This is a genomic window from Butyricicoccus sp. AM78-15b2TA, assembly GCF_027665985.1.
In the GTDB taxonomy this organism is placed as follows: domain Bacteria; phylum Bacillota; class Clostridia; order Oscillospirales; family Butyricicoccaceae; genus Agathobaculum; species Agathobaculum butyriciproducens.
Map to the genome: position 1 here is coordinate 1 of NZ_JAQEHY010000012.1, position 57,149 is coordinate 57,149.

The 57,149-nt window shown below is 53.7% G+C and carries 55 protein-coding genes (1 of these 55 running past the window's edge); 24 read left to right on the forward strand and 31 right to left on the reverse strand.

Translation table 11 applies throughout. The features are described 5' to 3' along the window. Positions 1–11 precede the first annotated feature (11 nt). Positions 12–1,031 carry an inositol 2-dehydrogenase gene (gene iolG, locus PGS25_RS11080; RefSeq protein ID WP_270418774.1) on the forward strand — a complete coding sequence of 340 codons (1,020 nt, stop codon included), beginning with the start codon at positions 12–14 and terminating at the stop codon, positions 1,029–1,031. 467 nt (positions 1,032–1,498) lie between these two features. On the opposite strand, the gene PGS25_RS11085 is transcribed toward iolG, so the two are convergent. From PGS25_RS11085 to PGS25_RS11100, 4 genes are all read right to left on the reverse strand, one after another. Beyond that, the gene (locus tag PGS25_RS11085; RefSeq protein WP_270418701.1) at positions 1,499–2,833 is read right to left on the reverse strand and encodes an MATE family efflux transporter; all 1,335 of its coding nucleotides are present in this window, start codon (positions 2,831–2,833) and stop codon (positions 1,499–1,501) included. Beyond that, complete coding sequence (locus PGS25_RS11090) at positions 2,820–3,257, reverse strand: MarR family transcriptional regulator (protein WP_158575223.1); 438 nt, start codon at positions 3,255–3,257, stop codon at positions 2,820–2,822. Before PGS25_RS11090 ends, PGS25_RS11085 begins: the two co-directional genes overlap by 14 nt. A gap of 103 nt (positions 3,258–3,360) precedes the next feature. Then, a complete protein-coding gene (locus tag PGS25_RS11095; RefSeq protein ID WP_270418702.1) occupies positions 3,361–4,056 on the reverse strand; it encodes a DUF554 domain-containing protein in 696 nt (231 codons plus the stop codon). Between the two features lie 119 nt (positions 4,057–4,175). Beyond that, on the reverse strand, positions 4,176–7,817 hold the full coding sequence (locus tag PGS25_RS11100) for an S-layer homology domain-containing protein (protein ID WP_270418703.1): 3,642 nt from the start codon (positions 7,815–7,817) through the stop codon (positions 4,176–4,178). A gap of 415 nt (positions 7,818–8,232) precedes the next feature. Between PGS25_RS11100 and PGS25_RS11105 the strand changes: the two genes are divergently transcribed. Then, entirely contained in the window at positions 8,233–8,610 is a 378-nt protein-coding gene (locus PGS25_RS11105) for a hypothetical protein (RefSeq protein WP_119195056.1), read from the forward strand. 73 nt (positions 8,611–8,683) lie between these two features. Here PGS25_RS11105 and PGS25_RS11110 read toward each other — a convergent pair whose 3' ends face one another. Together PGS25_RS11110 and PGS25_RS11115 are read right to left on the reverse strand one after the other, a co-directional pair. After that, positions 8,684–9,661, reverse strand: a complete 978-nt coding sequence (locus tag PGS25_RS11110) for a D-2-hydroxyacid dehydrogenase (RefSeq protein WP_270418705.1) — start codon at positions 9,659–9,661, stop codon at positions 8,684–8,686. Between the two features lie 114 nt (positions 9,662–9,775). Further along, complete coding sequence (locus PGS25_RS11115) at positions 9,776–10,078, reverse strand: helix-turn-helix domain-containing protein (protein WP_330426318.1); 303 nt, start codon at positions 10,076–10,078, stop codon at positions 9,776–9,778. Positions 10,079–10,197: 119 nt separating this feature from the next. Between PGS25_RS11115 and PGS25_RS11120 the strand changes: the two genes are divergently transcribed. Further along, positions 10,198–11,064 carry a hypothetical protein gene (locus PGS25_RS11120; RefSeq protein WP_270418706.1) on the forward strand — a complete coding sequence of 289 codons (867 nt, stop codon included), beginning with the start codon at positions 10,198–10,200 and terminating at the stop codon, positions 11,062–11,064. 51 nt (positions 11,065–11,115) lie between these two features. Here the strand turns inward: PGS25_RS11120 and uraA are convergent, their stop codons facing one another. The 7 genes from uraA to rpmG form a co-directional block, all read right to left on the reverse strand. Beyond that, positions 11,116–12,378, reverse strand: coding sequence for a uracil permease (gene uraA / locus PGS25_RS11125; RefSeq protein ID WP_270418707.1), 1,263 nt, complete (start codon positions 12,376–12,378; stop codon positions 11,116–11,118). 45 nt (positions 12,379–12,423) lie between these two features. Further along, positions 12,424–13,266, reverse strand: a complete 843-nt coding sequence (locus PGS25_RS11130; protein ID WP_270418708.1) for a patatin-like phospholipase family protein — start codon at positions 13,264–13,266, stop codon at positions 12,424–12,426. Between the two features lie 179 nt (positions 13,267–13,445). Further along, positions 13,446–14,141, reverse strand: coding sequence for a 50S ribosomal protein L1 (gene rplA / locus PGS25_RS11135; RefSeq protein WP_118360867.1), 696 nt, complete (start codon positions 14,139–14,141; stop codon positions 13,446–13,448). Between the two features lie 98 nt (positions 14,142–14,239). Next, positions 14,240–14,665 (reverse strand): 50S ribosomal protein L11, encoded by a 426-nt coding sequence (gene rplK / locus PGS25_RS11140; protein ID WP_118481005.1) that lies wholly within the window; start codon positions 14,663–14,665, stop codon positions 14,240–14,242. Between the two features lie 104 nt (positions 14,666–14,769). Beyond that, the gene (gene nusG, locus PGS25_RS11145; protein ID WP_110435833.1) at positions 14,770–15,306 is read right to left on the reverse strand and encodes a transcription termination/antitermination protein NusG; all 537 of its coding nucleotides are present in this window, start codon (positions 15,304–15,306) and stop codon (positions 14,770–14,772) included. A gap of 17 nt (positions 15,307–15,323) precedes the next feature. Next, positions 15,324–15,554 carry a preprotein translocase subunit SecE gene (gene secE, locus PGS25_RS11150; protein WP_110435832.1) on the reverse strand — a complete coding sequence of 77 codons (231 nt, stop codon included), beginning with the start codon at positions 15,552–15,554 and terminating at the stop codon, positions 15,324–15,326. An 18-nt stretch (positions 15,555–15,572) separates the two neighbouring features. Then, complete coding sequence (gene rpmG / locus PGS25_RS11155) at positions 15,573–15,722, reverse strand: 50S ribosomal protein L33 (RefSeq protein ID WP_110435831.1); 150 nt, start codon at positions 15,720–15,722, stop codon at positions 15,573–15,575. A gap of 294 nt (positions 15,723–16,016) precedes the next feature. Between rpmG and ruvX the strand changes: the two genes are divergently transcribed. Continuing rightward, complete coding sequence (ruvX, locus tag PGS25_RS11160) at positions 16,017–16,433, forward strand: Holliday junction resolvase RuvX (protein WP_117491465.1); 417 nt, start codon at positions 16,017–16,019, stop codon at positions 16,431–16,433. A 199-nt stretch (positions 16,434–16,632) separates the two neighbouring features. Next, complete coding sequence (locus PGS25_RS11165) at positions 16,633–17,973, forward strand: Na+/H+ antiporter family protein (RefSeq protein WP_270418709.1); 1,341 nt, start codon at positions 16,633–16,635, stop codon at positions 17,971–17,973. Positions 17,974–18,097: 124 nt separating this feature from the next. Here PGS25_RS11165 and PGS25_RS11170 read toward each other — a convergent pair whose 3' ends face one another. Then, a complete protein-coding gene (locus tag PGS25_RS11170) occupies positions 18,098–18,466 on the reverse strand; it encodes a hypothetical protein (protein WP_227600369.1) in 369 nt (122 codons plus the stop codon). Between the two features lie 175 nt (positions 18,467–18,641). On the opposite strand from PGS25_RS11170, the gene PGS25_RS11175 reads away from it, so the two are divergent. Further along, entirely contained in the window at positions 18,642–19,940 is a 1,299-nt protein-coding gene (locus tag PGS25_RS11175; protein WP_270418710.1) for a sedoheptulokinase, read from the forward strand. A gap of 136 nt (positions 19,941–20,076) precedes the next feature. Next, complete coding sequence (locus PGS25_RS11180; RefSeq protein WP_270418711.1) at positions 20,077–20,721, forward strand: CatA-like O-acetyltransferase; 645 nt, start codon at positions 20,077–20,079, stop codon at positions 20,719–20,721. 45 nt (positions 20,722–20,766) lie between these two features. On the opposite strand, the gene PGS25_RS11185 is transcribed toward PGS25_RS11180, so the two are convergent. The 3 genes from PGS25_RS11185 to PGS25_RS11195 all read right to left on the reverse strand — a co-directional run bounded on the left by PGS25_RS11185 (position 20,767) and on the right by PGS25_RS11195 (position 24,198). Further along, a complete protein-coding gene (locus PGS25_RS11185) occupies positions 20,767–21,201 on the reverse strand; it encodes a hypothetical protein (RefSeq protein ID WP_270418712.1) in 435 nt (144 codons plus the stop codon). Between the two features lie 17 nt (positions 21,202–21,218). Further along, positions 21,219–22,244 (reverse strand): GGDEF domain-containing protein, encoded by a 1,026-nt coding sequence (locus tag PGS25_RS11190; RefSeq protein WP_270418713.1) that lies wholly within the window; start codon positions 22,242–22,244, stop codon positions 21,219–21,221. Positions 22,245–22,692: 448 nt separating this feature from the next. Continuing rightward, positions 22,693–24,198 (reverse strand): Y-family DNA polymerase, encoded by a 1,506-nt coding sequence (locus tag PGS25_RS11195; RefSeq protein WP_270418715.1) that lies wholly within the window; start codon positions 24,196–24,198, stop codon positions 22,693–22,695. Between the two features lie 379 nt (positions 24,199–24,577). On the opposite strand from PGS25_RS11195, the gene yedF reads away from it, so the two are divergent. The 4 genes from yedF to PGS25_RS11215 are packed head-to-tail and all read left to right on the forward strand — an operon-like array spanning position 24,578 to position 27,164. Further along, positions 24,578–25,189 carry a sulfurtransferase-like selenium metabolism protein YedF gene (gene yedF / locus PGS25_RS11200; RefSeq protein WP_270418716.1) on the forward strand — a complete coding sequence of 204 codons (612 nt, stop codon included), beginning with the start codon at positions 24,578–24,580 and terminating at the stop codon, positions 25,187–25,189. Next, positions 25,189–25,431 (forward strand): DUF3343 domain-containing protein, encoded by a 243-nt coding sequence (locus PGS25_RS11205; RefSeq protein WP_270418717.1) that lies wholly within the window; start codon positions 25,189–25,191, stop codon positions 25,429–25,431. Before yedF ends, PGS25_RS11205 begins: the two co-directional genes overlap by 1 nt. A gap of 11 nt (positions 25,432–25,442) precedes the next feature. Beyond that, complete coding sequence (locus PGS25_RS11210; protein ID WP_270418719.1) at positions 25,443–26,576, forward strand: aminotransferase class V-fold PLP-dependent enzyme; 1,134 nt, start codon at positions 25,443–25,445, stop codon at positions 26,574–26,576. Positions 26,577–26,606: 30 nt separating this feature from the next. Beyond that, the gene (locus tag PGS25_RS11215; RefSeq protein ID WP_270418721.1) at positions 26,607–27,164 is read left to right on the forward strand and encodes an alpha/beta hydrolase; all 558 of its coding nucleotides are present in this window, start codon (positions 26,607–26,609) and stop codon (positions 27,162–27,164) included. Between the two features lie 18 nt (positions 27,165–27,182). On the opposite strand, the gene PGS25_RS11220 is transcribed toward PGS25_RS11215, so the two are convergent. From PGS25_RS11220 to PGS25_RS11240, 5 genes are all read right to left on the reverse strand, one after another. Further along, the gene (locus PGS25_RS11220) at positions 27,183–28,694 is read right to left on the reverse strand and encodes a recombinase family protein (protein ID WP_002566024.1); all 1,512 of its coding nucleotides are present in this window, start codon (positions 28,692–28,694) and stop codon (positions 27,183–27,185) included. 94 nt (positions 28,695–28,788) lie between these two features. After that, positions 28,789–28,980, reverse strand: a complete 192-nt coding sequence (locus tag PGS25_RS11225; protein WP_002566025.1) for a hypothetical protein — start codon at positions 28,978–28,980, stop codon at positions 28,789–28,791. Between the two features lie 70 nt (positions 28,981–29,050). Further along, entirely contained in the window at positions 29,051–29,992 is a 942-nt protein-coding gene (gene mobV, locus PGS25_RS11230; protein ID WP_270418725.1) for a MobV family relaxase, read from the reverse strand. Between the two features lie 183 nt (positions 29,993–30,175). Beyond that, the gene (locus PGS25_RS11235; protein ID WP_002588752.1) at positions 30,176–30,571 is read right to left on the reverse strand and encodes a replication initiator protein A; all 396 of its coding nucleotides are present in this window, start codon (positions 30,569–30,571) and stop codon (positions 30,176–30,178) included. A gap of 111 nt (positions 30,572–30,682) precedes the next feature. Then, the gene (locus PGS25_RS11240) at positions 30,683–31,096 is read right to left on the reverse strand and encodes a cysteine-rich VLP domain-containing protein (RefSeq protein WP_002588751.1); all 414 of its coding nucleotides are present in this window, start codon (positions 31,094–31,096) and stop codon (positions 30,683–30,685) included. A 338-nt stretch (positions 31,097–31,434) separates the two neighbouring features. Here PGS25_RS11240 and PGS25_RS11245 point away from each other — a divergent pair, with 338 nt between their 5' ends. The 8 genes from PGS25_RS11245 to PGS25_RS11280 all read left to right on the forward strand — a co-directional run bounded on the left by PGS25_RS11245 (position 31,435) and on the right by PGS25_RS11280 (position 40,585). After that, positions 31,435–32,235, forward strand: coding sequence for a helix-turn-helix domain-containing protein (locus tag PGS25_RS11245; RefSeq protein ID WP_270418727.1), 801 nt, complete (start codon positions 31,435–31,437; stop codon positions 32,233–32,235). A gap of 25 nt (positions 32,236–32,260) precedes the next feature. After that, the gene (locus PGS25_RS11250; protein ID WP_002584987.1) at positions 32,261–32,890 is read left to right on the forward strand and encodes an alpha/beta fold hydrolase; all 630 of its coding nucleotides are present in this window, start codon (positions 32,261–32,263) and stop codon (positions 32,888–32,890) included. 205 nt (positions 32,891–33,095) lie between these two features. Beyond that, complete coding sequence (locus PGS25_RS11255) at positions 33,096–33,962, forward strand: aminoglycoside 6-adenylyltransferase AadE (protein ID WP_001255868.1); 867 nt, start codon at positions 33,096–33,098, stop codon at positions 33,960–33,962. A gap of 691 nt (positions 33,963–34,653) precedes the next feature. Then, the gene (locus tag PGS25_RS11260; protein ID WP_270418729.1) at positions 34,654–36,174 is read left to right on the forward strand and encodes an amino acid adenylation domain-containing protein; all 1,521 of its coding nucleotides are present in this window, start codon (positions 34,654–34,656) and stop codon (positions 36,172–36,174) included. Beyond that, positions 36,161–36,937, forward strand: coding sequence for a GNAT family N-acetyltransferase (locus PGS25_RS11265; protein ID WP_270418731.1), 777 nt, complete (start codon positions 36,161–36,163; stop codon positions 36,935–36,937). Before PGS25_RS11260 ends, PGS25_RS11265 begins: the two co-directional genes overlap by 14 nt. A gap of 14 nt (positions 36,938–36,951) precedes the next feature. After that, positions 36,952–37,179, forward strand: a complete 228-nt coding sequence (locus PGS25_RS11270; RefSeq protein ID WP_110435814.1) for an acyl carrier protein — start codon at positions 36,952–36,954, stop codon at positions 37,177–37,179. Beyond that, on the forward strand, positions 37,179–38,720 hold the full coding sequence (locus tag PGS25_RS11275) for an MBOAT family O-acyltransferase (RefSeq protein ID WP_270418733.1): 1,542 nt from the start codon (positions 37,179–37,181) through the stop codon (positions 38,718–38,720). The genes PGS25_RS11270 and PGS25_RS11275 overlap by 1 nt, the downstream gene beginning before the upstream one ends. Before the next feature lie 11 nt (positions 38,721–38,731). Then, the gene (locus tag PGS25_RS11280) at positions 38,732–40,585 is read left to right on the forward strand and encodes a polysaccharide deacetylase family protein (protein ID WP_270418734.1); all 1,854 of its coding nucleotides are present in this window, start codon (positions 38,732–38,734) and stop codon (positions 40,583–40,585) included. 71 nt (positions 40,586–40,656) lie between these two features. On the opposite strand, the gene aguB is transcribed toward PGS25_RS11280, so the two are convergent. Both aguB and rnr read right to left on the reverse strand, forming a co-directional pair. Then, positions 40,657–41,526: an N-carbamoylputrescine amidase gene (gene aguB / locus PGS25_RS11285; protein WP_110435811.1), complete on the reverse strand. Its 870-nt coding sequence runs from the start codon at positions 41,524–41,526 to the stop codon at positions 40,657–40,659. Between the two features lie 183 nt (positions 41,527–41,709). Beyond that, positions 41,710–43,980 (reverse strand): ribonuclease R, encoded by a 2,271-nt coding sequence (rnr, locus tag PGS25_RS11290; protein ID WP_270418736.1) that lies wholly within the window; start codon positions 43,978–43,980, stop codon positions 41,710–41,712. 213 nt (positions 43,981–44,193) lie between these two features. Here rnr and PGS25_RS11295 point away from each other — a divergent pair, with 213 nt between their 5' ends. Genes PGS25_RS11295 through PGS25_RS11305 form a run of 3 tightly spaced genes read left to right on the forward strand, consistent with a single transcriptional unit; the run spans position 44,194 to position 47,252 of the window. Further along, positions 44,194–44,949, forward strand: coding sequence for an SDR family NAD(P)-dependent oxidoreductase (locus PGS25_RS11295; RefSeq protein WP_110435809.1), 756 nt, complete (start codon positions 44,194–44,196; stop codon positions 44,947–44,949). Further along, positions 44,946–45,746 carry a tRNA lysidine(34) synthetase gene (locus PGS25_RS11300; protein ID WP_270418738.1) on the forward strand — a complete coding sequence of 267 codons (801 nt, stop codon included), beginning with the start codon at positions 44,946–44,948 and terminating at the stop codon, positions 45,744–45,746. Before PGS25_RS11295 ends, PGS25_RS11300 begins: the two co-directional genes overlap by 4 nt. 12 nt (positions 45,747–45,758) lie before the next feature. Then, positions 45,759–47,252 (forward strand): AAA family ATPase, encoded by a 1,494-nt coding sequence (locus PGS25_RS11305; protein WP_270418739.1) that lies wholly within the window; start codon positions 45,759–45,761, stop codon positions 47,250–47,252. Between the two features lie 248 nt (positions 47,253–47,500). Here the strand turns inward: PGS25_RS11305 and PGS25_RS11310 are convergent, their stop codons facing one another. The 7 genes from PGS25_RS11310 to PGS25_RS11340 form a co-directional block, all read right to left on the reverse strand. Beyond that, positions 47,501–48,478, reverse strand: coding sequence for a TraX family protein (locus tag PGS25_RS11310; RefSeq protein WP_270418740.1), 978 nt, complete (start codon positions 48,476–48,478; stop codon positions 47,501–47,503). A 195-nt stretch (positions 48,479–48,673) separates the two neighbouring features. Next, positions 48,674–50,107: a hypothetical protein gene (locus PGS25_RS11315; protein WP_118761820.1), complete on the reverse strand. Its 1,434-nt coding sequence runs from the start codon at positions 50,105–50,107 to the stop codon at positions 48,674–48,676. A gap of 1 nt (position 50,108) precedes the next feature. After that, entirely contained in the window at positions 50,109–50,927 is an 819-nt protein-coding gene (locus PGS25_RS11320) for a sensor histidine kinase (protein ID WP_118481024.1), read from the reverse strand. Positions 50,928–50,936: 9 nt separating this feature from the next. After that, the gene (locus PGS25_RS11325) at positions 50,937–52,520 is read right to left on the reverse strand and encodes a response regulator transcription factor (protein WP_270418741.1); all 1,584 of its coding nucleotides are present in this window, start codon (positions 52,518–52,520) and stop codon (positions 50,937–50,939) included. Between the two features lie 137 nt (positions 52,521–52,657). Next, positions 52,658–53,623 (reverse strand): sugar ABC transporter substrate-binding protein, encoded by a 966-nt coding sequence (locus PGS25_RS11330; RefSeq protein WP_270418742.1) that lies wholly within the window; start codon positions 53,621–53,623, stop codon positions 52,658–52,660. A 92-nt stretch (positions 53,624–53,715) separates the two neighbouring features. After that, positions 53,716–54,660 (reverse strand): ABC transporter permease, encoded by a 945-nt coding sequence (locus tag PGS25_RS11335; RefSeq protein WP_118360888.1) that lies wholly within the window; start codon positions 54,658–54,660, stop codon positions 53,716–53,718. Between the two features lie 15 nt (positions 54,661–54,675). Then, a complete protein-coding gene (locus tag PGS25_RS11340; protein ID WP_270418743.1) occupies positions 54,676–56,169 on the reverse strand; it encodes a sugar ABC transporter ATP-binding protein in 1,494 nt (497 codons plus the stop codon). Positions 56,170–56,602: 433 nt separating this feature from the next. On the opposite strand from PGS25_RS11340, the gene PGS25_RS11345 reads away from it, so the two are divergent. Further along, a complete protein-coding gene (locus tag PGS25_RS11345) occupies positions 56,603–56,815 on the forward strand; it encodes a hypothetical protein (protein ID WP_270418744.1) in 213 nt (70 codons plus the stop codon). Positions 56,816–56,829: 14 nt separating this feature from the next. After that, positions 56,830–57,149, forward strand: the 5' portion of a protein-coding gene (locus tag PGS25_RS11350) for a tetratricopeptide repeat protein (RefSeq protein WP_270418746.1). 202 nt of this gene lie beyond the right edge of the window; the window shows 320 of its 522 coding nt (coding positions 1–320); the start codon lies at positions 56,830–56,832; its stop codon lies beyond the right edge, outside the window.

Here is a 57,149-nt window from a genome sequence, read left to right on the forward strand (position 1 = left end):
TTCCAATGGGCATTTTGAAAATTGGCGTTGTAGGCTGCGGCCGAATCGGCAAGCTGCACATCAACAACCTGATCAACTCCGTACCGGGCGTTCAGGTAGTAGCTGCTGCTGACCCGATGCTCGATAAGTCCGGCGCACGCGAGTGGCTGGCAGAGCGCAAGATCACCAACGTTTCCACCGACTTTATGGACGTTATCAACAATCCTGAGGTAGACGTAGTATTCGTTTGCTCCTCCACTGATACGCACTGCGATGTTTCCATGGCAGCAGTTCAGGCTGGCAAGCACGTATTCTGCGAGAAGCCGATCGACTATGATATCGACAAGATCAAGAAGCTGCTCGCACTCGTTGAGGAGAAGGGCGTTAAGTTCCAGGTAGGCTTCAACCGCCGCTTCGACCACAACCACAAGGCAGTTGCAGACGCAGTTAAGGACGGCACGATCGGCGATCCGCATATCGTTATCGTTTCCTCCCGTGACCCGGAGCCGCCCCCGGCTTCCTACGTTGCAGTTTCCGGCGGCATCTTCTACGATATGATGATCCACGACTTCGATATGGTTCGCTACGTAACCGGTTCCGAGGCTGTTGAGATCTCCGCTGTTGGTTCCTGCCTCGTTAACCCGAACCTGCAGGAAGAGTCCGGTATTCCGGATGTTGACACCGCTGTTGTTACCATGAAGATGGCTAACGGCTGCATCGCTGTTATCAACAACTCCCGTCAGGCAGTTTACGGCTACGACCAGCGCGTAGAGGCGTTCGGCTCTAAGGGCATGGCTTCCGATGCCAACGACCTGCTGAACACCACCACCGTACTGACCAAGGATGGCGCTCACTCCGAGAAGCCGCTGTGGTTCTTCCTCGAGCGTTACAACCAGGCATTCATCAACCAGGTTATCTCCTTCGTTGATGCAATCAACAACGATACCCAGACTGTTGTCGGCGCTATCGATGGCTTGCGTCCGGTTCTCATGGCTAAGGCTGCTACCGAGTCCTGTCAGGCTGGCGGCGTGTTCGTCAAGGTCGGCGAGTAATTCTTCTTAGAATTTCTTTCTCCTCTCTCTATTCTAAATTAGAAAAGTAGCTCCAAATGCTTTTCATTCCCTCAAATACAACAGCAAGGCATTTTTTGAAGTGACCTCTAAAAGTTAGACAAAGATTGTTCAAGCGACCGAAAGGGCTTGCTGCCTGTGAATTACAGGCGGCAGGTCCTTTCGCTTTGCCTTGATTCTTCGGTTGCTGCAGTAGTCCTGACACTCCATCCGTTCCTGCTTGAAGTATTCTGATGTCAGACTTTACCGCAGGGTTCGCCAACCTTAGCGCACCGAATCTAACATAAATCGCCTTGTAAACAACTCCGAATACCAGCTGAATATATCTACAGGGCGCTCCGCCGTTTGCGGGCTTTTTCTTTACTCTACATCTTCATTTTATATACCGTCCGTTATATTTTATCTATTTATAACAAAAAAGTGCTGTTCCCTCAACAGCACTCTTTCCCTTAATACTGATACTTTTTCTGTCCCTTGACGAGAAAAAACACCGAAACCATCACGCCGAGCGCCTCTGCTACCGGAACAGCCAGCCAGATGCCGGTTTCCTGCAAAATCAGCGGCAGGAGCAGCAGCATCGCCACGAGGAACACAAGCGTGCGCGAAAACGAGATGATCGCAGACACGAGACCATCCGAGAGCGCGGTAAACAGCGAGGACGCGAAAATACTCGTGCCCATGAGCAGGAAGCTGACCGCATAAATCGGAAAGCCGTGCATGGCAATCCCATACACACTGCTGCCGCGCGGCGTAAACAGGGTCAGCGCCGGCTCGAGCGTCAGCCACGAGAGCAAATATGTGCCGAGCGAGCACGCCAGCACGAACGTTATGCAGATGCGGAAGATATGCCTCAGCTGCGGGATATTTTTCTCGCCGAATTTATAGCTGATAACCGGTGCAACGCCCATCGAAAAGCCGAAATACACCGCCGTAAACACAAACTGGAAGTACATTGCAATCGTGATGGCGGCTACGCCGTCCTCGCCGCGGTAGCGCATGAACAGCGTATTGAACACGAATGTGGTGATGGCGTTCGCAATGTTGCTGACCATCTCGGACGAGCCATTGCCGCACGCGGCAAGCAGAGTCTGTCCGTCGAATTTGAAGGGCACAAAGTACAAGCTTCCGGTGCGGTTTTTAGTGAAATACACCAAACCAACGATGGACGGCACGCAATAGCCGAGGCAGGTGGCAATCGCCGCACCGGCAACGCCCATGTTCATCGGGCCCATGAACAGCCAGTCAAGCACCACGTTTGTAATGCCGCCGCCCACCGAGGTCAGCAGACCCAAGCCCGGCTTGCCTGCGGTGACGAACAATGTCTGGAAGGCAGTCTGCAGAAACAGCATGGGTGCAAACACCAGCTGAATGCGTGTGTAAATACGGCAGTCTGCCCACTGCAGCTCACTCGTGCCAAGCAGACGCAGGATGGGGTTCAGAAACAGATTGCCAAACACGGCGAAAATCAGGCCGATACCCAGCGCAACTGCAATCAGCATGGTGAAGTTGCGGCGCGCCTCGTCTGTGCGTCCCTCCCCCTGCCGGCGGGCGATAATAGCGCTGCCGCCCGTGCCGAGCATAATGCCGGTAGCCATCTGCAGGCAGTTGAGCGGATACGACATATTGATTGCGGAAAGCGCAGTTGTGCCGGCAAACCGCGAAATAAACATGCCGTCCACGATGGTGTACATCGACAACAGCATCATCATTGCAATGTTCGGCAGTGCGAATCGGAGCAGCGATGCGGCGTTGAATTTGCGCGCAAGCGCGTTATTCTGCTCCATTGCGAATCTCCTTTTCAAAAGAATCGGTAAATTTTCGGGTCATTTCCACCATCATGGCGAACTGCTCAGTGCCCATGGCAGCGGCGGCGCGTTCCTCTGCGCGATACAGACCGCCCAGCTTATCCGCTGTGTAGCGTTTGCCGGATTCGGTCAGGCGCAGCGGCTTTTCCTTGCGGCCGGATACGCTCACCTTTTCCAGATAACCGGCCTGCTCCAGCTCCTGCACCACCGTATGAATTGTCTGCTTGGGCAGCAGGCACATCTGCGCGATTCCTCCTTGTGTCATCTCCGAAAACTGATCTAACATATACAGCACCGTTACTGTACTGGGTTTCATGCCACTGTGCTTCGCCCAGATGTCGTACAGCTCATCCTGTCGAAAAATACATGCGCACAAGTCGTTCATTTGTCTGCGAAAATCCATAATGCACCTCAATAGTCCTAAATCGTACCACGCCATTATAGTATGATTTAGGACTATTGTCAAGTAAAAGAAAAGCAGACCCGTAAAAGAGTCTGCTTCAAATTTATCCCATCAGCATGGTCCAGAGTGCGCTGAACGGCATGACGAGTATCAGCGCGGGCATGAGATCGACCAGCAGCACGGATTTGATCTTGGAGACACGAAAACCGGCCGACATAGTCAGCACGCCGCCGCACGCGGACAAATCCGCGAACATTTCCGGTGTGAGCACACCGGACAGCAGCCGTCCTGCGATAAACACGCACAGGAGAATCACGCACTGCGGCAGCGGGATAGCGCAGATGGCCTTGCCGAGCGTGGACGCGAAGATCATTGCAGTGAACAAGTCCAGCACCGACTTTGCAAACAGCAGATTCGGATCACCCGCGATGCCCTCAGTCAGCGTGCTGTACCACCCGAAGCCCGAGCAGCAGAACAGCGCAACCGCCGTGATGTAGAACTCCATATCAATATTATCCCCGCCGAGGTGCATGGTTTTGACCAGCCGATGAAAAAACCGGCTTGCCCAATCCTCAAGGTGCAGCAGGTGCCCGATGGTAAACCCCACCAGAATCGCCAGCACGACCGCTGTCATGCTGACCGCCTTGATGATGGAATTGATACCGATAGCGATTGAACACATGCCGAACAGCGTCGGCAGGTGCTCTTTCAGGCTGTTCGGCAGGACGTGTCCCAGTGCGGAACCGATCACGCCGCCGGCCAGCACCGAGATACAGTTGACAATTACTCCGATTGGCATAGAATTTCCTTCTTTCTCTTTCCCCTTCTCCTCTATTTCCCATTTTACCGTAGAAAAGCGTCTTTGGCAAGCAAAAAAACCGCACAGCCGAAGCTGTGCGGTTTTTGTTGCATTTTCGCTTACTTTTCCACGTTTTCGCAGAAACGCATGAGCATTGCCGCTACTTCCGCGCGGGTCGCGTAGCCCTTCGGGTCCAGCTTGCTGCCGGACTTGCCGGTAACAACGCCAGCCGCATTCGCCCACTGGAGCGCCGGAACAGCATAGCTGCTTACGCTCTGCGCGTCCGTATAGCCGTCAAGGCTCTTCGCGCCGGAAACGTCATACTTCTTGTTCTGTGCGTAACGGTACAGCATAGCTGCCAACTGCTCGCGGGTAACCTTGTCATTCGGGCCGAACTTGCCGCTGCCGTAGCCGGAAACGATGCCGTTAGCATTCGCCCAGGCAACCGCATTTGCGTAGTACGCGCCGGAAGCCACATCCGTGAAGGAAGCCGCCGAGGTGCTCGGCTGGTTCTCCAGGCGGTACAGCACGGTAACGACCATGCCGCGGGTGGTGTTCGCCTTCGGGGAGAAGGTGTTGTCGGCGGTGCCGTTCATCATGCCCTTGCCGGTTACATAATCAACCGCGGAAGCGAACCAGTCGTTCGCGGAAACGTCGTTAAACGTGGTCTTAGACGGGGTTTCGTCCGCCTTTGCGTAGCTTACGCCAACGGTAACGGTGGAAGCAGGCATGGTGAAGGTGTAAACGGTGTCGCTCTTCTTAACGGTGGAAACGGACTTGCCGGAGCCGTCGGTAACGGTCAGCTTATCCAGCTTGTAGCCCTTGTCCGGGGACAGGGTAAGGGTAATGGTAGCGCCCTTTTCCGCGTTGGACGGAGAAGCGTTGACGCCGCCGTTGTTGACCGCCGAGGTGGTTACCTTGTAGGTCGTCTTGCCGGAGGAGGAGCCGCCGGAGGAACTGGAGGACGGCTTGGTGTAGGAGAAGGTCTCCGTTGCATCCTTGGCAACGTCCTTGTTCGTGCCGTTAAACTTAACGGTAATAGCAACGCCGGTGTCGTTCTTTACCTTAACAGACTTGGTAGTCGTAAAGTTCAGCTCGTGAGAAGCACCGCTCTTTACACTGATAACATCAGTGCTCTTTGCTGCATCAGCAGCAGCCTGCAGAGTCGGGTATACATTTTCACCGATAGACGCCGCCGGAACAGAAATAACGAACGGGCTGAAGCCGTTGGTGGTGAAGGTCAGATAAAGCTTATCATCTTTCTTCGTTACCGTGCCGGTGTAATACTCAACCGTGCCATTCTTGGTGTGCTGAATGCTCAGCTTATCGCCGTCAGCAACTGCAAAGCCAGTCGGCAGTTCCATAGTTACCACAGTTGCCTTGGTGATGTTCATCGTCTGATAGTCCTGAACGACCTGTGCATTCTTGGTATCGCCGTCCAGTTTAATCTTGTCTGCCGTATCTGCGGTGGACGCTACCACGCGGTACTGCGGAGTGATCTCCAGCGCCAGCGTCTTGGTTGTCTCGTCATACGCGGTCGGCTCAACCTTCAAAGCAGACTGAACGTACAGCTTCTTGTCGCCGGTTACCTTGTTTGCCTTTGCAACCAGTTCATCCGCCTTGCTTTTGTCGATCTTCTGTGCTTCATCAACAGCAGCCGCGCCGAGGGTCGGTGCGGAAACAGTTGCTGCTGCTGCCTTAACGGTTTCCTGATCTTTCTGCGGAATCTTGTCTACCTTAACTTCCGGAGCAGCAACCGCAGGCTTGACCTCAACATTGCCGGTTTCGGTCTTTGCAACTACCTTGTAGCTGTAACCGGATACATCACTGGTTCCGGCAACGTAGCCGCTTGCAACGTAGTCGGTCGGGTTGGTGGTGAAGTAGCCGCCGGTGATGGAGAAATTCATACCGGTGTTATTCTCAGACGCATACGCCTTAACAACACCCTTAATCTTCGCATTATCGCTAATTGTTACCTTTGCGTCGCCTACATTTTCCTGTTCTTTGCCAAAATCAGCTACGACAATCGTTTCGCCATTAGCAAAGGTATTCTCAAATGTACCACCGGTAATATTAACAACAGCATCACCAATGTATCCAGTTGCACTGCTTCCATCCGGCTTGCATACTACCAGAGTGCCCACATAAGCACCGGAACCATTATTATTCGTGACAGGATGATTTGCATTGCCGGAAGTATCTATATTTGCGGTAAAGGTACCACCGGAAATATCCAGCCGTCCTGCGTCAATTTCCAAGCTGTTTTTAAACGTACCATTCGAGATTGTATAGGTAGACTTATCGCCCGACGCTAAGTATACCTGTTCGTTATAAGTGCCGCCATTGAATGTAATATGGTCATCATGACCTGTGCCATTCGTATAAATATAACCGTTGAATACGCCGTTATTAAGGATAGCCTCAGCTGGTTTTGTATCCGAGGAAAACAGCGCCAACGCATACATACCTGTATAGGTGCCACTTTCGATCGTCAGCTTACCGCCTGCATTGACTTGAAGCGCAATAGTAGCAGCTTTTACACCGCCTTTTTCGTTTGCCTTAATGGTAACATTAGCGCCATCATTGATGTAGATAGCTCGTGCAGTATTACCCGAACCCGTGAGTTCAAATGTATAGTCACCTAAATCAAGGGTGATACTCTGATTGATTTTCAGTATATTAGCAGATGTCACATTCTTGAGCAGCTTAACGGTTTCGCCGCTCTGTGCTGCTGCAACAGCGTCAGCCAGTGTCTTATAATAGGTATTACCAACCTTAGCTACTGCATTGGTTTCACCCAGTTGCTCAACAGTGCCGTTCTCGTTCTGAACGTAACCCTCTGCAACATATGCGGAAACATCAGAGGAGAACGTACCGCCAGTCACGGAAATCTCTCTCTTAGCTGAAGTGTTTTCACCATTCTTTACGAACATACGAACCGCTTTTGCACTTTTACTGTTAAGATGTCCGCCCGAAATGGATACCGAAATATCACGATCATTATAACCGCTTTCAATATAAAGAGCGTCACCAGTTTCCGTCAGAGTACTGCTGCCATCAGTTGCACCAGTATAATATGTTTCCGGATCAACATTCGGTCCAGTACCAGAAATAATTGTTTTTTCGCCCTTTACTACCAGATTACTGCCTTTAACTACAATACCTGTTACACCAGTGATTTCACTATCACTAATAGTTAAAGTACCCGATTTCGGCGGATAATAAATGCCTAGTTCTTCCGCACTTGTAATCTTAGAGTTTACAATATTTACATTAGAATTCGATGTCAGACCTTGTACTGCTAAGCCTTGCGTACGAGATTTCAACACAATACTCTCAAATGTTAATGTCAAATTATTGCTTTCTTTGTATGCATATACGCCATCGCTGTAATTGCCTTCTGCAAAATTCTCAATCGTACCGTTTTTTACGGTCAGAGTAATATTAGCAGCATTAATAGCAATTGCTTCCCCCGCCTCAGCAGTTATAGTGTTCTGATTCAAATCCAGCGTTACGTTCATATCTGCTTTTACAAACTGAAGTTGCTTTTTTTCGCCAATCTCAGTTGCCGAAATGGATTTCTTCAAAACAATCGTATCGCCATTATTAGCTGCATCAACAGCAGCCTGCAAAGTCGGGTATTCTACATCGCCAATCTTAGCAACACCCGTTGTTCCGCCTTCATCCGCCGCAAATGCCACCGGCGCCATGGTCAGCACCATCATCACAGCGAGAAAAGCCGATAACAATCTTCTTTTCATGTTTATCCTCCTCAAAATTATTTTTTCCGGCAAAAGCGGTGCCGTTTCGCCTTTCCTTCGCAAAATTTGTACTTAGGAAGGTTTTGTGTCTGAGGGCGAGCACCTCAGACACAAGGGTACCCTTGTGCCGCTTTATTGCCTACATCATACCACCGTTTTACATTTTTTGCAATGCCATTTATCACAAAACTTTGTCGATTTTGTGTCGTTTTGACATAATTACAACTTTTTCATTGCTTTTGCACAATTAAAATTGCCAGCATTTATACATTTTTACCACCGCCGCTTGTATTTTGCGCCCGGTTATGCTATGGTAAACGCAGTAATTTGGAACATTTGTGTTCAACCGCTTCTGAGTCCGTTTTATCGGACACCCGATATGCGATACTCAAAGCATGAAAGGGAGGCATGGCATATGAAAAACGACGATTACGGCTTCTACGGCAAGGGACTTGACGGCTATGTGCACTACCGGCAGGGCATGCAGGAAGCGGCGCGCAATGCACCGAATGCGTCCGGCGGCCGCCGGCCTGTCTCCGCGGAGCAGAAAACAACCGAGCCTGCACCGAAATCCGACGAATCCGGTCAGATCAGCAAGTGGATCCTGCAGCATCCGCTGCATACGGCGTGCATGATCAGCTGGTTTATTGCGCTGACCTGCGTGATTATTGAAAGCCTGGGCGAACCGTCCATCCAGTTTATGACGGTAACGGCTGTCATCTGCGTGGTTGCCCTGATTTTCCTCGGCATAGAGGTTATCAATTTTATCATCTGGTTTTTCAAAAACTGCTGAGCACCAAAAACGAGCCGACAGCATGGCTTTCGGCTCGTTTTCTCTCTGTTGCTATACCTGCGGGAAACGCGTATCAGTATCCCTCCGATCGGTTTACGACATTTTTCAGCGGGTTTCCGGTCAAATACCGCTCCAGATTGTCCATGCAGATATGCCAGATCGTGTTCTGCACGTCCGCGTTGCCGCCGAAGCTCGGGCCTGCGATATGCGGCGTGAGCAGCACGTTCTCCATGTCCCACAGCGGGCAGTCCACCGGAAGCGGTTCGGTCTCGAACACATCGAGTGCGGCGCCGCCAAGGTGACCGTCCTGCAGGGCCGACACCAGATCGTCCGTCCCTGCCAGACTGCCGCGTCCGACATTGACCAGCACCGCGCCTGCTTTCATCGCGTGCAGACGCTCGGCCGTCAGCAGACCCGCGGTCTCACGCGTGTTCGGAAGGCAGCCAATGACGATGTCCGCCCGCGGGAGCAGCGCGTCTAACGCATCGAGTGTATGCGCTTCGTCGAAGTCTGCCGGTACAGCCGAAACCGCTGTGCGCTTCACGCCAAGCACAGCTGCGCCGAAGACTTTCAATCGGCGGGCCACATTCGCGCCGATGTCGCCCATGCCGAGTACAAGTGCGGTCTTGCCGGAAATCGTCTCCGTATGGTCGTATTTTTGCCAGATATGCGCCTGTTTATTGCTCCAGTACCGTCCAAACGAGCGGTACAGCGCCACCAGACTGCCAATCGCGTACTCCGCGATGATCGTGCCGAACGCACCGGACGCGTTCGCCAGCACCACGCTCTGCGGCAGGTTTTCCATGCGCGTGTACTTGTCCGCGCCCGCCCAGGTCAGCTGCAGCAGACGCAGGTTTTCGGTCTGCGCCAGCTGGGCTTCACTCGGTTCGCCGAAAATAACCGCAGCCGCGCGAAGCCGCTCTGCGGTCGGGTGTTCGCCGTTCTCTGCGAACGTGAACGCGCACCGCGTGCCGAATCGGGTATTTAACGTCTCACGTATGGTCCAATCGCACTGTGCGAGCACCAAAACGGATGTTTTTTCGTTCTGCATTGTGTTTTCTCCGTTATCTGTCAGAATATTTACAATTATATAGTACGGATTTCCGGTTTTCAACAATGGGATAATAAAAAGCATCTGCATGAGCAGACACTTTTCAAATTATTTTTATAATTTCATTTCGCGGTTCTTTCTGCGCAGATGGGTCGCCAGCGCATACAGAACGGCGATATCCTCCTCGTCCAGACCTGTTAAATCCAGCGTCTGCGTTTTTGCAACACACAGCAGATAGTCTGTCGATACCTTGAAAATCTCGGATAATTCGATAATATACTGCGTACTCGGTACATTCAGGCCCAATTCCCACGCATTTACGCTCGACCGTGTGATGCCCAGCCGCTTTGCCAGCGCGGCCTGTGAGATGTTGTGACTCTCCCGCAGCATTTTAATTCGTTCCCCTATAATCAGCATGCTATCACCTTATTATAGGGTATGCTAATCACGATGATATTACGATATCATTATGATATTTTTAATTGACATACATATTTCTTCCAGCTATACTAAAGAAGATAATAGGAGGACTGTACATGGTAATCTTACTAACGCTCTTAGTATGTCTGATCATAGCTCTCATACTCCGGGGAATCTATGCTGCCCTTCGTTCCATACTATCCAACAAGTGGCTTCATGACGAGGCACGACAGGATGTTGTACATCTGTTTAATCGAGACTTACCTAAATGGTTAGAAGCAGCTTATACCGCCTTATACCAGCATTTGCAGACACAGGGCAGCAAATGTGACTGGAGCGTAGAAATTACATGCCCCTCCCATGCTGTTATTGATCGATGCCGTATCAATTTTTCCGGTTCGCAAGGTATTATTCTGGACAGTGCCAATCAGCAATTATTCTATTATAAAACAAAGGATTTGCCGGAATTACATGCCCTTCAATGCACAAATGCCCATCCGTTAGAAGCATTTGAGTGTTTTTCTCTCCCCTACTCCGATATTCTCCAGGCACAGCTTATTACTTCAAAGCACGCCTATACGCAAATGAAAACGAAAGGCGGGATTTCTCAAGACGCCGCCGAACAGCATGCCGCCGGGCAAACGGTCTATGACAAATTAGCAATCGTTATTCAAAGCAAGAATCCCTATCACCCATATATAGAATTAGACTTTTCTAATCATACCGCGGTATCTGAACTGTGGAAAAGCCTTCAGACCTCCAGTATATTAGAAAATATCTTTGAAACCGAGACTAAATTCAGCATTTCCTATGCAGGCTGCGATACCGATATCAAGATTCAAAAGCGTTTCTCCGCTATTCCATCGCTTCCATTCGCTCTGACAGCGATCGGACCGGCGCAGCTGAATATGTTAAATCAAACCCTGCTCCATCTGGAAGCGATTTCACAAGCTGATCCGTCCGATTCCACACCTATTTCATGATTTTCATAATAAAAAAGCGTCTGCTCACGCAGACGCTTTTTCCATATTCACTTACGCATCATTCGACAGATGGAACTTATCGAACGCATAGAACACAAGGCTCATGATCATACCGACGATAGCGGCGAGGGTCATACCGGAGAGCGATACATCGCCCAGCGCCAGCGTAACGCCGGACAGGCCGGTAACAAAGATAACCGAGGTCAGGATCATATTGCGGTTCTTGCTGTAATCCACATGGTTGTCAACCAGAATACGCAGACCGGAGGTGCCGATCATGCCGTACAGCAGGAACGAGATACCGCCGATGACCGGACCCGGAATCGTCTGGATAAGGGCTGCCAGCGGGCCGACAAACGAGCAGATAATGCTCAGCACAGCCGCGCCGCCGATCACGCGTACGGAGTACACCTTGGTGATAGCCATAACGCCGATGTTCTCGCCGTAGGTGGTGGTCGGCACCGAGCCGATAAAGCCGGAGATCATGGTCGAGAAGTTATCCGCGAATAGCGAACGGTGCAGACCGGGATCTTTCAGCAGGTCACGGCCGATGACCTTGCCGGTGACGAGCTGATGGCCGATATGCTCGTTTGCGATAACCAGAATGACCGGAAGAATGATAAGGATGGCGTTGATGTCAAACTTCGGGGTCTGGAAGTTCGGGATGGAGATAAAGCTGGTGTGCAGCGCATCAATGATGGTCTGGGTTTTGATAACACCGGTGAGCACGCCCGCGATATAGCCGCAGATAATGGCGATCAAAATCGGGATAGTCGAGAAGAAGCCGCGGAACAGCACGCTGCCGAATACCGCAACGGCCAGCGTTACGAGGAACGTGATGACCGTGCCTCTCGTTACGCCACTACCGATAATACAGCCGGTTTCAGCCGCCGAGCCTGCCAGCTCAAGGCCGATCAGCGCAACGACCGGGCCCATGGCTGCGGGCGGCAGAACGACATTGATCCAGTCCGTGCCGCACTTATAGATAATGAACGCGAGCACACAGCCGCACGCACCTACGACAACAAAACCTCCGAGCGCATACTGATAACCCCAGTTCTTGATAACGATGGTCGCCGGAGCGATAAACGCGAACGACGAGCCGAGGTATGCGGGCGCCTTGCCCTTGGTGATGAGGATGAACAGCAGCGTGCCGATACCGTTCATGAACAGCACGATCGCCGGGTTCATCTTGAAGATGAACGGCACGAGCACGGACGCGCCGAACATCGCAAACATATGCTGGATGGACAGCGGCACGAGCAGGCGCGGCGGCACCTTTTCCTCCACCTGAATGATTCTGTTGCTTTGCATCGTTTTTTCATTCCCCCTAAAATATTTCTCTTTTACCAAAACCCGTCATCGGAACAGAGCTTGGATCTCTTCCATACGGGCACACGTCATATTATACCCCATTTCATAGCCCCATTCCAGCTTTTTCACGTCTTTTTCAAAGCTGTTCAGCGATTTTTCCGGCTGAAGGAGTACGGTATCCTGCGGTTTGTTCTCCGCAAGGCGGTGACAGAAGCAAACTGTCTCGTTGTAGTGCTTGGCACGCTCAAGCAGCACCTTGGGCATTGCTGGATATTTGCGTTTCAGCCACTTTGCGGTCAGCTCCACGCCACGCGTCAGCGTCTTGCGGTAGCTTTCCGGCTGCGTGAGCACGATCAGATTGCGCTCGTTGCCGTCGTGCAGGCTGCGCAGAATCGGGATCGGGTCGGCCAGACCGCCGTCGTAATACGTCTCGCCGTCCATCTGCACCGGTGGGAAGTAGATCGGGATGGCGCAGGTCGCTCGCAGCATCGTGCATGGACGGTCCATGCGCATGCCGTCGAGGTATTCGGCTTTGCCTGTCTTTGCATTGGTGACACCGACCAGATATTTTCCCTGATATTTATGAAATGTGTCCCAGTCAAACGGCATGAGCTGGTTCGGGATAGTATCGAACACGAAATCCGTACCGAAAATGGAGTGGTCGTGCAGCAGGTTGCGCGCGCCGAAATAGCGCTTGTCGCCACGATACTGCCGCAGTATGTTAATGTTGCGCTCACGCTGCCGTGAGAGATACGACGCCGCATAGGTGATGCCGGCGGACACGCCGATGACGTAATCGAACATGATGCCGTTGTCGAGCAGCGCGTCCATCACGCCGCAGGAGAATACCGGGCGGAAGGTTCCGCCTTCTAAGACTAAACCGGGCATAATTAACCTGCCTTTCTTACTATTTTTCTGAAATCGAGAGAGTTTTCGTATTGTTCGGCACACGCTGTCTGGTGCAGTAAAAATCTACGCTATTTTACAAAAAGACAGACCAACAATCGAAATCATCGGTCTGTCTTTCTGACGCTCAGCGGAAAACCGCCGAGTAAAATGCTATTGAATTAGCCGATCATCTTTGCGGTGCTTACCTTGATGCCGGGGCCCATGGTAGAAGCAACAACGCAGGAACGAACGTACTGACCCTTTGCAGCAGCCGGCTTAGCCTTGATGATAGCACCCATCAGAGCGTCGAAGTTATCCTGCAGCTTCTCAGCGCCGAAGGAAGCCTTGCCGATCGGGCAGTGGATGATGTTGGTCTTGTCGAGACGGTACTCGATCTTACCAGCCTTGGACTCCTGAACAGCCTTGGTAACGTCCATAGATACGGTACCAGCCTTCGGGTTCGGCATCAGGCCCTTAGGACCAAGCACGCGGCCCAGACGGCCTACAACGCCCATCATGTCCGGGGTAGCGATAACTACGTCGAACTCAAAGAAGTTCTCCTTCTGGATGCGCTCCATCAGGTCCTCTGCACCAACGATGTCTGCGCCTGCAGCCAGAGCCTCGTCAGCCTTTGCGCCCTTAGCGAATACAGCAACGCGAACCTGCTTGCCGGTGCCGTGGGGCAGAACGATAGCGCCGCGAACCTGCTGGTCAGCGTGACGGGAGTCAACGCCCAGCTTTACGTGCAGCTCGATGGTCTCATCGAACTTAGCCTTCGCGGTGGAAACAACGGTGGAAAGCGCTTCAGCCGGATCGTACTGCTTGGTGCGGTCGATCGTCTTTGCGCTGTCTACATACTTTTTACCTTTATGCACAATAAATCCTCCTTAAGTGGTTAAGCGGGAACTTGAATAACCCTCCCACTGTATGCGGCAGATAGCCGCAGCTTCGTACAACAAATAAAAACCGGAGATTACTCCTCGACGGTGATACCCATCGAACGGGCGGTACCCGCGATCATGCTCATAGCAGCTTCCAGGGAAGCAGCGTTCAGGTCGGGCATCTTGGTCTCTGCGATCTTCTGGCAGTCAGCCTTGGACAGCTTTGCAACCTTGGTCTTGTTCGGTACAGCAGAACCGGACTCGATGCCGCAAGCCTTCTTGATCAGAACCGGCGCCGGAGGCGTCTTGGTAACGAAGCTGAACGAACGGTCAGCATAAACCGTAATGATAACCGGAATGATCATGCCGGCATCGTTCTTGGTGCGCTCGTTGAATTCCTTGGTGAAAGACATGATGTTTACACCGTGCTGGCCGAGAGCCGGACCTACCGGGGGAGCCGGGGTTGCCTTGCCTGCGGGAATCTGGAGCTTAATATAACCTACTACTTTCTGTGCCATGTTGAAAGGTTCCTCCTTCAAAAAATGTGGTGGCTGGCGAGTTCCTAATTGGCACGGAACTCTCCCACTTGCCGTAAATGCGGAAATCTATCTTCCGCTCATTGTCACTCGTCGAGAGTTTCAACCTGATCGAGCTCAAGCTCGACAGGGGTTTCGCGGCCGAACATGGAAACGGTTACGTTTACCTTGTTCTTATCCGGCTCAACCGACGATACAACGCCGATAAAGCCTGCCAGCGCGCCGTCGATAACGCGAACACTGTCGCCTGCGGCGTAGTTTACCTCGATCTCGCGCTTTTCCACGCCCATTGCGATGATTTCTTCCTCAGTCAGCGGAATCGGCTTGGAGCCGCCGGACTTGTCCTGACCCAGAAAACCGGTGCAGCCGCGCGTATTGCGGACCAGATACCAGGTTTCATCGGTCATGATCATCTTAACGAGCACGTAGCCCGGGTACAGCTTACGCTCTACCTCGCGGCTTTTGCCGTCCTTCACCTCAACGACCTTCTCGGTCGGGATGTTGACGGCTTGGATCAGGTCATGCAGCTTGCGGTTTTCGACCGCTTTTTCGATCGAAGAGGCTACCTTGTTTTCGTAGCCGGAGTACGTATGAACAACGTACCATTTTGCAGCGTCTGACATTGTTGCCTCCTTTTAAGTTAGGCGGCGAAATGTTTAAGCAGCGTCTGGACACCAAGACCGAATACGATGTCAAGCACCCAGATGAAAATACCGATGATGACTACGCAGGCGATAACGACCAGCGTGTTGTTCGTCGTCTGCTCACGGGTGGGCCAGACGATCTTACGGCATTCGCTCTTCAATTCGCGGAACCACTTGCCGATACGAGCAAAGAGACCGGGCTTTTTCGCTTTGGTTTCTTCAGCCATTAAGCTACTTCCTTTCCCTTACTTCGTTTCGCGGTGAAGCGTGTGCTTCCGGCAGAAACGGCAGTACTTGTTCATTTCCAGACGATCCGGATCATTCTTCTTGTTCTTCATTGTGTCATAGTTTCTCTGCTTGCACTCGGTGCAGGCCAGCGTGATCTTTACGCGCATAGATAACGGCACCTCCTTTTAATATCTCGCTTCGTTTCCGTATCCCTGTGACACGGCTTGAAGCTAATTGCCTCCCTCTGTCAGCGTTCCGACGTCAACTTTTCAGACACACGAAAAATAGGCGCAAAAAAAGAACCTGCATAGGTGTTTTTAGTATAGCATGTGAGGGATTTGCGGTCAAGCATTTTTTCTGAAAAAGTGCTGATTATTTTCGTTTTTTATGGTATACTCAGGGTAATCACACGGGCAGAAAACACCGATTTGAAAAACTGCCCAAGAAACAGGAGTATGACTATGCGTATTTTGGGCATTGATTACGGAGACGCCCGCACCGGCCTTTCGATCTCCGATCCTTCCGGCTTTCTGGCCGGCTCGCCAAGCGTGATCCACGAGTGGAATTACGCCAAGCTGGTGGACAAGCTGGCGGCGTTCATTCAGGAAAACAAGATTGAGGAGATCGTCCTCGGCCACCCGAAGAACATGGACGGCACAGTTGGCCCTCGTGCCGAGAAGTGCGAGACTCTGGCGAAGGAGCTGGAAGAGCGCACCGGACTGCACGTTGTGCTGTGGGACGAGCGCCGCACGACGGTCGCCGCACACGAAATCCTGCACCGCAGCGGCAAAAAGGAAAAAAAGCACCGCCAGAACGTCGATGCAGTCGCGGCAACGCTTATCCTGCAGGGCTATCTGGATTTTAAGCGCCGCCAGTGATTTCCGGTATATCTATTTATATAGTATCCTTTTTCGGCACCTGTTCCCCGCAGGTGCCGTTTGCTTCTCCAATAACTTCTTTCGATAAGAAACATTTCTTGACGGTTTGGCTTTTTTCTGCTACAATAAGAAAAACTTCAATACTTTACCGTGTGCAAGTCCCGCTGCATGCGGTTTTTGTTTCTAAGGAGAATGATACATGTCTATTCTTTTCAGCCTGCTCACAAACCCAGTCACGATATCCGTACTGGTGCTCTGTGTTCTGTGCCTGACCGGTTTGAATGTGCTGCTGTCCATGCTCATCGCGTGCATCATCGGCGGCGTGGCCGGCGGTATCCCGCTGCTGAACGCGCCCGAGGGTACGCAGACCGTCATGCAGCTGCTGACCGGCGGCTTTGCCAGCAACGCTACAACTGCGCTGGCGTACATCCTGCTCGGCACGTTTGCCACCTGCATCGCCACGACCGGTCTGGCCGATATTCTGTCGAAAAAGCTGTCGCGCCTGCTCGGCGGACACAAGCTGGCGCTCATCGGTGTGCTGACGCTCGTTGCCTGCCTGTCGCAGAACCTCATTCCGGTGCATATCGCGTATATCCCGATTCTCGTGCCGCCGCTGCTCGGCATGATGAACCGTATGCGGCTTGACCGGCGTGCCGTTGCGTGTGCGCTGGCGTTCGGCCATAAAGCGCCGTATATCACCATTCCGTTTGGTTTCGGATTGATTTTTCAGCGCGTTATCGCGGATAATCTGAGTGAAAACGGTCTTTCTGTAACGGTCAAGGACGTTACCGCCGCCAACTGGAGCATTGGCGTTGCCATGCTGATCGGTCTGTTCATCGCCGTGTTTGTCCTGTACCGCAAGCCGCGTGACTACCACGACATTGAAGCAGACACCTCCGCTGCCGAGGTAATTTCGGAAAAGCTCGAGTATCGCCATTATGTCATGCTTGCCGCCGCGATTGTTGTCGCAGTCGTGCAGGTTATCAGTCAGGATCTGGCGCTTTCCGCGCTGTGCGGCCTGATCATCATCATCGTGTTCCGCGCTATCAAATGGAGTGACATTGACGAGCAGATCGAGGGCGGTGTCCGTCTGATGGGTCAGATTGCCATCATTATGCTGGTGGCAGGCGGCTACGCCTCGGTCATCAAGGCCACCGGCGGCATTGACGCGCTCGTAAACGCCGGTATTTCCGCCGTAGGCGGCAGCAAGGTTGTCGCTGCGATTGTCATTACACTCATCGGCCTGCTGGTGACGATGGGCATCGGCACCTCGTTCGGCACTGTGCCCGTGCTCGCTGTGCTGTTCGTGCCGATGTGCAGCTCGCTTGGGTTCTCCACTCCGGCTACTATTCTGCTCATCTCAGCCGCCGCTGCCCTCGGTGATGCAGGCTCGCCCGCGTCCGATACTACGCTCGGCCCAACCTCCGGTCTCAACGCCGACGGTCAGCACGACCATATCCGCGATACCTGTATCCCAACGTTTATCGCGTTTAATATTCCGATTATGATCTGCGCGATTTTGATGTCGCAGGTGCTGTAAAACAGCACCCCTGCAAACACCTCTGCAATAATAATTAAGGTTTAAGGCGCGACGATGAAAAACGCTCGAGATTACTCGAGCGTTTTTATTTTATCCACAGCAATGTGGATAACTCAGTGGAAGGCTACTCTGCCTTTCCATCCAGAATTTCCGCAATATCGTCAACCAGCTGTTCCCAGTCATCCTCGGTGCCCTCGGTCTGCAGGAAACCGGTACCCATATCGTTGACAAAGGCGTGTCCGATGTCGATATAGCTGTCGTAATCCGGCTCATGATAGCCGTATTCCGTGCCGAGCAGCACGATTTCGTCGCATTCATCGCCCTGCAGATGCGCCATCGCTACATTGAGAAAGCCGTTTTCCGCCATGCTGTCGTCATCGTCCGGCGCCGCCCATGCACGCTCCCAGTATTCATCCTCATCCTCGTTAAACAGGCCGTCCTTGTAATAGTCCAGCTCACGCCGAATGCTCTGCTTGAGAAAATTTCGGTCCATGTTGTTCGCTCCCCTTTTCTCTGTTTTGCGACTTTATTATAGCATGTGCAACTCGTTTTTCAAGTCGGTAAATTATCCACAAACTTGTGGACAAATTTGTGCGCAATTTCTTTTCATACACGCTCCGCTGTGCTATACTGCTGACAGAACCATCAGGCGAACCGAGGGACCCAGCATGAAAACATTAGGCATTGACATCGGCACCACAACGATCAGCGCGGCTGTGCTCGAGGACGGGCAGTTTCTCGCCAGCGAAACGCAGGCAAACGGTGCCTTTATTCCGTCTGCACTGGCGTGCGCACGCGAGCAGGACGTGGAAAAGATCATGCAAACCGCACTTTCTGTCGTGCAAATGCTGTTTGAACGCTATCCGGATATTCATTCCATTGGCGTGACCGGGCAAATGCACGGCATTCTGTATGTGGACGCGGACGGCAATGCCGTCAGTCCGCTGTACACCTGGCAGGACGCACGCGGCAGCCTACCGCACAGCAAAACCGAAAGCTGGGTGCAGTATCTCACGCGCGAGACCGGATGCCTTGCCGCAGTCGGTTTCGGTCTGGCAACGCACGCGTACAACCTTGCCGCCGGACTTGTGCCGCCCGCCGCCGTCACCTGCTGCACCATCGGTGACTACCTTGCCATGCGGCTGTGCGGATTGGCTGCGCCGCGCATGGATGCCAGCAACGCCGCAAGCATCGGCTTTTTCGACGCAGAACGCCGTGCTTTCGACCAAAACGCTCTGCAAAAAGCCGGTATCGACCCGAACCTTGTCCCGCAGCTTGCTGCTGAACCGGTAATCGGGCACTTCCAAAATGCGGCTGTCTGTGCCGCCATCGGTGACAATCAAGCCAGCTTTCTGCGCTCGGTGCGCGACAAAACCGCCGAAATGCTTGTGAATGTCGGCACCGGCAGTCAGTTTTCCGTGTTCACGCCGCACTATCTGCAGGCAGACGGCTTAGAGACCCGTCCCATGCCGGGCGGTGGCTATCTTCTGGCCGGTGCTTCGCTGTGCGGCGGACGTGCTTATGCGCTGCTCGAGCAGTTTTTCCGCTCCACCGCGTCCATGCTCGGCACGGAAGTTCATAGCTGCTATAACGCAATGACGCGTCTGCTAAATGAAAATCCGCGTCCGGATGATGTGCCTGCCGTCTGCACCCTGTTTGAAGGCACGCGCGCGGACAGCAGCCTGACCGGCAGTATTTCCGGTCTTACAACGCATAATTTCACGCCTTTACACCTGATTTACGGCGTGATGGACGGTATGGCCGACGAGCTGCACCGCATGTACACCGCATACCGGCAGGCCGGCGGTACGCCGAAAAGGCTGATCGGCTCGGGCAACGGTCTGCGGCAGAACCGGTATCTGCAGCAGCGCTTTGAGACAGCCTTCGGCTGTCCGCTCACGCTGTCCGATGGCCGTGAGGAAGCTGCCGCAGGCGCGGCACAGTTCGCTGCTGAGCAGCAGATTTGACAGCAGCAAGATTATTGAACAAGTCGTATCATCAATATTTTGAATTTCGCGCGTTAGTGCGCATGAATAGCGTTTGCTTTGCAAATGCCAAAAAGTCAGGGCGTATACCTGCAGGATTCGGAAAGGATGGAACGCTATGCAAGCCTTCAAAAAAGTCGATCTGGAAAGCTGGCCTCGCCGTGAGCACTACCGCTACTATACCGAGGCTCTCAAGGTTGAATTCAATATGACGGCGCCGGTGGATGTGCAAAACCTGCTCCGTTTCTGTCATGCACACGGCTGTAAATTCTACGCAGCGGCGATTTACTGCGTCACCAAGGCGCTGGGCCGCATCGAGAACTTCCGCATGTTCAAAAACGCGGACGGCGAACTATGTGTCTGGGATAAAATCGTGCCGAATTTCACATTCTTTCATCCGGATGACTGCACGTTTTCCGACTGCTGGACGGACTTTTCCGAGGATTTCCCCACGTTTTACAACGCCATTACCGCAGATATGCAGACCTACAAGGATGTCAAGGGCATCAAGACCAAGCCGAACCAGCCTGCGAATTTCTACTGCGTATCCTGTACGCCGTGGACGGCGTTTACCGGCTGCGGCAGCCGCGTCGCGGACGGACAGCCGGCGTACTTTCCCATCGTTGTCATGGGCAGATACGAAAAATGCGGCGGCAAGATCAATATGCCGGTCAATATCACCATCGCACATGCGGTAGCAGATGGATACCACGCAGGCCTGTTCTTCCGGTATCTGCAGGAAGAACTCGATTCCTTGCGCTAACTATACAAAAATCCACGCGCTTCTTTGTGAGGAGCGTGGATTTTCTTATTCATTCTGTCCAAATATTGCCCCGTCCAGCATCAGCATATCCTCCATCGGAATCACCGTGCCGTCTGTCAGGGTCAGCCGCCGCGCGAATTCATCCGCCTTTTTGACCACACCGGAAACTGTGCGGTATGCACCGCCGGATTTGCATTCATCCGGCACAAAATAGGTGATCTCCACCTCGGGTTCTGCATCAAGCACGGAAAGCAGCAGCTGATACCGCTCGTTGAGCGCGGTCAGCATGGTCTCATCCAGCTCGATTTTACGGTCGGTCAGCCGCGCTGTCTCACGGATAACACCGGCATATCCGGTCAGCGCCGCAAACGGCGAAAACTGTGCCGCACGGTCGCTCATGGGCATCTGCGGACGGGTTGGGGAGACATGATGCGGCAGATTCATAATCCCGGCGTATTTTCGATTATCGATTGCGGACATGCTTCACCTGCTTTCTTCTACTGCGTTTCGTCCAGAAAAATCCACAGCAGCTCATGTGCGTCTGCGGAACTCCGGTCGGCCATGGTGATTTTGAGATGTACCCGGCTGCCGTCCCGTATCTGATAGGTCATCTTCAGCGAACCATGCGCCGCAATCTGCTCCTCTATATAGCTGTAATCCAGCAGCTTTGCAAATTCGTCATGATACTCCGGATGAACCAGTTCGCGGCAGTACTCACGCACGGAAGACATAAACGCATGATGATTATTCTCCAGCATGGTCTTAAAATATGACGGAACATAGATATACCGACAGGTATCCTGCTGGGTATTGACCATGTACACTCCCCTGTAAAGCGGTGCGATCGCCTGCAGCAAACGGGTGACATCCTGCTTTTTGATGAGCAGCTGCTCCATCTTATCATGCCGCATGGCCGTTTCAGCCCGATTGGCCGTCTCGTTCAGCGTCTGCCTGTCCGTGCTCTCAGACACGCCGACCGAGACCTCATCCCCCATCTCTCGGATTGTGTGACAGAACGCCGCAAGGCTTTCTGCAAGCTCCTCCGGCTGACGCGCCGGACACAGCAGGACAAACTCGTCACCGCCGATACGATACGCGCAGTCATCCGGGAAATACTTTCGAATCCCGTCCGCAATCGAGCGCAGCATGCGGTCTCCGGCCTCATGTCCCAAGTGGTTGTTGATCTCATGCAGACCGACGGCATCCATGTAAATGCAGGTCAGCCGCGCATAATTCGCCAGCTGAAAGACCTTGAGGTCGTGCTCGTACTTGCAGCGCGTGTACAAATGGGTCAGCACATCATGATTATAGTAGTCCTCAGAATGGTCGGCTGTGTGATGCGACAGCTGCAGCTCCTTCTCACCGAGCACGATGGGCTGACCGTTCTCACCGTTCTTGAGTGAAAGCGTGCTTTCCATATTTTCATCCAGAATCATATCATCCGGATATCGTTTTTCCAAATATTCCGCTACCAGACGCAGGACATTTCCGGCGTGATAGCCTTTTTCGCAGATAATTTTCATTAGCTTCTCCGTATGCAGCTGCCTTGCGGCTTCGCAATCCTTCCAGAAAAGATATATTTCCCATATTATTGTGAATATATTATATTTCCTTTGATTGCCATATACAAGGGTGACTGCCTGAAATGTCGAATTTTCGACATAGAACGTCAGTGGAGAGGCAGAATCAGGCAATTCATTTACATTGCCTGAGGCTGTCGAAAAACTCCGTTTTTCGAGCAGCCTCTCGATTGAAACCACGCTTTCAATCGAATCTTGACGAAAAGCCGCGCCCTACGGGCACAATTTTTCGTCCCTTGTATAATTCCCGAGGTACACGCCCCCGGGAATTATGAATTTGCTATGCAAATTCTATTTTATGCGTGCTGCCGCACGAAAAATAAAAACGATAGATTGACTTTTTCGACAGACTGAGGCAATGCATTTACATTGCCTTAGCATGTTTTTCCGATTATGCGTTATGCCCGCCGATTTTTCCGTTTCGCTCGATGGCAGTCGCACCTTCCTCAAGGTTCATGCCCTTGAGCAGCGCGTTTTTGCCGTATTTGCTCTTGATGGCAAGCGCCGCCTGCTGCAGCTTTCGTTCCCGCTCGAGTGCGGCCTGCTCTGCCCTCCGGCGTTCCTGCTCGGCAGCATAGTCGGTAAACAGGTCAAGCTGCTCACACCGAGCCGGCTGGGGTGCGTCAGATTCCGGAAAGATGTGATCTGCCACCAGATACATGCGCCGGATGAGCAGATTCGGGTCGATAATGCGGTCGAACAGCGTGGTCGCTGCGTCCATGAGCTTTCGCGTAGACGAGGTCAGCTCTCCGAGACTCTGCGTGCCGTGTGCAGATTTTGGAAGCGTGCGCCCGTAGCGGTCGGTCTCGGTCTTGCCGTGGTAGTTAATCCGCCGTGCCGGATCGTTCAGGTTATCAATATCGTACCCGACGGTCAGCACAAGCCGGTCGGTGACAAAGCCCTTGCTCACCAGATCGAGTACCAGCTGATCCGCCATTTCGCGGACAACCAGACGTGCCTTGTCCGCTGTATACGGACACGCAAGCACCTGCCCGGTGCTGATGCTGTTGGTGCTCGGCTTGTAGGCTTTGATATCCGCGACCGTGCACGGCTCCCATCCCCACGCATGGTCGATGAGCAGCTCCGCGTTTTTGCCGAACAGCTTATACAGCAGATCCTCGTTTTTCTCCGAGCACAGCGCGATATCGCCCATGGTGCACATGCCGTACTGCTCGAGCTTTTTCGCGGTGCCGCGTCCCACGCGCCAGAAATCGGTGAGCGGCTGATGTGACCACAGCTCGTGCCGGAATCTGCGCTCGTCCAGCTCGGCGATACGCACACCGTCGCGGTCGGCGGGAACGTGCTTAGCGACAATATCCATCGCCACCTTGCAAAGAAACAGGTTGGTGCCGATGCCTGCTGTGGCCGTGATGCCGGTGGTGTTCAGCACATCGAGAATGATTTTCCGCGCCAGCTCACGCGCGGTCAGGCCGTAGGTCTGCAGATAGCCGGTCACGTCCATGAACACCTCGTCGATCGAGTACACAACCATGTCCTCCGGTGCGACATATTTCATGTAAATGGCATAAATCCGGCTGCTGTACGCCATATAATTCGCCATATGCGGCGGTGCGATGATGAAATTCATCGCAAGAGACGGGTTTTCCCGCAGTAGCGCAGCAGAGTAAGACGCGCCTGTGAATGTGTGCCCGGGCGCACGGCGCTGCCGCTCGGCGTTGACCTGCTTGACGCGCTGACGTACCTCAAACAGCCGTCCGCGGCCGGAAATGCCGTAGCTTTTCAGCGACGGCGTGACTGCCAGACAGATGGTCTTGTCCGTGCGGGTCTCGTCCGCGACAACAAGGTGCGTGTCGAGCGGATCCAGCCTGCGCTCCCGGCATTCCACGGAGGCATAGAAGGATTTCAGGTCGATGGCAAGGTAGGTGTGGGATCGCATGGTTATGCCTCCTTTCAGCGTGTCAGTCAATCAGATAACGATTTTGTATCAGATATTGGATATTCGGGTTATCCATAGATAATTTTCCGGTAACACAGTTCAAATAAGCAAGTAATATCTGTAAATGTGTTCTATATAAGGTTACGGATAGATAATTATCATTTAAGGCAATACTGCATAATTGAACAAAAGCGATTTGCGAATAAATTTTGCGTACTTTTGTAAAATACATTATAATTTTACCCTTTTCAAGAGAACACCGTCAAGAAAAACCGTCCTCTCCTCCCAGTATTCCGCAATCCTATGGATAAATTATGGTTTTCAGCGATTTATTGTGCTATACTATCCACAGAACATCCCCAAAAGGAGGAACTTTATTATGGTACAAGTGAATGCGATCGGTGACGCATGTCCGATTCCGGTCATCAAAACGCTGCACGCGCTGCAGGATTTGAAGGGTGCGGGCACGGTTCAGACGCTGGTAGATAATGAAATTGCGGTGCAGAACCTGACCCGCCTTGCGGAGAGCAAGGGCTGCTCGATCACGACCGAAAAACGCTCGGACAAGGAATTCTGCGTGACGATCACGACTGAAAATTCCATCGGCAAGGCAGAAGCCGATGAGCAGATTGCCTGCACGGTACCGGCGGCGCAGAAAAAGACAGTCGTTGTCATTTCCGCCGACCATATGGGCGAGGGCGATGAGGAACTGGGCCGTATTCTGATGAAAGGCTTTATTTTTGCTCTCACCCAGCAGGAGCACCTGCCGAGCACGATTCTGTTCTACAACGGCGGCGCACGCCTGACCTGCGAAGACTCGGCATCGCTTGAGGATCTGAAAAACCTGGCATCGCTCGGTGTGGAGATTCTGACCTGCGGTACCTGTCTCAACCACTACGGCCTGACCGACAAGCTGGCAGTCGGTGACGTGACCAACATGTACGTCATCACCGAGAAGCAGATGCAGGCCGACCTCATTCTGCGCCCGTGATGCGGCGCAAACGGCCGTTTGCGGTCATCGCGTTCGCGTCCACCGAGCAGGCACTCGCGGCAGAAGCCATGTTCACGCAGCGCGGTCTGCCCGGACGCATGATCCCGATTCCCTCTCAGGTGAGCGCAGGCTGCGGACTGGCATGGAAGGCCGAAACAAGCGAGGAACAGGTGCTCCTCAACGCTCTGCGTGAAACCGGCATCGGATTCGAGACACATGCTCTCGTCGAACTGTTCGACTGACGGAGGAAATCATGATTTATCTGGATAACGCAGCGACCACGCTGCACAAGCCGCCTGAAGTCGCAGAGGCGGTCAAAAACGCCATTCTTACCGCAGGAAATGCATCGCGCGGCGCACACGGCGTGTCGCTTTCCGCGTCGCGCATGGTGTTCGAGACGCGGAGTCGGCTAGCGAAGCTGTTCGGCTGTCCGCGTGCGGACCATGTTGTGTTCACCGCAAACTCCACCGAGGCGCTGAATATTGCAATCTACGGTCTGTTTTCGTCCGGCGATCACGTCATTTCGACCGATCTGGAGCACAATTCCGTGCTCCGTCCACTGTATGATCTGCAGACGCGCGGCGTATCGGTGGATTTTGTACCGGCGGACCGTCAGGGCAATATCCGCTATGAGGATATGGAAACGCTCTTTCGACCGGAAACCAAGGCCGTTGTCTGCACGCATGCATCCAATCTGACCGGAAACCTGCTCGATATCGCCAAAATCGGTGCAATGGCGCACGCACACGGTGCCCTTCTGGTTGTCGATGCATCGCAGACGGCAGGTGCGGTACCGATCGACATGCAGCGCATGAACATTGACGTGCTCTGCTTCACCGGCCACAAGAGCCTGATGGGTCCGCAGGGAACCGGTGGTCTGTGCATCCGGCCGGGCGTAGAGCTTCGACCGCTGCTCCGCGGCGGTACCGGCATTCACTCCTACGACCGCGAGCAGCCGCAGGCGTATCCCACACGGCTCGAGGCGGGCACGCTCAATACGCACGGCATCGCCGGACTGCATGCCGCGCTGAAATTTATCGAAAAACAGACCGTGCAGGCCATCGGAGCACACGAACGCGCACTCATGCGGCGGTTTTACGACGGTGTGAAGGACATTGACGGCGTGACCGTCTACGGCGATTTCTCCCGGCCGGAACGCGCGGCTGTCGTGGCACTTAACATCCGCGATTATGACTCCGCCGAGGTCGCGGACGCGCTGTTTGCCGATTATGACATCGCCACACGCGCCGGTGCACACTGTGCGCCGCGCATGCACGAGGCGCTCGGCACCGTGCAGCAGGGCGCGGTTCGCTTCAGCTTTTCGTATTTTAACACGGAAAATGAGGTCGATACCGCAATTGCCGCCGTGCGGGAGCTGGCGGAGTAATCCTGCATTTTCCCCAAAGGAGCCTTACCTATGAGCAACCAGCTTGCCGTGCTGTTCCCCGGCATCGGCTACCATATCGACAAACCGCTGCTGTATTACAGCGCCAAACTTGCACGCGCACGCGGCTGCGACCTGCTCGCGGTGCAGTATCCCGCTCTGCCGACCGGTTTGCGGGGTCACACCGAAAAAATCGAACAGGCTGTGCAGACCGCGCTTTCTGCCGCAGAGGAACAGCTTACCGCCATCGACTGGACCGCTTACGACCGCGTTTTCTTCCTCTCGAAGAGCATCGGCACTGCGATTGCCGCCCGGTATGCTGTTCAGCGCAACATTCATCCGCGGCAGGTGTACTACACGCCGATTGAACAGGCGCTGCCCTATCTCGACCCGACCGGCATCGCCTTTCACGGCACCGCCGATCCGTGGGCGGACACCGAGATGATCACGAACGGCTGCCGGAAGATCGGCATTCCGCTCTATCTGACCGAAAACGCCAACCACTCAATGGAAACCGGCGATACCTTGCACGATATTTTTATTCTGCACGATAGTACAGTTTACAAGGGACTACACAGGGTAACGGTCTGACGGGAGGTGTGCCGCCCGTCAGATTTTCCATGTGATGTTCAAGCTGTCACTTGTAGCGGCAACGGTGGTAATCATCAAATCCACCACACGCCGCTTGTCATCAAAGGATACATTGTCCCATGTGTCGAGGTAGCCGGAAATCTGGCTGACCTGTTCCGGGCTGATGGCTTCCACCGTCAACTCCGCTATCCTCGCCAGAAGTTCCTGCTTGCGTCCGTCCAGTTCCGCTATCTTCACATTCACATAGGAGAGCAGAACATTGTTTGCACCCGTCAGACTGTCCACCAGCTTTTCAATCTCGCTGTCCACATGGAGAAGTTCCACTTGCAGGGCGGCGATTTTCGGGTTTGCCTTTGCCGCTTTTTTTCTGCCCGTCAGCGTTTTGTAGCTTGCCAGCTTCTTCACCATCTGCTGATAAACAACCGCTTCCAGCTCCGAAGTGATGATTTTCCCGCACCCGGCACAGCTTTTATTGTCCAGCCGCTTTGTGCAGCGGAGATATTGCTTTCCCACAGGATTGTTAATGCTCATAAGGGCATACCCGCAGTTTCCGCACTTGATTTTTCCCGCCAGCCATGTATGGGTGGCTTTCCGGGCAGACTGGATTTTCATGTTGTTCATCAGCTTCTTGCGGCAGGTCAGCCAGATGTCGGAGGGGACAATGCCCTCATGGGGAGCCAGCACCAGCATTTGGTCTTTCAAGTCGTTCTTTTTGCTGGGCTTCACATCCCGCCCTTGATACAGATAGCAGCCATTCATGCCGGTAAAATCGGCAGCGTCATTGACAATGATTGTCCCTTGACTTTTGAAAAATTCGTACACATCAAGGTCTGCCTGCACATAGACAGGATTGCGTAACATCTGCGCCAGCGTGGGGCGTATTAGTTCCTTGCCGTTGAATAAAATTCCCTGTTCGGCAAAGTACCGGGTAATGTCCCCGTAGGAGGTTGTGGGCTGGGCGTACATCTCAAACATCAGCCGGATATTTGCCGCTTCCTCCGGGTTTACCACCAGCTTCTTTGTGTTGATACCGTCCATCTTAATCGGCTCTGTATGGAAGCCGTAAGGGGCTTTCCCACCCATCTTGAAGCCTCGCTGGCTGCGGGAATAATAAGCGTCCGTCACCCGCTTCTGTATCGTTTCCCGTTCAAGCTGGGCGAACACGATACAGATATTCAGCATCGCCCGCCCCATCGGGGTGGAGGTATCAAACTTTTCCGTAGAGGACACAAACTCTACATTGTACTGTTGGAACAGCTCCATCATATTGGCAAAGTCCAGAATGGAACGGCTGATACGGTCGAGCTTGTAAACCACGACCTTTGCAATCAAGCCCCGCTTGATGTCCCGCACCAGTTCTTGAAACTTCGGACGGTCTGTGTTCTTGCCGCTGTACCCCTTGTCTGTGTATTCCTTGCAGTTACCGCCTTTCAACTCGTATTTGCAAAATTCAATCTGGCTTTCAATGGAAATGCTGTCCTTTTTGTCCACCGATTGTCTTGCATAGATTGCGTCTATTCGATTATTCATATTGTCGCTCCTTTTCTTAAAAAAGAAACGGAGCTGCTGACAGCTTTATTATACCGCCAGCAGCCCCGCAAATCAACGATGGCTTCGGAAAACCTTATGCCCCGGCTTCCTCACTCTGCCGTTTGTCGGCATACTTGCGGAACACCTCATAAAGCTGCTGTTCCAGCTCCCGGCGTTTTGCCGCTTCCTGCTCCGGCGTGAACACCGGAGAGAGATTTTCCAGCGTGATTTCCTTTCCCTGAAAAGTCACGACTTCGGTTTCTTTCTTGTATCTGATATGCTCCATAGTACCTCCGTATTTAATTTTCAAAGTGCAGTGCCGCCATGCTGCGGCGTGAAATGTTTTCTGCCATCAATCACCGTTCCCTTGTGTGCCGCTGTTGCCGTTTCAGTTCTGCCAGCACCTCCGGCGGGATACGGTCTACCAGCCGCTGAATGTCTTTCAGCTCGCTTTCCAGCTTTGCCCGTTCCATCGTATCTTTCATCTTGCCCTTTTCGCTGGCTTTGGCTCTGGCTTCCAACTGTTCATTTTCTGCTAAAAGGTCGTTTATTGTAACCTTGTATTTTTTGAGCTGACCGGAGAAGTTCTCCATCTGCGGAAACCATTTTTTCAGCAGGGAGAGGGCTTCCTCTTTTTTCTTTCCGGCGTTGAACGGGGTAATATCGCCCAGCGTGGCTTCAATGGCTCTTGCCTGCCGGGAGAGGGAAACCGCCTGTTTGAAAATCCGGGTGGGGATATGCTTCCGGCCTGTCCTGCTGGCGCTCTCCCCACGCTCCAAGTCAGGATATTTCTCCACCATATAGGCGTGAAAATCGTCCTGCCACTTCGTCAGGTTTGCCCGGTTGCCGATAATCTCCTTTGCACACAGGCGGTTGTCCTTTGTCAGCGGAACAAAGGTCAAATGCAGGTGGGGCGTTTTCTCGTCCATGTGTACCACCGCCGACACGATATTTTCCCGTCCTACCCGGCCAATGAGGAAGTCCGCCGCCCTCTGGAAAAACGCCTGTATCTCCTTTGGGGATTTCCCCTTGAAAAACTCCGGGCTGGCAGTTACCAGCGTATCGACAAACCGTGTGCTGTCCTTGCGGGTTCGGCACCCGGCCTGTTCAATGCGGTTTTGAATGAAATGATAGTACCTGCCCTCTGGCTTGACGATATGAAAGTTGTACTTGCTCCGGCTTGTGTCAATGTCGGGGTTGCTGGCGTATTGTTCTTTCTGTCTTTCGTGATGGGCTTCCAGCGGCCTTGCCGGGTTGCCCTTGTGCTTCTCAAACCGCAAAATTGCGTGTTGTGCCATTCTGCTCCTTTCCCCATTCCTTTCCTATCCGGGGTTTTCCACAGGGAAAATCCCGCAGAAATTAGCTCGGATAGGATTGGAATGGATAGAATATAAATAAATCTTTTTAATCTTTGTATTTCTATATACCGTCCGGTTTTCGTACTTCCGGGGAGTGATTTCCTCACTTCATAAGTACGGTTTTCAGCCCTCCGGCGTACCAGAACCGGATTTCTTGAAGTCGGTGTTTGGAACCGCTTCATAGGATTTTGGGAAAATGCGGTTGGGTTTTCCACAGCCCTGCTTCTGGATCTCCACCAGCCCGGCGTATTGCAGTTCCCGCAGGGTGTTTACCGCTTTCTGCCGCCCACAGTGGAGCAGGTCAACCACCTCGCAGATGGGATAGTACAGATAAATCCGTCCGCAATCATCCGCCCACCCATTCTTGCGGGATAACTCTGTCCGGCGCAGGATAAAGGCGTACAGAACCTTTGCCTCGTTGGACAAGGGCTTGAATGTGGGGGCTTCAAAGAGGAAATTCGGGAGCCGGGTGAAGCTGAACGCCTTTTCCGGCTGATGGATATAGATGGTATTTGTCATAGTGCGTTTTGTGGACGGTTAGAAGCCCGTTTTCCGGGGCGGGCGATACTTTATACCACCAGCCCCGGTTTGGGGCTTGCGAAGCCTGATAAATCAAGGCTTTTTTCGCTCCTAACTGTCCACAGCAGACCTCCTTTTCCGTTCACTTTCTGTTTTCTGCCGCCTGTGAACTCTGGCGGCACAGCCGGGGCAGTATTTTGCCCGGTTGGATTTGGGGACGAACACACCGCCGCAGACCTCACAGCGTTTCAAGTCCTTATCCCGGAAAATCTCCGCTTCCAGCGTCCCGTCCAGCGGCAAGACCGCCCAGCGGAACCACTTACAGCAGACCGAGAAAGAAATCGTCTGCGGACAGGTGCAGGTGTCCCCATCGTCAAGGACAATGCAGTTGCCGTCCTCACAGCAACAGCACTCCCGGCGTATCAGGCTGGCCGCCTGTTTTCTCTGCGCCGGGGTCATGCGGTAAAGGGAACCGTCCGGCCTGCGTTCCAGCGGCGGCAAGTCTTTATAGGGGTTATCTCTCATGCGTTCCCTCCATTTTGCTTTCCGTTGCCGTTCTCCCCGAAAAGGTTTCCTGCCCCATTCCTGCGGCGTGTTCCGGCGTTGGCACGCTCCTCGCAACTTCGGGACATTTTGTCCCGAAGTCCGACTCCTTGCGGTGCTTCCCCAGCCGGGGTATTCCTTTTCGGACGGTCATTCTGTTTTCAAGGTGCCGTCCATCGATGAACTACCCTAAGTCTACACGAAAAAAATGCAATTCCCGGAATATTGCGAGAATTGCATTTTGATGAAGTTTACACTTTGGAAATTGCATTTTTGCAATCATTCTGTATAATGGAAGTATGCGGAGGAGGTGCGTATCTATGGCTTTACCCGGAACGCCCGGACAGCGGATTTCCGATTTATGCAACGGGAACCACATCACACAAAAGGAACTTGCGGAGAAGATAGGCGTTTCCGCTTCCCAGTTGAGCCGCATTGTCAGCGGCGAAACAAGAACGGTCAGCAGTGATATTCTCATAGGTGTGGCAAAGGAATTTAAGGTATCGACAGACTACATACTGGGCTTGTCTACCGTGAGCGTTCGTAAAAGCTACGATATTTCTGAATTAGGCTTGTCCGAGGGAGCCGTGAGGGGGCTTGTGACGGGTGCTGTTGATGTGCAAATCCTCAACCGCCTGTTGGAACACAGGAATTTTCCCAAGCTGATAGATTTGATACGGATTTATTTTCAGGATACGGCGGCAAAGGGCATAACAGCAAGAAACCAGCTTATCGAGATGGCAACGGCTTCCCTGTCCGACCTGATGAAAGAACACCCGGAACACCGGGCAGAAGCGAAGCAGGATTTACAGCTTTTGAACGCCCAAAAGATAGGGGAACATGAAGCGGAGATTGAAAAAATCAAAAATGTGTTCCTGGCTATCCTGCGGGACATTAAGAAAGACATTGACAACGGGGAACAGCCGGGAGAAGCTGTGACCGCCGCTATGTTCCAAGCCATGCGGGACACTATGGCGGAGCAGAAACAAAACCCGCTTTCCATTGACGATGTAACAGCGATGATAGCCGGACAGATCGGACAGCTTGCGCCGATGGACAAAGAAACTGCCGACCTGTTCCAGCAGTTGGCGAAGAAGATGATTGAGCAGGCAGGAAAATAAAACATAAAATTCAAAGGAGATACTTATGGCAACAAAAATATTTGTTCACGGCTCAGGACACAAAGCAACAAGTTGGGAAAAAACAATTTCATACATGACAAACAACGAAGATATTGTATGTCCAAATTTATCCTCCATCCTTGAAGGGAAAGAGGCAAGCTACGAAAATCTATATTCTTCATTTGTAAAATATTGTAACGAATTTGACGGACAAATTCATTTATGCGGTCTTTCATTAGGTGGTATTTTGGCTCTGAATTTTGCTTTGGATTTCCCGCAAAAAGTGAAAACATTAGTTTTAATCGGAACGCCATATAAAGTCCCGAAAGTAGCATTTAGTTTTCAAAATATAATTTTCAGATTTTTACCAAAATCTATTTTTGAAACTATGGCATTTGATAAAAAGAACACATTTGCTTTAGGGGACACTATGAAGAATTTAGATTTCAGTGATAGGGTGAAAAATATTAAGTGCCCCACTTTAATTCTTTGCGGAAAGAAAGACAGTGCAAATATGAAATCAGCGGATTACTTATCACAAAGTATTAGAAGCGCAGAATTGAAAATTATTGAGAATACAGGCCATGTTGTCAATGAAGAAAATCCAAAAGCCTTAGCAGATATATTGAATGAATACTATTTGAAAAATTCTTAAACAATTCTGAAAGAAACTCGAAAACTACAAGCATAAAAGTTTAGAAAATAAATAGCAAAGCCAGCCGAGCCAGTCAATGGTCAAGATGAACGGCGCATTTCATGCGCCGCCGTTGACAGTCCCGCCCGTCTTTGCTAAAGGGTAATCAAGGCGGGAAAGCCCTAAAATGGTTTCACACCTATTTCAATAATTGGAGGAGATAAAAATGAGATCAGAAAAGGAAGTTTATGATATTGTTTTGAATTTTGCAAAAACAGACAAACGCATTCGCATGGTTACTTTGGAAGGATCTAGAACAAATACAAATATTCCGCCTGATGATTTTCAGGATTTTGATATTACTTTTTTTGTTACGGATATGGACAGCTTCACAAGTGATGATAAATGGCTAGATATATTTGGTGAAAGGTTGATTCTGCAAAAGCCGGAAGATATGGAATTATTTCCAGCTGTAGAAAAGGGATTTTCATATTTAATGCTGTTTACTGATGATGTTAAGATAGATTTAACTTTGCTGCCGCTGGAACTGATAGACGAGTATTTTACATGGGATAAACTGGTAAAGTTACTGTTGGATAAAGACAACCGTATCGTAAAGCCGCCAATACCAACGGATATAGACTACCACTTGCAGAAGCCTACTCAAAGAATGTTTGACGATTGCTGTAATGAATTTTGGAATACTACAACATATGTAGTAAAGGGCTTATGCCGCAAAGAAATTCTTTTTGCTATTGACCATATGAATGATATAGTACGAAAAGAATTGCTTCGCATGATTTCCTGGCTGATTGGTATCAAACAGGGATTTCATTTCAGTTTGGGAAAAAACTATAAATTTATGAAGCAATATGTCCCAGAGGAATTGTGGGAACGACTTATGTCCACTTATAATATGGATTCCTATCCCCATATGTGGGAATCCTTTGAACAATGTATGGCATTGTTCCGGGAGGTTTCGTCAGAAGTGGCATGCCAGTTGGATTACCAGTATCCACTATATGATGAAAAAATCAGTAATTATGTGATTCGGCAAAAGAAAAAATATGGCATTGAAGATGATAACAAATAAAATTTTTTCAATCGAAAAAATTTATTTTGATTATTCAATTTTGAAAAACTGAATACCTCAAAATCAGAAAGAGCGCGGACAAGCACTTTGAGGGATTGGCCGCCTTGTCCACCCATTCAGTGGGACGGCGGGTGGCGGTCAAGGCCGGGTGTAAACCCGTTCATTTCAGCCTTGACGGTTACCCGCTGTCCTGTTACTTTTCCGGGAGTGTAGCCACAACTTCGGGACACTTTGTCCACAAGTCGGAGCGTAGGACGAGGGACGGGGGCTTTCATATACGCCCTGTCTGCTGATGAAAACAGACCTGCGCTTGCGGCTCCACGCCACACAAGCACAGCCCTGTTTTCCTGCCGCCCCTCCCCGGCGGCAACGGCATTTTCACGGCAACGCCGACAGAGCGTATAACACACTACACTTTGCAAGCAAAGTCGTGTGCCAAGGGGCAAGCCCCTTTGGAAACCCCGGACAACAAAACAGGCTGAATATCTCGCACTTTTTCGGTGCTTGATACTCAGCCTTTATTTGTTGTCAGCAGCCCCCGTTTCGTGGTCTGCGTGTAGTTCCTTGTAAACTGACCTAAATTATGGATGAAACCGCACACTGGATGGATTCTCCGGCGTGACCGCCGTTTTCCGTTTACTTTTTCCGCCCTCTATGATAAAATAGACTATCATAATGAGGAAGTATGTCTATGAGAAAAAATGTACTCGAATATTTGGAATCCTCTGCCCGAATGCACGCGGACAAGCCTGCGTTCTGCGATGAGAACCGCGTGTTCACCTTCGGCGAGCTGCTGAAGGCCGCACAGGGTCTGGGCACGCACCTTGCCGGAACCGTCGATACGCTGCACAAGCCGGTCGCGGTTTTGATTGGCCGCACGGCCGAAAGCGTGGCCGCGATGCAGGGTGTGCTGTATGCGGGCGGCTGCTACGTTCCGATCGACGACCACATGCCGGAAGCGCGTATCCGCCGTATTTTCGAGCAGGTTCATCCCGCCGCTATCGTCTACGCTGAGGGCAACCGCAGGCAGGCTGAGCCGCTTGCCGACTGTGCGCCGCTCATCTCGATGGACGAGGGCTTTGCAGCACCGGCTGACGCAGATCTGCTGCAGTCCATCCGTGAGAGCGTACTGGATATTGACCCGGTTTACCTGCTGTTCACCTCGGGTTCGACCGGTGCGCCGAAGGGAATCGTCATTCCGCACCGTGCGGTCATCGACTTCACCGACTGGATGAGCGAGTTCTGCGGCTACACTGAAAACGATGTTTTCGGCAATCAGGCACCGTTTTACTTTGATCTTTCGTGCAAGGATCTGTACCAGACCCTTTCGCTCGGTGCAACCTGCCATATTTTCTCGAAAAAGCTGTTCACCTTCCCGATGCTGCTGCTCAAGGAGATGGAGCGTGTCGGCGTGACCGCCATCAACTGGGCGACCAGCGCGTTTCACTTCGTGGCAAGCTCGGGTGCGCTGAGCAAATGTGCACCGCCCACGCTGTGCAAAGCCGCTCTCGGCGGTGAAGCGCTGCAGGCACGCTATGTGAATGCGTGGAAGGCCGCGATTCCGGGTCTTGAGGTTGTCAACATGTACGGACCGACCGAGACCACCGTGGACTGTGCCGCATTCCACCTCACCCGCGACTACCGCGACGATGAAGCCATTCCAATCGGCAAAGCCTGCCGCAACATGCAGATTGTGCTGCTCGACAAGGACGGCAGGCCCGTTCCGGACGGCGAGGCCGGTGAGATCTGCGTGCGCGGCAGCGGACTGGCCAGCGGCTACTTCGGCAACTGGGAAAAGACGAACGAATGCTTCATCCAGAACCCGACAAACCCGTATTTCCGCGATATTCTGTACCGCACGGGCGATATTGCCGTCAAGAAGGACGACGGTCTGCTGTATTTCCTGTCGCGGCAGGACGGACAGATCAAGCACATGGGCTACCGCATCGAGCTTGGCGAGATCGAGACCGCGCTGCACAGCGTGGACGGCATCGCCGCCGCAGCCTGCCTGTTTGACCGCAGCCGCGACCGCATTGTCTGCATCTACGAGGGCGAGCCGGATGCCGCGGCACTCGCGCGTGCCATGCGCAGACTGGTACCCAAGTATATGCTGCCCAACATCTATGAAAAGCTGGACGCACTGCCGATGAATGCCAACGGCAAGATCGACCGCGTCAAGCTGAAGGAGCAATTTATCCATGCGGAAGATTGAGAATTTCGCACAGATTTCCGATCTGCTGAACGCACAGCTCAAGCGCGGTGTCCTCACCAACAACTTTCTGCGCGGTGAGGACTACACGCGCGAAATCGAAAACGGACTGTACATTCACGAGGCAGACGGCGCACTTCTGCTGTTCCGCGAACGCGGCGACCACCTTGTGATGACGTTCTACCTGCATCCGGGCGCGGTGCTCTCCCTGCCGGAGACGGACAGGCCGGTTATGACCGAACTGTCCTGCCGCGCGAAAGACGCGGAGGTCATGGCTAATGCCGCCGAGCAGTTCTGTTCCCTCGGTTTTCGTCAGGTGCTGCGCCGCACGCGGCGCACCCGCAAACCGGAAGCATTTCCGGCGGAAACAACCGCAGTTCCGGCAAAGCCGGAGGATTTCGAGGACGTTTCCCACTTTTTAAGTGAGCACTTCTCCGCTCTCACCGGCTGTCTGCCGACTGCGGACGATCTACGTGAAAACCTCGCAACCGGTCACACCGTTATCACCCGGGACGAACAGGGCGTTTCCGGCGTGCTGCATTTTGCGGTTTCCCGCGTCTCTACCGAGATTCGGCACCTTGCCGTGCGTGCGGACTGCCGCGGACGCGGACTGGCAGGCGAACTGCTCACCGCCTACCTGAGTGTGACAGACGGCGCAAAAAGTCAGGTATGGGCGCGGACCGGCAATGCTCCGGCCGAGCATTTTTACGAACAACACGGCTACCGGCCCGACGGATGGACTTCCGCCGTGCTGCAATATAATTAAAGGAGAAATCGACCATGAGAGAAAAAATTATCGAAATTCTGAATGAGATCTGCCCGGGCAACGACTTTGAGAACGAAACCGCCATCATCGACGACGGCATCATCGATTCCCTCGACATCGTAGCCGTTATTTCCGAGCTGATGGAGGAGTTTGACGTTCAGCTGGGTGTCAACGACCTGACGCCGGAGAACTTCAACTCGGTTGACGCCATCGTTGAACTGATCGAGAACGCACAGGACTAATGGCTTTTACTTCCGCTTCGTTTATCGTACTTACCATTGCGAGCGTGCTGCTCTACTATATTGTACCGAAAAAGGCACAGTGGTGCATCCTGCTGCTGGCGAGTGCGGCGTTTTACATGGCCGGCTCGGTCAAGGCGTTTGCGTGGGTGGTTCTGGTAGCCGGAATGACCTGGGTAACCGGACTCATTCTCGGGCGCTATAACGCCATCAAGCCTGCCGACAAGGCGCAAAAGACCCAAATACAGCACAAAAAGAGGCAGATCGCGGTAATTTGCGCGGTCTGCTGTTTTGGCTTGCTCTACGCGATGAAATACTGGAATTTCACGCTCGAGCTGCTGCCGTCCGCGCTCGGCAATCACATTCCCCGATGGGATTTTGTCGTGCCGCTCGGTCTGTCGTTTTTCATTTTCCAGTCCATGAGCTACGTCATTGATGTGTACCGCGGCAAATATGCGCCCGAGCGCAATCCGCTGCGCTACGGTCTGTTCGTATCGTTCTTCCCGCAGATGGTGCAGGGACCGATCAGCCGTTTCGATCAGCTGGCGCCGCAGCTTACCGCAGAGCGCAAGCTGTGCTGGGACGACCTGCAGATCGGCATTCAGCTGGCGCTCTGGGGTTACTTCAAAAAAATCGTCATCGCCGACCGCGCGGCTGTTCTGGTAAACAACGTCATCATGGAGAACTGTCCCTACGGCGGTGCTGTCATTGCGCTCGGTATTCTGTTTTACTGCATTCAGCTGTACTGCGATTTTTCCGGCGGCATCGACATCACACGCGGCGTCGCGCGCATGTTCGGCATCGATATGACGCTCAACTTCCGCCGACCGCTGTTTTCCACCTCGCTCACCGACTACTGGCGCCGTTGGCACATCACACTCGGTGCGTGGATGCGCGACTATGTGTTCTATCCTCTGGCGTTTTCCAAGCCGTTCGGCAAGCTCGGCAAGTGGGCGCGCAAGCATTTCAAGGGTATGATGGGCAAGATCTGTGCCACCTCGACCGCTACGTTTATCGTGTATTTGATCATCGGCATCTGGCACGGCGCCAACTTCCGCTACATTGCGTTCGGCCTGTGGAACGGTATCCTCATTACCGCTTCCCTGCTGATGGAGCGCCGCTTCCTTTCGTGGAAGGAAAAGCTGCACATCAACGACAAATCGACCGGCTGGCGCATCTTTATGACCGTCCGCACGTTCGGACTGGTGTTTATCGGCCGTTATTTCACCCGCGCACCGCGTCTCAAGACTGTATTCACGCTGCTCGGCACGACCGTGCTGCACCCGCATTTCAGTGAGTTTACGTCGGTTGTGCCGACGCTTGGATTGGGTATTTCCGACTTTATCATCATTTTTGTCGGCATTCTCATCGTCCACGGCGTGGAGTTCTTTGAGGAACGCGGCACGGATGTGCAGACGTGGCTCAACGAGCGCCCGGCGCTCATGCAGCTGACCGTGCTGACCGTTTCGCTCGTGGTCCTGCTGCTGTTCGGCATTTTCCGTGCCGGATACATCTCGTCCGAGTTCATCTACAAGCAATTTTAAGGAGGCAGAGCATGAACGCAAAAAAATGGGTGCTTTCTCTGCCCGTTATCGTGCTGATCCTGGCCGCACTGCTGGCCGGATTCAACTACGTCACCGACCCGTTCGGCGCGTTCGGCGACCGGTTTATGCAGTGGTTTTCGTATGACGAGACCAACAACCCGCGTGCGGCGAAAATCTCCTATCTTGAGCAGCACCATGACGAGTACGACTCGTATTTCCTCGGCTGCTCGTCCACCAGCTCGCTGCCGACCGAATCGTTTAACGAGATGCTGAACGCGAAGTTCTACAACCTCATCATGTACGGTGCGGATATGAAGGACTGCGAAAAGATCGCAAACTACCTGATTGACAACTACACGGTCAAAAATCTGGTGCTGAATGTGTATCTGGACAACGGACTGACCTACGATGATGAGTCCAACAAGCTGACCCACAGCCTGCACTACAAAACCGACCCGGATATGTCCGCGCTGTCGTATTACTCGCGGTTTCTCCTCGCGGACCCGCGGTACGGCTATCAGAAGCTGGTGAATAAGAGCAAGGACACGCTCATGCCGCAGTCGTTCGACGTATTCGACGAGCAGACCGGCGCGTATGACAAGCGCGTGCGTGATGTAGAGCCGATTGGCTCTACCGCGGATTATCTGAACGCCTATCCGGTATTCACCGATTATCCCAACCACGAGCCGCTGCACCTGTACAAGACCGAAGCCTGCATGCAGTCGGTGGCTGCAATCCGCAAGGTTTGCGAGGAAAACGGCGTCAATCTGATTGTGCTGACCGCTCCGGTGTACACCGACTATTACAAGAACTTTTACGACGAGGATATCACGAATTTCTACGCATCTCTTGCCAAAGTGACCGATTACTGGGATTTTTCGTCCTCGTCCGTCAGCAGTGAGCCGCGCTTCTTCTACGACAGCACGCACTTCCGCAACAACATCGGCGAGATGATGGCAGCCCGCATTGCCGAGAAGGAGTATCCCGACTTTACGCCTGCCATCACCGCAATTCCGTCGGATTTCGGCACTTATGTGACCTCTGACACGCCACATGACTATTTCACGCAGCGTCCTGCACCGCGCACGGACAACGATACCGCCGTTAGGGTTCCGGTGCTGACGTGGCACCAGTTGACCGAGGAGGTCAGCGGCTCGGCTACCATTTCGCCGGAGGCGTTCCGCAAACAGATTCAGGCGCTTTCCGATGCCGGCTGCAACGCGATTTCGCTCGAGCAACTGCGCGATTACGTCTACAATGGTACACCGCTGCCCGAGAAACCCATCGTTCTCACGTTTGACGACGGCTATCTGAGCAACTACGCGGACGCATTCCCTGTTCTCAAGGAATACAACATGAAGGCAACCATTTTCGCCATCGGCGTTTCCATCGGCAAGGACACCTACAAGGATACCGACCACGCCATGACACCGCACTTCGGCGCGGCTGAGATGCAGGAAATGGTGGATTCCGGCCTGATTTCCATCCAGAGCCACACCTATGACATGCACCAGTGGCCGCCGTTCGAGGACGGAAACGACCGTGTTCGGGAAACACTCGCGCAGCTGGACGGCGAAAGTGATGTGGACTACGAAGCCGCTGTCAGGGCTGACATCCAGCAGAGCCAGCAGGCCATCGAGCCGATCACCGGTGAGAAGGTCAACGCGCTGTCCTATCCGGAAGGTGCATACGGCACGCTGACGATGGATGCGCTGCGCAGCCAGGGCATCGAGCTGACATTCACCACCCAGCCGGGCGTGAATGCGGTCGTGCAGGGTCTGCCGCAGACGCTGTACAGCATGCACCGCATCACCATGACGGAAGACACCAACATGGATGAATTTCTGGCGGAACTCGCAAAATAATATCTATGATATAGAAAACGCAGACTGAGAATATTCTCAGTCTGCGTTTTTTGTGAATGGAATTTTCCATTTTATAAACCGTAGCCGCGCATTGCACCATACATTTCCGGTCTCCGGTCGCGGTAGACACCCCACGAACGACGCATCTCACGGATTTCATCCAAATCGAACGTATGCGTCAGCACGCCTGCGTTTTCGCGGTCAGCCTGCTCGACAAGCGCGCCGGTCTCATCCGCGATAAAGGACGAGCCGTAGAACGTCAGCGAGGACGACTGGTGCTGGTTATCCTCGGTCGGCTTGACGGTCTCGGTGCCGATGCGGTTTGCCGCGATCAGCGGCATAATGTTCGCTGCCGCGTGACCCTGCATGCAGCGCCGCCAGTGCGGCATGGAATCGCAGTCGAGAATCGGCTCGGAACCGATGGCGGTCGGGTAGAACAGCAGCTCGGCGCCCTGCAGCGCCATGCAGCGCGCGGATTCCGGGAACCACTGGTCCCAGCAGATGCCGACACCGATTTTCGCATAAGCCGTATCCCAGACCTTGAAGCCGGTATTTCCGGGCGTAAAATAGAACTTTTCCTGATAGAAATGGTCATCCGGAATGTGGGTCTTGCGGTACTGACCCATGATCGTGCCGTCCGCGTCAATGACAGCCACCGTGTTGAACGTGGTCTCACCGACCCGCTCGTAGTAGCTGACCGGAATGACGACCTTGAAATCACGGGCAATGGTCTGCATCTCGCGGACCGCCGGATTTTCCTCGAGTGTTGTCGCTAAATGGTAGTTCTCGTAGCTTTTTTCCTGACAGAAATACCAGTTTTCAAACAGTTCGGGCAGCAGAATGATCTGCGCACCCTGAGATGCCGCTTCGCGGACCTTTTCGCAGGCTTCTTCCAGACCATAGGTCATCTGAATCGCAGCAACGGTTACTTTATTGGACATAAAAGATTCTCTCCTTTATAGCGGCAACACCACACAATTAAAGCTGCGGTGCTTTGCGGAAATTTTGTGCTCTGCTGTCGTTGCGATTTCACGGTAATACACAAAGTATTACCGCAAAACCGCGCCTAAGCAGAACGCAAAATTTGCTCGCAAATCACTCTTGTTCAATTATGCGGTATTGCCTTATCTTCTCTTGCGCGTGGGCGGCTTTTTGCCCTTGCCGGGCTTGCCGCCGCGTCCCTTGCCGCTGTGACGGCGGCGCTCCGCGCGATTGCCTCTCGGAGCACGGTCGGTGTCCTCACGGCGCGGACGATCCAGCTTTTCCGAAACCGGAAGCGAGCCGTCTGCCGGTGCAAAGTCGATCTGACCGGTGGTGTCGCTTGCGGCAAGCAGCTTGACACGCATCGGCGTGCCGATCGTAAACCGCTTGCCGGTGTGGCGGCCGACCATCGCCATGTGCTCCTCGTCGTACTGGTAGAAGTCGCCGGTCATCAGCTCTGCACGAATCAGACCCTCACAGCCGTTTTCCAGCGCAACGAACACGCCGAACGACTGCACGCCGGAAACCTCCGCGTCAAATTCCTCACCGATAAACTGCTGCATGTAGGACGCGATATACAGCTTGTCGATGTCGCGTTCGCAGTTGTCGGCAGCCTGCTCACGATTGGTGGACTGGTCTGCGGCTTCCTCGCACATTGTTTCGTCTGCCGCGGTAAATTCTTCACTGAGCAGCGCCTTCTGCAGCATGCGGTGTGCCACCAGATCGGGATAACGGCGGATTGGCGAGGTAAAGTGCAGATAAAACTTCGCCTTCAGGCCGTAATGGCCGATGCACTCGTCCGCGTAGCGGGCACGCGCCAGCGAGCGCAGCAGAAGCGTCGGCAGCACGCGCTGCTTCGGGTCGTTCTTTGCGCCGCGCAGCACGGTCTGGAACTGCGCCGTATCCTCCGGCTTGGACGGGTCGATGCGGTAGCCGAACGGACGCGCAAACGACGCAAACACGCGCAGCTTGTCCGGATCGGGATTCTCGTGCACACGGTAGACGGTCGGCAGCTCGCGCTTGCACATATACTCGGCAACCGCTTCGTTGGCCTGCAGCATGAATTCCTCAATCAGCTTTTCACTCTCGCCGCGTTCACGGAACCGGATTTCAACCGGCTTGCCGTTCTCGTCCACGCGGATTTCCGCCTCCGGAATGTCCAGCTCGAGTGCGCCGCGCTCAATGCGGCGCTTGTACAGCGCGTGCGCCAGATTATTCATCGTCTCGGCAGTCTCGACCAGAAAGGCGTATTCCTCGCGCAGCCCCTTGTCACCCGCGAGGATTTTGTTGACCTTGTTGTAGGTCATGCGGGCCTTGGAGCAGATGACCGACTTGGCAAATTTCGCACCATACCGGCGGCCGTCCTTATCGACCTCCATCAGCGCGGAGAACGCCAGACGGTCCACCTTCGGGTTGAGCGAGCAAATGCCGTTGGACAGCGCGAACGGCAGCATCGGCACAACGTGTCCCGGGAAATAAACCGACGTGCCGCGGCGGAACGCCTCGGCGTCAAGCGGCGAATCCGGCGTGACGTAATGGCTCACGTCCGCGATGTGTACGCCGAGCAGATAGTGTCCGTTTTCCAGCTTTTCGAGCGAAACCGCGTCGTCAAAGTCCTTCGCGTCATCGCCGTCGATGGTAAAGATCAGCTTGTCGCGCAGGTCAAGCCTCTTGCCGGCGGTGCCCATATCGACCTCCTGCGGAATGGCGAGCGCCTGCTCGAGCACCTCGTTCGGGAATACATCGTACACACCGTTTTCGTGCAGAACAGCCGCGATAGCGGCCTCCATCGTACCGCTTTCGCCCAAATCCGCGCGGACAACGCCCTGCGGCATAAACTGCTCATCGCCGTAATGCGAGATCGAAACAGCCACGCAGTCACCAACGGCAGCTTCGCCGAGGTCATGCTTGTCCACCGCAATCTCCGGATACTTTTTCGAGGTCGGCTGCACGAAAAATGCCTTGCCGCGCTGCACGAGTTCGCCGGTCAGCTCCTTGCCGGCGCGTCCCAGCACGCGAATAACAGTTGCTTCCTTGCGGCCGCGGTTGTTCTTGCGCTCACTCACCTTGACGAGCACGCGGTCGCCGTGCCACGCACCGCCGGACGCATTCGGCGGGATGAACAGATCATCCGGCTTGGCTTCGCCCTCCGGATAATCCGGCGCGACAAACGCGAATGCCCGCTCGGTAGCCAGATAGGTTCCGGCCGCACAGCCGTAGTGCGCGGAGACCGCAAAGCGGTTTTTCTTATTTTTCATCACCCTGCCGTCCGCAATGAGCGCATCCAGCGCGTTTTTGAGATTGTTTTTGCCTGCATTCGGCAGCTCGCGCCGGATGTCCTCAATGCGGCATGGGTGCACCAGGATTTCCAACAGTCTGGATTCCAATTCGGTGTCTGCTTCTTTATTTTTCATGTTCGCCCCTCCAATCTTCGGCTTCTGGCGAAAAATCAATGCACTATTTCATTGTTATTATACCATTCTCAAATCTTATTGAAAAGCAAAAACCAAGTAAACCCATCACCATCCGCAAATTTGTACAGAATGTGACGAACAACATGAATTGACGCGGACAAGTCCGCATGGTACTATATAATAAGTTATCACAGTGATTTGGAGGGAATTTGCATGAAAGCACTCATCACGGGTGCGTCCTCTGGACTGGGACGCGAAATGGCGCGCCTGCTGGCGGCACGCGGCTACGAGCTGATCCTGTGCGCCCGCAGAGAGGAACGCCTGCGCGAACTGGCGGCAGAGCTTCCGGTGCCGTGCCGCATCATCGCGGCGGACGTGTCGGACGAGCAGGAATGCCGCCTGCTGTACGAGGCGGTACAAAGCGAGGAGCTGGAGGTCGTGATCAACAACGCGGGGTTCGGTCTGTTCGGCGAGTTTGTCACCGCCGATCTGGATGAGGAACTGCGCATGATCGACACCAACGTGCGTGCCGTACACATTCTCACCAAGCTGGCTGTGCGGGATTTTGTGCAGCGCGGACGCGGCTACATTCTCAACGTATCGTCCTCGGCGGGATTTCTGCCGGGACCGCTGATGGCGACCTATTACGCCACCAAAAACTATGTTCTGCGTCTGACAGAAGCCTTGCGCGAGGAGCTGCGCCGCGCCGGTTCTCCGGTGCGTGTGTGCGCCCTCTGTCCGGGACCGGTGGACACCGAGTTCAACAAAGTCGCAGGCGTGCGGTTTTCGCTCTCCGGTCTGTCGGCAGAACGTGTGGCGCGCGAAGCTGTTGACGGCCTGTTTGCGGGCAAGGCAGTTGTCGTTCCGGGTGCAGCCATGAAGGCCATGACACTGGCGCGGCATTTCGCGCCGGACAGCATTCTTGCCCGTATCACCTATCATTTTCAGCATAAGAAGGGCGCAAAATGACTGCAAAAGAGATAAAAAGAACGCTGCAAAGTGAATTTGTGCGTACACTGCGCAAGCCGTTCGTAGACGCGGTAAAGGCATATGAACTGGTTAAACCGGGCGATAAGGTTGCGGTCTGCATCTCCGGCGGCAAGGATTCCATGCTGCTGGCACTGCTGCTGCAGGATTTACAGCACACGATGGATTTTGACCTCGTGTTCCTTGCAATGGACCCGGGTTATGCGCCAGAGGGCCGCAAGCACCTCGAGGAAAACGCGAAACGGCTGGACATTCCGCTCGAAATTTTCGATACCGATGTACTGCGCGTGGCAGGGGTGCATTCTGCCGAGCATCCGTGCTTCCTGTGTGCAAAAATGCGGCGCGGCTATCTGTATACCGAAGCACGCAAGCGCGGCTGCAATAAAATCGCGCTCGGTCATCACTACGACGACGCTATCGGCACCGTGCTGATGGGACTGATCTACGGCGGTCAGGTGCAGGCCATGCTGCCGCGCGTCAAGGCCAAGAATTACGAGGGCATGGAGCTGATCCGTCCGCTGTATTTCACGCGCGAGCAGAGTGTTCTCGACTGGGCGGAATATTGCAGTCTGACCTTCCTGCCGTGCGACTGTCCGGCGAAAAAGCTGGAAAGCGACACCAAACGCGCGGAAATCAAGCAGCTGATCGCGTCTCTCGCGGCAAACAACCCGCAGATTGAAGCGAATATCTTCAACGCGGTCAAGAACGTCGATACCGCCAAGCTGCTCGGCTGGCGCGATGCGAACGGCAAACATAATTTTCTGGATCAATTTGACTAACGAGGCGCAGTTATGAACATCAAACGAGCAAAAAACGAAATCAAAAATGCGCTCAAGGCGTATCTCACGACCGATGAATTCGGCGCGTACCGCATTCCGCCGATTCGGCAGCGGCCAATCCTGCTGATGGGTCCTCCGGGCATCGGCAAAACGCAGATCATGCAGCAGATCGCCGAGGAGACCGGCGTCGGTCTTGTCTCCTACACGCTGACGCACCACACGCGCCAGTCCGCGCTCGGTCTGCCGTTCATCGATAAGGTGGTGCTCGGCGGCGAGGAACGCACGGTCACCGCCTACACGATGAGCGAGATTATCGCTTCGGTGTACCGCGAAATGGAACGCACGGGCGTAAAAGAGGGCATTCTGTTCCTCGATGAAATCAACTGCATTTCCGAGACACTCACGCCGATGATGCTGCAGTTTCTGCAGTGCAAGACCTTCGGCAACCAGCAGCTGCCTGCAGGATGGGTGGTCGTAGCGGCCGGAAATCCGCCGGAATACAACAAATCCGTGCGGGAATTTGACGTGGTAACACTCGACCGCGTCAAAAAAATCGACATCGAAGAGGATTTCGGCGTGTGGAAGGAGTATGCGTACCGACGCGGCATCCACGGTGCCATCCTGTCCTATCTTGAGATTCGGCGCGAGCATTTTTACCGCGTAGAGACCACCGCCGACGGACTGCAGTTTGTCACCGCACGCGGCTGGGAGGATTTGTCCGAGCTGATGCAGGTGTACGAGTCGCTGGGTATTCCGGTTGATCGTCAGGTTGTGGAGCAGTATTTGCAGCTGCCGCAGGTGGCAAGTGACTTTACGAATTATCTGCAGCTTTATGACAAATACAAGCAGGTTTACCGCGTGGATGAGCTGCTTTCCGGCACCTGGGAGCCGGTTCGCGCTTCCGAACTGCGGGACGCGCCGTTTGACGAAAAGCTGGGCGTACTCGGTCTGCTGCTGAGCCGGCTGGCGGACGGTGCCCGTGACGCGTACCGTCTGGATGCGCTGACCGACGCACTTCATGCCGACCTGCTCGCCATCCGAGAAGGCGAAAAGGCCATCGCTTCCCTGCCGGATGAAAAGCGTACCGCGCTTGCAGACAAGCGAAACGGCGGCTCGTCCGACAAGGATGCGCTCTATGTCGCCTCCCGTGAGGTGGAGCGTCTGGATGCCTACCGGCAGGCGCTCACACTCGAAAAAGTACCCGAGGAGCAGCAGTTTGACCGCCTGAAGGCGCTTTTCTCCACCGATGTGGACGCACGCGCGGCCGCCGCAGACAAGACCGATGCCGAACTGGCAAACGCATTTGCCTTCCTCGATGCCGCCATTCCGGACTCGCAGGAGCTGGTGCTGTTCGCTACCGAACTGACCGCGAACTGGTTTACCTCGTGGTTTATCCAGAACTTCGGGTGCGATGCGTATTTCGCGCATAATAAGCGCCTGCTGTTCGATGATACGCAGAAACAGCTTCTGCAGGATATTGAATCCGCAAGAAACGAAGAATCATGAACAGTTTATCCGGAAACCCGGTTGCGCATTAGACTGCAGCCGGGTTTCCGGCGTATGTAGAGAAGGTAAATTGTAGAGGCAATACCGTATAATTGAACAAGAGCGATTTGCGAATAAATTTTGCATACTGATAAGGCACGGACGGAACTCGCGCAAGGAACCGAAGCCAAAATCAGAATACAAAATTTCCGCTTAAAGCCTGCAAAAAACAGACCGACATTCACTCTGTCGGTCTGTTTTTTTGCGATTTACAAATAATACTTCAACAGCTTGAGCTGCGGCAGCGGACCTTTCGCTGCAATCACCATCGCCCAGATCACCGCGAGGTGCAGCGGATACGCCGCATAAAAGGCTTTGTTCAGCTTCGGGTGCGGTTTCCGGCTGCGCTCGCCGTTGTACAGCAGCAGAAGGAGCGCTGCCGCCGCCGTGCCGCAGATCTTACCCCAATCCGGCATACCGAGCGAGGAATAAAACAGCGCACCCCAGAGTAAAACAACAAGCGCGCGGCTCCATCGGCTCTCGGCATACGACAGGCACAAAATCAGCAAAATTCCCCATACACCGTAGTCGATGTTGCACCGGAGATGCGCAAGCGGATACCGCTCAAACAGCAGCACAGCAAACACGAGCACCGCAAACCGCGCGAGCCAATCCCGCAGGGCAAGGTGCTTTCGCCAAACGTGCAGCAGCGCGACCGCGATTGCCGAGGCAAGGAGCAGCACGGTGCACAGCCGGCGGAAGCGCGAGTCAAACTCCGGCTCCGCCGTATAGACCGCGAAGCCGCCGCAGGCGAGCAGGAGCACCGCAAGCCCTTTGGACTGAATCACCCGCGCCAGCGGCTTTTTACGAAAGAAAACCAGCAGAACCAACCCGATAAACAGCGTAAACAGAATATTTAAGCTTCGGAACGCCCGACTCGGGTTAATGGGAAACACCTCTCCGAACGCGGGCTCGAGATACCCGCGGTTGAGCGTAAACGCATACGGAAGCTGCGAGATGACCCCGAGCAGCAGCAGACGCCCGCCGTATCGGCGGAGATCATGACTGTGGCGGAATCCTTCGACCAGACAGAAGGCATAAATCGGAAACGCTATGCGTCCGATTGCTCTGGAAATCATATACACCTTGCTAAACGCCGGAAAAAACACCCTGTCCAGACGGCACGCCGCCGCATGGTCGATCACCATCGCAAGGAACGCGGCAAGCTTCAGCATCAGTTCGGTCATAACAGTCCCTCCTTTCCGACTGTTGCGGAAAGCGGCATCTGGAGGAGTATTGACGCTGATCGAATGCCGCTTTGTTTCCTATGCTTTTACAGTTCTATTATATCGGTTTCCGCAGATTGTCACAATATGGAATTCCCACAAAGTCGGAGGTCGGTTGTCGTGCAGATTGGATAAGAAAAACGCCGCCTGCACACATCATTCCTTGATGTAGCGCAGACGGCGCAGAAACTCTTCGTTATCGGTTTTTTCGCAGATGGCGTCAATGCCGGAGGAGATGATCCAGACCGCCATGCCACGCCGCGCGCACAGCACCAGCATATCAATGATCATCTTGTGATGCGCCGATTCCTGTCCCGCGAACGGGAAAAAGCAGATCAGCAGCTTGGGATTGAGCAGATACCACCGATAATACGAAAACCGCAGACGATCGGGCAGTGACCATGCGCTGAGCGGACGCAGCAGCATTTCGCGCGGGAACCAGCGAGTCGCCTCCTCCAGAATACTGGAGACGAGCTTTTTGCGGATCAGCCGCTTGTCTGCCTTAGGGATCAGACAGGTGCACAGATTGTCGAGCGCGGTCATGTTGTCAAACAGCACGCCGCCCGGTCGATCGGGCTGCTCAATCTGGATGCCGATCTCGGTGCCGATGATACGGTTCAGCTCGCTGTGGTCGTAAATTCTGCCGTCCAGCCGGAAAATGCCGTTCTGCCAGCCCTGATTCCCCAGAAAGCAGTCGTGCAGACGGCGTCCGGTGCTGTAATTCTCATCGTGCAGAAAGGCGATCTCGCCGGCGCATACCTCGAAGGACAGCGGCGGCAGTGGCGGCAGGGACAGTTCAAATACGGAAAGCACCGTCTTGCCCTTTGCGGGCGCTGTGCGCTCCATCCATGCCGGACGGCTGGCACGCTCCCAACCGAGCAGCTCAAACAGGCGCGGGCCGTATTCCTCGGGATACAGCCGGAAAAAGGTGCGACGCTCCTTAATCACATCAATGCGGCCGGCATAGCGGAACATGAACATCTCATCCATATCGAAAAGGAGCACCGCCATGCCATGCCCGAGCAGAAGCTGTACGCACTGCATCAGCCGGTCCTGATCCTGCCGGCGCAGTGCCTCTGTCAGCCGATCGAGGACGAGCAGCCGACAGCCGGTGAACCATGCGCGAAACACCGAAAGCCGGTAATAGTCCAGCACCGAAAGGTCGGCAAGGCGCGTCTCCCACGAATGCTCCAGCCCAAGCTGCCGCAGCATATCGGTCGCGGCAAGCGATTTCAGCCGTGCCGCACTGCGGTTCTTCTGCCGGTACGAGGTCGTTCTGCCAAGCGCCAGCACAAAATCGCGCATGGTCAGCTCCCTGCCCGCAAAGCGGGATTTGTCCACCAGCATGGTGTTCTGCCGGATCCAGTGCTCGATCACTGCGGCGCCTGTCTTGCTGCCGCAGCAGAAGGCGCGTCCGTCCGTCAGTGCAAGGCGTCCCTTGAAAAGATCCAGATATGCAGTACCGGAGGTCAAATACTCATCCACATATACGCCGATGCACTCGCCACAGGAAACCGAGATATCAAACCGGTATTCGCCGGTATCGCTGCGGAATACACCATGCTCAATGCGTATCAGTTCTTCCTTCATATCACTCCTCCTGCAGCAGCAGCGGCAGTGTAACGCAGCATTCGGTACCGATTCCCTTCGCGCTGAATATCCGCAGACCGTAATTTTCTCCGAACATCAGCCGTATACGGCTGTTGACATTACGCAGCGCAATGCCGCCGCGTTTGCGGCTGACGGCGTTCGCGCTGCCATGGGCAAACTCCTCGTTCAGCTGCTCCACCTGCTCCTCGGAAATACCGATTCCGTCGTCCTTGACGCGCAGGAACAGCGTATTTTCGCTGTTTTCCACCGAAATATGTACGGTTCCCTGCCCTATCTTGCCCTCCAGGCCATGCACGACGGCGTTTTCCACCAGCGGCTGCAGGATCAGCTTGGGCATACGCGCCTCAAGCAAATCCTCGTTTTCCATTTCCAGTTCCATATCCAGCTTGTCACCGAAGCGGCAGCGCTGGATGGTGAAATAGTTCTCGGCGTTGTCCAACTCGTCCGAAAAGGTGACATATTCCTGCACATTGGAGATGGTGTAGCGAAAAAAAGTCGCCAGTGCCTCGGTCGTCTCCGCGATGTCCTCGCAATCCGCCAAGAGCGCATCCGAACGGATCGCCTCAAGCGCATTGTACAGAAAATGCGGATTGATCTGGTTTTGCAGCGCCAGATACTCCGCCTGCTTCTGCCGCAGGCGGGTGATCTCCTCGCCGTGCAGACGATCCTCGATCTCGTGGAAAAAGGCAAAAATATCGCGGCAGCGGCTCCAATCCTCGTGCAGCACCGCATCCAAATTGCCGTCCCGCCGATAACGGCGCAGCGCCCGACGCAGCTTCCATTGTGTTTTCAGCCACATGCCCTTCACCTACCTGTACAGCTTTTTATAGTCCGACGGACTGATTCCGGTGGTTTTCTTGAACAGGCGGGAGAAATATTTCAGGTCACGGTAGCCAACCTGTTCGGCAACGTCCTGCACCGAGCATTCATCGCCGCACAGCAATTCCTTCGCCTTATTCATGCGCAGCTCAGTCAGATAATCCATGAAATTCTGTCCGGTCTCCTTTTTGAACATGGCGGAAAAGTAGGTCGCGTTGAAGCCGACCGCATTGCTGACGTCCTCGAGCCGCAGAGATTCCTGATAATGCTGCTGGATAAAATGCTTTGCGTCCGTAATGGGACGCGCTTCGCGCTGAGAGCGCTCCCGGCGCAGGCGGTTCAGCTCACCGCTGACGCCGTCCTGCAGCAGCCGAAGCAGCTCCTGTGCGTTGGTACACTGCCACAGTCCGTCCTCCATGCGCTGATAGAACTGCTCATCGGCGCTGCCGTCCTGCTGCAAGCCGTAGCGCACCGCAGTTAGTATCTGCCGGAACCAGTCCTCCAGCATTTGTCCCCAGAGCGGCTGCATAGACATAACTGCGCGGTAGCTGTCCTCCAGCTCCTCGGCGTACTGCTCGGTGTTCAGACACGCGGCAGCCTCCTGAAAGCGACGCTTCTGCGCGCCGTCCAGCGTATAATGCAGGGAAAAATCCGGTGTTTCGGCTTCGGCGTCCCGCCAGTTTGGTGTGTGGCACAAACCGTCGATGCACAGCCAAAGCGCCTCCTTCAGCGAAACGGACAGCTTTTCTGCGGTGCTCTGCCGGCTGCCAAGGCAGACGGCGGCGCGAATGCCCCAGAACAGGTCGCGCTGCTTTTCGATCTCCTTGCGTATCTTGGTGAAGCACCGCTTGACCTCGACCGGCTGATACTCCGGCGTATACACGGCCGCCACGATACCCTCGCGGCGTGCCGATGCCACAAAGCCGCAGTCCATTTGTCCCAGCTCCTGCCGGACGATCTCGAGCGCGTGCTTTTGCATGGCACGGAAGCCGTCCTGATTTTCTGCCGCAGACGGAATATTCGGCTTGATAACAGCCGCAAAGTATCTGCCGCCTTCGGGCAGACCGCGCTCCAGATCAAACGAGCGCACGGTGCTCGAGGTGCGTACACCGCCGCGCACCTCAGTCATCAGGGTGTCGATGATGCGCTCCTGCTCGCGCTCGCTGCTCTTTTTCAAGCGGTACTCTATCGCTGCTTCCTCGCCCATCTTCTCCTTGAGACTGATCAGCAGATCGACCATTTCCTCCTGCTTGAGCGGCTTAAGCAGATAGCCTTCTACGCCGTATTTGAGCGCATTCTGCGCATATTCAAACTGGCGGTAGCCGCTGACGATGATAAAATGCAGTCCCGGCTGAATCTGCTTTGCCTGCCGAATGAGGTCAATGCCGTCGCAGCCGGGCATGCGGATATCGGTCACCAGCAAGTGCGGCTTCTTTTCGCGCACTTGATCGAGTGCGCTTATACCGTCGCTCGCCATGCCGACAATCTCAAAGCCAAGACCTTCCCAGTCAATCAGCTTGCGCATCAGCAGCAGGACCTTTTTTTCATCATCTGCCAGTACGACCCTTAACATACATATTCCCCTTTGAAGGTAATTTTAGGAAAACAGATTTTGCTTGTTGATAGGAAAAAGGGAAAACGTAACCGTTTTCCCTTTTTCTTATTCATAATAACACTGTTTGCAAGGATTTGCAAAGTATTTTCAAGAAATTACTCGTAATCCTTAACGTTGCTGGAGTCGATCCAGGTGTTGTCGGTTACGATCTCGGTGGTATCGAGGGTTTCACCCTTGAGCAGCTTAACAGCAGCCTCGATGCCGTTTGCAGCCATAGCGCCGCCGTTCTGAGAAACGGTACCGGTGATGCGGCCGTCCTGAATAGCCTCAAAGCCGTCCGGCGTGCCGTCAACGCCTGTGATAACGATGCCGGAGTTTGCACCTGCTGCGTTGCCGGCGCCTACTGCCATACCGTCGTTCTCACAAACGATAGCATCCAGATCGTAAGCGGACAGCCAGCTCTCAACAGTGGACTGTGCGCTTGCGGTATCCCACTGGCAGTCAGCCGGAGCAACGACCTGCTTGATCTCGGGGTAGTTCTTCAGAATGTTCTCGTAGCCTTCCATGCGCTGCAGACCGCCTGCGTCGCCGGACGGGCCGGTCAGGATAGCGATGTTGCCCTTGCCGCCGAGGAGCTTTGCAACCTGCTCCATCTCGGTTTCGCCGGCCTTTACGTTGTTGCCGTAGGAAACAGCGGAGATGCCGTTGTTCTGCCAGTCGGTGCAGGCAGAGATGATGTTGATCATAACAACGCCGGCATCAGCTGCAGACTTTGCAGCATCCGCGAGGCCGTCCGGATCAACAGGCTCGAACAGGATGGCGTCATAGCCCTCGGATACGCACTGCTCAATCTGGCTGATCTGGGTAGCGGCGTCCTGATCGGCACTCAGAATGGTCAGGTCAACGCCCAGCTCGTCAGCCTTGGCCTCAGCAGCCTCGGATACGGCAATCTGGAATGCGTTGGTCTGGTGCTGCTGGATGAGGGCGATCTTGTAGGAATCGCTGCCGGAATCAGCACCGGAATCGGTTCCTGCATCAGAACCGGTGGAAGTACCGCCGCAGGCAGCCAGACTCAGAGTCATGGCACCGGTAAGCAGCATAGCGAGAAGTCTCTTTTTCATTTTCTTTTTCCTCCTTAGAGAAGTTGTGGTTATGATAGGAGGAGAGAGGAGCGTTCGCACGCTCCAGCGGTCCTCACAGTCAACAATGGAAATCAGTTTTTCTTGGTCTTGCCCTTTACGTCGATCAGAACGGCTACCACGATGATAACGCCCTTGACGATCTTCTGCCAGTGGGACGATACGCCCATAATATCCAGACCGTTTGCGATAACTGTGATCAGCAGACAGCCGATGACAACGCCCCACGGCTTGCCTACGCCGCCGGTCATGGATACACCGCCGACTACGCACGCGGTGATGGCGTCCATCTCGTAGCTCTCGGCTGCGGTCGGCTGGCCGATGGTAACGCGGGAGGTCATCAGGAAGCCGCACAGACCAGCCAGCAGGCCTGCAATAGCAAATGTGGAGATGCGGATCGCGGTGGTGTTGATGCCGGAAACGCGGGCTGCCTGCAGATTGCCGCCGCAAGCGTAAACACGTCGTCCGTAAACCGTTTTAGATAAAACAAATGCACAGATGATGATAACGATTACAAGAAAGATGGACAGCATTGGAATGCCTGCGATAGAAGATGCAGCGACCGCCTTGTAGCCCTTGCTGATGCCGGTGATCGGCTTGCCGTTGGAGGTCAGCAGCGCCAGACCACGCACAGCCGTCATCGAGCCGAGTGTCATAATAAACGGGGGCAAATCGCCGATGGCAACGCCGATACCGTTTACCATGCCGACTGCCAGACCGGCCAGCATCGCAACGACCAGCGGCACGATCAGCGGCAGATCACCCTTGCCGAGCAGCGCTGCCAGAATGCCGGTGAATGCTACGGTAGAACCGACCGACATATCAAATCCGCCCGCAATAATGACGAACATCATGCCGAACGCCAGAATGCCGTTGATGGAAGCCTGCTTGAGGATGTTGACGAGGTTGTTCGGGCTGATGAAGCTGGGCTTCAGAATGGTCAGCGCAACGACCAGTACGATAAAGATCAGGAAGATGAAGTATTCACTGATCAGTCCTTTAAGATTTTTCTGTTTCATGTTGTTCCCCTTCCTTTATACTTCAAGCGCGGATGCCAGCGTCATGATGCGTTCCTGCGAGAACTCGTTGCGCTTCACCTCGCCGGAGAGATTGCCTTCGCACATTACCATGATGCGGTCGCAGACGCCCATCAGTTCGGGGATCTCGGACGAAATCATGATAACCGCCTTGCCCTGCTGCACCAGCTTGCCGAGCAGCAGATAAATATCGCGCTTAGCGCCGACGTCAATGCCTCGGGTCGGCTCATCGAGAATGATGACGTCCGGATCGTTCAGCAGCCACTTGGCGATAACAATCTTCTGCTGGTTGCCGCCGGACAGGTTGCCCGCGATCTGGTCGCCGGAAGGAGTTTTGATATTCAGCTTTTTGATGTACTCCATGGAAGCGGCGCGTGCCTTGCCCTTGTTATAAAGACCATGGCTGAGCAGCTTCTTGATCGCTACCATGGCGATATTGTCGTTTACCGAACCGCTGAGGTTCAAACCGGTGACCTTACGGTCCTCGGTGATGAGGGCCACGCCCTCCTTGATGATATCCTTCGGAGAGTGGACCTTGATTTTTTTGCCCTTGACAAAAATCTCACCCTGCGACAGCTCGTGCATACCGAAGATGCCTTCCACCAGTTCGCTTCGACCTGCGCCTACCAGGCCGCCGATGCCGAGAATCTCGCCGCGGCGAACCGAAAGGCTGACACCCTTTACCTTGTTGTCGGCGCGAACGATGTTCTTTGCCTCAAAGATCACATCGCCGATCTCCGCATCCAGCTTGGGGAATACATCGGTGATTTCGCGGCCGACCATCATCTTGATGAGCTGCGACTCGTCCAAATCCTTAGTATCGCCCGAGCCAATGTACTGACCATCGCGGTAAACGCTGACGCGGTCGCAGATGGAGAAGATCTCGTCCATGCGGTGCGAAATGTAGATGATCGCAACGCCCTTTGCCGTCAGGCTGCGGATATGCTCGAACAGCAGCTCAACCTCACGGTCGGTGATAGCGGCGGTCGGCTCGTCCATGACAATGACCTTGGCGTTGATGGAGATCGCCTTGATAATCTCGATCAGTTGGCACTGTGCAACGGTGAGGTTGCGCAGCTTTTCCTTCGGGGAAACGTGCAGACCGCACTCCTTGATGAGCTTTTCCGCTTCTGCGATCTCTGCCTTTGCATCGACCAGACCGTTTTTGCGGAGCTCGCGTCCGACGAAGATATTTTCATACACGGACATATCCAGAATCGGGTTCAGCTCCTGATGGATCATGGCAACACCATGGTCCATGGCTTCCTTCGGGTTAGAAACGTGATACGGCTGACCGTTGAAGATGATCTCGCCGCCCTCGTCCTTGGTGTAAATGCCCATCAGAATTTTCATCAGGGTGGATTTACCGGCACCGTTCTCGCCCATCAGCGCGTGAACCTCGCCCGGCTTCACTTGAAGCTGCACATGATCAAGCGCCTTTACGCCCGGGAAAGACTTGCTAATATCTTTCATTTCCAGTACATACTCCATGCTGCTCTTCCCTCCTCATGTGTCATTTCTTTGTGATAATTTTATCAAAGCCGCCGAAATTAGAAAACACACAATCTTCACATTAGGGGTGATAATTTTTAGTTTTTTTACAAATACGGCACTTCGCTTAAAACACTGCATTTCAAATTGTGCAGATTGACAATATCTTTTGCGTGCACAGATTCAAATGCACGCAGAGCAGCAGGTCCCTGCACAGTGCATTTCCTGTGCAGAGACCTTGGGAAACACCGCACAATTAAAGCACTCTTGTTCAATTATAGTGAAGATTTCCATCGGAGTGAGAAACCGCTCATCTGAGTAGAGCTTATACATCACGGCAGTGTGGAAAGCCGCTATGCGGATAACCTGTTTTCACCGTTTCGATGCAGAAACAGTGAACCCAACGGCAAAATGAAAAGATGAGGTGCCGCTTATGCGCAGCAGAGATACAGAAAAGACGATAAGAGAGCTTCAGCAGTTCCTGCGCGAGCATGAGGACGAAATCACCGATGAGGACAGCATGCATCGTCTGGCGATGGCCTTTATGTCGCAGCACAACAGCCAGTTGCAGCCGAAACAGACCGAGCCGGAAGACGCATCCGATTATCTGGAACTGGCGGAGGCGGCGAATTCTGGCGAGCTATAGAAACCAGACCGTATATGCGGGTCTGCTATACCTATTTTCAAACATTGATCGAGTGCGGCATGATGCGCTGCGCAATCAACGAGGGAGAACGCCTTCTGAAGCTGTCCGAGGGTGATAGCCTCGGCGTTCGTTATCAGCTGATGCACCTGTACGCCTATACCGAGGACGAAATGCACGCACTGGCGCTGCACAAAAAGTACGGCGGATATGAGGAAACGCAGATGCTGCTTCCGCTGGCCATTCTGTACTACAAGCAGAACCAGTTCGACAAGGCGAAAGACTATTTGAACCGCCTTGCTAAAGTAAACCGAGACACAAAGAAGTTCATGCGTCT

Excerpts from the sequence above, each read along its gene's own strand:
- rpmG (WP_110435831.1), bottom strand. The coding sequence starts at position 15,722 with ATGCGCGTAAAGATCACGCTGGCCTGCACCGAGTGCAAGCAGAGAAAC.
- PGS25_RS11250 (WP_002584987.1), top strand. The coding sequence starts at position 32,261 with ATGGCAACAAAAATATTTGTTCACGGCTCAGGACACAAAGCAACAAGT.
- PGS25_RS11085 (WP_270418701.1), bottom strand. The coding sequence starts at position 2,833 with ATGGAGCAGAATAACGCGCTTGCGCGCAAATTCAACGCCGCATCGCTG.
- PGS25_RS11245 (WP_270418727.1), top strand. The coding sequence starts at position 31,435 with ATGGCTTTACCCGGAACGCCCGGACAGCGGATTTCCGATTTATGCAAC.
- PGS25_RS11225 (WP_002566025.1), bottom strand. The coding sequence starts at position 28,980 with ATGGAGCATATCAGATACAAGAAAGAAACCGAAGTCGTGACTTTTCAG.
- PGS25_RS11255 (WP_001255868.1), top strand. The coding sequence starts at position 33,096 with ATGAGATCAGAAAAGGAAGTTTATGATATTGTTTTGAATTTTGCAAAA.
- PGS25_RS11110 (WP_270418705.1), bottom strand. The coding sequence starts at position 9,661 with ATGCAGAACGAAAAAACATCCGTTTTGGTGCTCGCACAGTGCGATTGG.
- PGS25_RS11305 (WP_270418739.1), top strand. The coding sequence starts at position 45,759 with ATGAACATCAAACGAGCAAAAAACGAAATCAAAAATGCGCTCAAGGCG.
- PGS25_RS11215 (WP_270418721.1), top strand. The coding sequence starts at position 26,607 with ATGAGCAACCAGCTTGCCGTGCTGTTCCCCGGCATCGGCTACCATATC.
- PGS25_RS11270 (WP_110435814.1), top strand. The coding sequence starts at position 36,952 with ATGAGAGAAAAAATTATCGAAATTCTGAATGAGATCTGCCCGGGCAAC.
- PGS25_RS11295 (WP_110435809.1), top strand. The coding sequence starts at position 44,194 with ATGAAAGCACTCATCACGGGTGCGTCCTCTGGACTGGGACGCGAAATG.
- PGS25_RS11090 (WP_158575223.1), bottom strand. The coding sequence starts at position 3,257 with ATGGATTTTCGCAGACAAATGAACGACTTGTGCGCATGTATTTTTCGA.
- rnr (WP_270418736.1), bottom strand. The coding sequence starts at position 43,980 with ATGAAAAATAAAGAAGCAGACACCGAATTGGAATCCAGACTGTTGGAA.
- PGS25_RS11205 (WP_270418717.1), top strand. The coding sequence starts at position 25,189 with ATGCGGCGCAAACGGCCGTTTGCGGTCATCGCGTTCGCGTCCACCGAG.
- PGS25_RS11105 (WP_119195056.1), top strand. The coding sequence starts at position 8,233 with ATGAAAAACGACGATTACGGCTTCTACGGCAAGGGACTTGACGGCTAT.
- PGS25_RS11315 (WP_118761820.1), bottom strand. The coding sequence starts at position 50,107 with ATGAAGGAAGAACTGATACGCATTGAGCATGGTGTATTCCGCAGCGAT.
- rplK (WP_118481005.1), bottom strand. The coding sequence starts at position 14,665 with ATGGCACAGAAAGTAGTAGGTTATATTAAGCTCCAGATTCCCGCAGGC.
- PGS25_RS11210 (WP_270418719.1), top strand. The coding sequence starts at position 25,443 with ATGATTTATCTGGATAACGCAGCGACCACGCTGCACAAGCCGCCTGAA.
- PGS25_RS11260 (WP_270418729.1), top strand. The coding sequence starts at position 34,654 with ATGAGAAAAAATGTACTCGAATATTTGGAATCCTCTGCCCGAATGCAC.
- PGS25_RS11175 (WP_270418710.1), top strand. The coding sequence starts at position 18,642 with ATGAAAACATTAGGCATTGACATCGGCACCACAACGATCAGCGCGGCT.
- PGS25_RS11120 (WP_270418706.1), top strand. The coding sequence starts at position 10,198 with ATGGTAATCTTACTAACGCTCTTAGTATGTCTGATCATAGCTCTCATA.
- nusG (WP_110435833.1), bottom strand. The coding sequence starts at position 15,306 with ATGTCAGACGCTGCAAAATGGTACGTTGTTCATACGTACTCCGGCTAC.
- yedF (WP_270418716.1), top strand. The coding sequence starts at position 24,578 with ATGGTACAAGTGAATGCGATCGGTGACGCATGTCCGATTCCGGTCATC.
- PGS25_RS11330 (WP_270418742.1), bottom strand. The coding sequence starts at position 53,623 with ATGAAAAAGAGACTTCTCGCTATGCTGCTTACCGGTGCCATGACTCTG.
- PGS25_RS11335 (WP_118360888.1), bottom strand. The coding sequence starts at position 54,660 with ATGAAACAGAAAAATCTTAAAGGACTGATCAGTGAATACTTCATCTTC.
- PGS25_RS11340 (WP_270418743.1), bottom strand. The coding sequence starts at position 56,169 with ATGGAGTATGTACTGGAAATGAAAGATATTAGCAAGTCTTTCCCGGGC.
- PGS25_RS11130 (WP_270418708.1), bottom strand. The coding sequence starts at position 13,266 with ATGCCCGGTTTAGTCTTAGAAGGCGGAACCTTCCGCCCGGTATTCTCC.
- PGS25_RS11185 (WP_270418712.1), bottom strand. The coding sequence starts at position 21,201 with ATGTCCGCAATCGATAATCGAAAATACGCCGGGATTATGAATCTGCCG.
- PGS25_RS11300 (WP_270418738.1), top strand. The coding sequence starts at position 44,946 with ATGACTGCAAAAGAGATAAAAAGAACGCTGCAAAGTGAATTTGTGCGT.
- PGS25_RS11115 (WP_330426318.1), bottom strand. The coding sequence starts at position 10,078 with ATGCTGATTATAGGGGAACGAATTAAAATGCTGCGGGAGAGTCACAAC.
- PGS25_RS11345 (WP_270418744.1), top strand. The coding sequence starts at position 56,603 with ATGCGCAGCAGAGATACAGAAAAGACGATAAGAGAGCTTCAGCAGTTC.
- PGS25_RS11100 (WP_270418703.1), bottom strand. The coding sequence starts at position 7,817 with ATGAAAAGAAGATTGTTATCGGCTTTTCTCGCTGTGATGATGGTGCTG.
- PGS25_RS11240 (WP_002588751.1), bottom strand. The coding sequence starts at position 31,096 with ATGAGAGATAACCCCTATAAAGACTTGCCGCCGCTGGAACGCAGGCCG.
- PGS25_RS11095 (WP_270418702.1), bottom strand. The coding sequence starts at position 4,056 with ATGCCAATCGGAGTAATTGTCAACTGTATCTCGGTGCTGGCCGGCGGC.
- PGS25_RS11165 (WP_270418709.1), top strand. The coding sequence starts at position 16,633 with ATGTCTATTCTTTTCAGCCTGCTCACAAACCCAGTCACGATATCCGTA.
- uraA (WP_270418707.1), bottom strand. The coding sequence starts at position 12,378 with ATGCAAAGCAACAGAATCATTCAGGTGGAGGAAAAGGTGCCGCCGCGC.
- PGS25_RS11170 (WP_227600369.1), bottom strand. The coding sequence starts at position 18,466 with ATGGACCGAAATTTTCTCAAGCAGAGCATTCGGCGTGAGCTGGACTAT.
- PGS25_RS11320 (WP_118481024.1), bottom strand. The coding sequence starts at position 50,927 with ATGTGGCTGAAAACACAATGGAAGCTGCGTCGGGCGCTGCGCCGTTAT.
- PGS25_RS11235 (WP_002588752.1), bottom strand. The coding sequence starts at position 30,571 with ATGACAAATACCATCTATATCCATCAGCCGGAAAAGGCGTTCAGCTTC.
- PGS25_RS11280 (WP_270418734.1), top strand. The coding sequence starts at position 38,732 with ATGAACGCAAAAAAATGGGTGCTTTCTCTGCCCGTTATCGTGCTGATC.
- PGS25_RS11190 (WP_270418713.1), bottom strand. The coding sequence starts at position 22,244 with ATGAAAATTATCTGCGAAAAAGGCTATCACGCCGGAAATGTCCTGCGT.
- aguB (WP_110435811.1), bottom strand. The coding sequence starts at position 41,526 with ATGTCCAATAAAGTAACCGTTGCTGCGATTCAGATGACCTATGGTCTG.
- mobV (WP_270418725.1), bottom strand. The coding sequence starts at position 29,992 with ATGGCACAACACGCAATTTTGCGGTTTGAGAAGCACAAGGGCAACCCG.
- ruvX (WP_117491465.1), top strand. The coding sequence starts at position 16,017 with ATGCGTATTTTGGGCATTGATTACGGAGACGCCCGCACCGGCCTTTCG.
- PGS25_RS11310 (WP_270418740.1), bottom strand. The coding sequence starts at position 48,478 with ATGACCGAACTGATGCTGAAGCTTGCCGCGTTCCTTGCGATGGTGATC.
- PGS25_RS11180 (WP_270418711.1), top strand. The coding sequence starts at position 20,077 with ATGCAAGCCTTCAAAAAAGTCGATCTGGAAAGCTGGCCTCGCCGTGAG.
- PGS25_RS11265 (WP_270418731.1), top strand. The coding sequence starts at position 36,161 with ATGCGGAAGATTGAGAATTTCGCACAGATTTCCGATCTGCTGAACGCA.
- PGS25_RS11325 (WP_270418741.1), bottom strand. The coding sequence starts at position 52,520 with ATGTTAAGGGTCGTACTGGCAGATGATGAAAAAAAGGTCCTGCTGCTG.
- PGS25_RS11195 (WP_270418715.1), bottom strand. The coding sequence starts at position 24,198 with ATGCGATCCCACACCTACCTTGCCATCGACCTGAAATCCTTCTATGCC.
- PGS25_RS11275 (WP_270418733.1), top strand. The coding sequence starts at position 37,179 with ATGGCTTTTACTTCCGCTTCGTTTATCGTACTTACCATTGCGAGCGTG.
- PGS25_RS11220 (WP_002566024.1), bottom strand. The coding sequence starts at position 28,694 with ATGAATAATCGAATAGACGCAATCTATGCAAGACAATCGGTGGACAAA.
- secE (WP_110435832.1), bottom strand. The coding sequence starts at position 15,554 with ATGGCTGAAGAAACCAAAGCGAAAAAGCCCGGTCTCTTTGCTCGTATC.